The 57,671-nt window shown below is 43.4% G+C and carries 34 protein-coding genes (1 of these 34 running past the window's edge); 22 read left to right on the top strand and 12 right to left on the bottom strand.

Going from position 1 to position 57,671, the window contains the following annotated elements:
* Both porM and ACFSR5_RS13760 read left to right on the top strand, forming a co-directional pair.
* Positions 1–1,423: the 3' portion of a type IX secretion system motor protein PorM/GldM gene (porM, locus tag ACFSR5_RS13765; protein ID WP_380904738.1), read on the top strand. It extends 110 nt beyond the left edge of the window; the window shows 1,423 of its 1,533 coding nt (coding positions 111–1,533); its start codon lies off the left edge, out of view; its stop codon occupies positions 1,421–1,423.
* A gap of 334 nt (positions 1,424–1,757) precedes the next feature.
* Positions 1,758–2,624, top strand: a complete 867-nt coding sequence (locus tag ACFSR5_RS13760) for a cupin-like domain-containing protein (protein WP_380904736.1) — start codon at positions 1,758–1,760, stop codon at positions 2,622–2,624.
* A gap of 114 nt (positions 2,625–2,738) precedes the next feature.
* On the opposite strand, the gene trpC is transcribed toward ACFSR5_RS13760, so the two are convergent.
* The 4 genes from trpC to trmD all read right to left on the bottom strand — a co-directional run bounded on the left by trpC (position 2,739) and on the right by trmD (position 6,843).
* A complete protein-coding gene (gene trpC, locus ACFSR5_RS13755) occupies positions 2,739–3,530 on the bottom strand; it encodes an indole-3-glycerol phosphate synthase TrpC (protein ID WP_380904734.1) in 792 nt (263 codons plus the stop codon).
* Positions 3,531–3,561: 31 nt separating this feature from the next.
* Positions 3,562–4,137 carry an anthranilate synthase component II gene (locus tag ACFSR5_RS13750; RefSeq protein WP_380904732.1) on the bottom strand — a complete coding sequence of 192 codons (576 nt, stop codon included), beginning with the start codon at positions 4,135–4,137 and terminating at the stop codon, positions 3,562–3,564.
* A 255-nt stretch (positions 4,138–4,392) separates the two neighbouring features.
* Positions 4,393–5,796 (bottom strand): anthranilate synthase component I family protein, encoded by a 1,404-nt coding sequence (locus tag ACFSR5_RS13745; RefSeq protein ID WP_380904730.1) that lies wholly within the window; start codon positions 5,794–5,796, stop codon positions 4,393–4,395.
* 369 nt (positions 5,797–6,165) lie between these two features.
* The gene (gene trmD / locus ACFSR5_RS13740) at positions 6,166–6,843 is read right to left on the bottom strand and encodes a tRNA (guanosine(37)-N1)-methyltransferase TrmD (RefSeq protein WP_380904727.1); all 678 of its coding nucleotides are present in this window, start codon (positions 6,841–6,843) and stop codon (positions 6,166–6,168) included.
* A 564-nt stretch (positions 6,844–7,407) separates the two neighbouring features.
* Here trmD and ACFSR5_RS13735 point away from each other — a divergent pair.
* The 6 genes from ACFSR5_RS13735 (at position 7,408) to ACFSR5_RS13710 (ending at position 22,231) form a co-directional block, all read left to right on the top strand.
* Positions 7,408–10,641, top strand: coding sequence for a SusC/RagA family TonB-linked outer membrane protein (locus ACFSR5_RS13735; RefSeq protein WP_380904725.1), 3,234 nt, complete (start codon positions 7,408–7,410; stop codon positions 10,639–10,641).
* 14 nt (positions 10,642–10,655) lie between these two features.
* A complete protein-coding gene (locus ACFSR5_RS13730) occupies positions 10,656–12,122 on the top strand; it encodes a SusD/RagB family nutrient-binding outer membrane lipoprotein (RefSeq protein ID WP_380904723.1) in 1,467 nt (488 codons plus the stop codon).
* A gap of 273 nt (positions 12,123–12,395) precedes the next feature.
* Positions 12,396–15,359, top strand: a complete 2,964-nt coding sequence (locus ACFSR5_RS13725; protein WP_380904721.1) for a SusC/RagA family TonB-linked outer membrane protein — start codon at positions 12,396–12,398, stop codon at positions 15,357–15,359.
* A 21-nt stretch (positions 15,360–15,380) separates the two neighbouring features.
* On the top strand, positions 15,381–16,892 hold the full coding sequence (locus ACFSR5_RS13720; protein ID WP_380904719.1) for a RagB/SusD family nutrient uptake outer membrane protein: 1,512 nt from the start codon (positions 15,381–15,383) through the stop codon (positions 16,890–16,892).
* 637 nt (positions 16,893–17,529) lie between these two features.
* On the top strand, positions 17,530–20,709 hold the full coding sequence (locus tag ACFSR5_RS13715; protein ID WP_380904717.1) for a SusC/RagA family TonB-linked outer membrane protein: 3,180 nt from the start codon (positions 17,530–17,532) through the stop codon (positions 20,707–20,709).
* A 19-nt stretch (positions 20,710–20,728) separates the two neighbouring features.
* Entirely contained in the window at positions 20,729–22,231 is a 1,503-nt protein-coding gene (locus ACFSR5_RS13710; RefSeq protein WP_380904715.1) for a RagB/SusD family nutrient uptake outer membrane protein, read from the top strand.
* A 172-nt stretch (positions 22,232–22,403) separates the two neighbouring features.
* On the opposite strand, the gene ACFSR5_RS13705 is transcribed toward ACFSR5_RS13710, so the two are convergent.
* Both ACFSR5_RS13705 and ACFSR5_RS13700 read right to left on the bottom strand, forming a co-directional pair.
* Positions 22,404–24,431: a RagB/SusD family nutrient uptake outer membrane protein gene (locus ACFSR5_RS13705; protein ID WP_380904713.1), complete on the bottom strand. Its 2,028-nt coding sequence runs from the start codon at positions 24,429–24,431 to the stop codon at positions 22,404–22,406.
* A gap of 18 nt (positions 24,432–24,449) precedes the next feature.
* A complete protein-coding gene (locus tag ACFSR5_RS13700) occupies positions 24,450–27,713 on the bottom strand; it encodes a SusC/RagA family TonB-linked outer membrane protein (protein ID WP_380904711.1) in 3,264 nt (1,087 codons plus the stop codon).
* 452 nt (positions 27,714–28,165) lie between these two features.
* On the opposite strand from ACFSR5_RS13700, the gene ACFSR5_RS13695 reads away from it, so the two are divergent.
* From ACFSR5_RS13695 to ACFSR5_RS13650, 10 genes are all read left to right on the top strand, one after another.
* Positions 28,166–30,955 carry a TonB-dependent receptor gene (locus ACFSR5_RS13695; RefSeq protein WP_380904709.1) on the top strand — a complete coding sequence of 930 codons (2,790 nt, stop codon included), beginning with the start codon at positions 28,166–28,168 and terminating at the stop codon, positions 30,953–30,955.
* Between the two features lie 156 nt (positions 30,956–31,111).
* A complete protein-coding gene (locus ACFSR5_RS13690; RefSeq protein ID WP_380904704.1) occupies positions 31,112–32,191 on the top strand; it encodes a phytase in 1,080 nt (359 codons plus the stop codon).
* 208 nt (positions 32,192–32,399) lie between these two features.
* Complete coding sequence (locus tag ACFSR5_RS13685) at positions 32,400–32,939, top strand: RNA polymerase sigma-70 factor (RefSeq protein WP_380904703.1); 540 nt, start codon at positions 32,400–32,402, stop codon at positions 32,937–32,939.
* Positions 32,940–33,149: 210 nt separating this feature from the next.
* Entirely contained in the window at positions 33,150–34,307 is a 1,158-nt protein-coding gene (locus tag ACFSR5_RS13680; protein ID WP_380904700.1) for a FecR family protein, read from the top strand.
* 176 nt (positions 34,308–34,483) lie between these two features.
* Positions 34,484–38,101 (top strand): SusC/RagA family TonB-linked outer membrane protein, encoded by a 3,618-nt coding sequence (locus ACFSR5_RS13675; RefSeq protein ID WP_380904698.1) that lies wholly within the window; start codon positions 34,484–34,486, stop codon positions 38,099–38,101.
* Positions 38,102–38,117: 16 nt separating this feature from the next.
* Positions 38,118–39,590: a RagB/SusD family nutrient uptake outer membrane protein gene (locus ACFSR5_RS13670; RefSeq protein WP_380904696.1), complete on the top strand. Its 1,473-nt coding sequence runs from the start codon at positions 38,118–38,120 to the stop codon at positions 39,588–39,590.
* Between the two features lie 18 nt (positions 39,591–39,608).
* Positions 39,609–41,006, top strand: coding sequence for a substrate import-associated zinc metallohydrolase lipoprotein (locus tag ACFSR5_RS13665; protein WP_380904694.1), 1,398 nt, complete (start codon positions 39,609–39,611; stop codon positions 41,004–41,006).
* 21 nt (positions 41,007–41,027) lie between these two features.
* Complete coding sequence (locus ACFSR5_RS13660) at positions 41,028–42,341, top strand: DUF4302 domain-containing protein (protein ID WP_380904692.1); 1,314 nt, start codon at positions 41,028–41,030, stop codon at positions 42,339–42,341.
* A gap of 120 nt (positions 42,342–42,461) precedes the next feature.
* Positions 42,462–42,704: a hypothetical protein gene (locus tag ACFSR5_RS13655; RefSeq protein WP_380904690.1), complete on the top strand. Its 243-nt coding sequence runs from the start codon at positions 42,462–42,464 to the stop codon at positions 42,702–42,704.
* The gene (locus ACFSR5_RS13650; RefSeq protein WP_380904849.1) at positions 42,695–42,892 is read left to right on the top strand and encodes a PH domain-containing protein; all 198 of its coding nucleotides are present in this window, start codon (positions 42,695–42,697) and stop codon (positions 42,890–42,892) included. Before ACFSR5_RS13655 ends, ACFSR5_RS13650 begins: the two co-directional genes overlap by 10 nt.
* A 15-nt stretch (positions 42,893–42,907) precedes the next feature.
* On the opposite strand, the gene ACFSR5_RS13645 is transcribed toward ACFSR5_RS13650, so the two are convergent.
* On the bottom strand, positions 42,908–43,966 hold the full coding sequence (locus ACFSR5_RS13645) for an Mrp/NBP35 family ATP-binding protein (RefSeq protein ID WP_380904847.1): 1,059 nt from the start codon (positions 43,964–43,966) through the stop codon (positions 42,908–42,910).
* Between the two features lie 449 nt (positions 43,967–44,415).
* Here ACFSR5_RS13645 and ACFSR5_RS13640 point away from each other — a divergent pair, with 449 nt between their 5' ends.
* Both ACFSR5_RS13640 and hpt read left to right on the top strand, forming a co-directional pair.
* Positions 44,416–46,494 (top strand): transglycosylase domain-containing protein, encoded by a 2,079-nt coding sequence (locus ACFSR5_RS13640; RefSeq protein ID WP_380904688.1) that lies wholly within the window; start codon positions 44,416–44,418, stop codon positions 46,492–46,494.
* An 80-nt stretch (positions 46,495–46,574) separates the two neighbouring features.
* Positions 46,575–47,117 carry a hypoxanthine phosphoribosyltransferase gene (hpt, locus tag ACFSR5_RS13635; RefSeq protein WP_380904686.1) on the top strand — a complete coding sequence of 181 codons (543 nt, stop codon included), beginning with the start codon at positions 46,575–46,577 and terminating at the stop codon, positions 47,115–47,117.
* A 209-nt stretch (positions 47,118–47,326) separates the two neighbouring features.
* Here hpt and ACFSR5_RS13630 read toward each other — a convergent pair whose 3' ends face one another.
* The 5 genes from ACFSR5_RS13630 to panC all read right to left on the bottom strand — a co-directional run bounded on the left by ACFSR5_RS13630 (position 47,327) and on the right by panC (position 52,288).
* Entirely contained in the window at positions 47,327–47,797 is a 471-nt protein-coding gene (locus tag ACFSR5_RS13630; RefSeq protein ID WP_380904684.1) for a thioredoxin family protein, read from the bottom strand.
* 119 nt (positions 47,798–47,916) lie between these two features.
* The gene (locus tag ACFSR5_RS13625) at positions 47,917–50,262 is read right to left on the bottom strand and encodes a TonB-dependent receptor (protein ID WP_380904682.1); all 2,346 of its coding nucleotides are present in this window, start codon (positions 50,260–50,262) and stop codon (positions 47,917–47,919) included.
* A gap of 280 nt (positions 50,263–50,542) precedes the next feature.
* Positions 50,543–50,908 (bottom strand): hypothetical protein, encoded by a 366-nt coding sequence (locus ACFSR5_RS13620; RefSeq protein ID WP_380904680.1) that lies wholly within the window; start codon positions 50,906–50,908, stop codon positions 50,543–50,545.
* 84 nt (positions 50,909–50,992) lie between these two features.
* A complete protein-coding gene (gene panD / locus ACFSR5_RS13615; protein WP_380904678.1) occupies positions 50,993–51,343 on the bottom strand; it encodes an aspartate 1-decarboxylase in 351 nt (116 codons plus the stop codon).
* 84 nt (positions 51,344–51,427) lie between these two features.
* Complete coding sequence (gene panC, locus ACFSR5_RS13610) at positions 51,428–52,288, bottom strand: pantoate--beta-alanine ligase (protein ID WP_380904676.1); 861 nt, start codon at positions 52,286–52,288, stop codon at positions 51,428–51,430.
* 144 nt (positions 52,289–52,432) lie between these two features.
* Between panC and ACFSR5_RS13605 the strand changes: the two genes are divergently transcribed.
* Together ACFSR5_RS13605 and ACFSR5_RS13600 are read left to right on the top strand one after the other, a co-directional pair.
* Positions 52,433–53,257, top strand: a complete 825-nt coding sequence (locus ACFSR5_RS13605) for a glycogen/starch synthase (protein ID WP_380904674.1) — start codon at positions 52,433–52,435, stop codon at positions 53,255–53,257.
* Between the two features lie 267 nt (positions 53,258–53,524).
* Positions 53,525–57,574 (top strand): glycoside hydrolase family 2 TIM barrel-domain containing protein, encoded by a 4,050-nt coding sequence (locus ACFSR5_RS13600; protein WP_380904672.1) that lies wholly within the window; start codon positions 53,525–53,527, stop codon positions 57,572–57,574.
* Positions 57,575–57,671: the final 97 nt, after the last annotated feature.

The raw sequence follows: 57,671 nt of genomic DNA, 5'->3' as shown, positions 1-57,671 counted from the left end.
GAATATCAATAACAGTTTAGAGGTCTCTAAATCAAATGTAAACAATTCTGTTCAGCAGCTATTTACAGCATTTGAGAGCACAAAATTGAAAGATGAACCGGATCGAGCGAAGCCTATTTATGATAAGGCAAAACAGGCTCAATCAATTATCCAGGACCTTAATCAATATATCAATGGAATAAAGGAAGAATTTGTACAGCAGGGCGGCGGATATGATGAAAAAACTGGAGACTTGCAAGCTCGCGAAAATGAGGATATAGCTCCTAATTTAATGATTAATGGGAAGAAAGGAGTCGAGTTAAAAGAAAAAATTAACAGTACAAGGAACAAACTGATAGGATTGCTGACTCCGGACCAACAGAAATCAGTTTCTTTCTCATTGGAAGCAAATAATCCCGAAAAACCAGTTAATGGAAAACGTACTTGGGAGGAAATTAACTTTGGGAGCGGAACCCCGTTGACAGCAGCGATGACTATTCTTACGAAAATTCAGACTGATGCCCAAAACGCCGAATCGGATGTTGTAAAGCTTATTCTGGGGGAGATGGATCAAGCCGTAGTAAATCTGGATAAATTTGCGGCCGTCGCGGTCGCCCCGACATCTTATTTGGTACAAGGCCAACCTTATTCTGCCGAGGTTTTTTTGACAGCTTCTGATTCTAAGTCCCAGCCTTCAATAACCGTTAATGGAGCTAATTTGGAAATTGTTGACGGTAAGGGTATTTATAAGGCCCCGACAAGCAGGGAAGGGATATTCACTTGGTCAGGTATAATTAAGGTAAAACAAACAGATGGTAGTATTAAAGAGTACCGTACCCCTCAACAGACCTATCAGGTAGCAAGACCGTCAGCGGTAGTTTCTCCTGACAAAATGAACGTCTTATATATAGGAGTAAATAACCCTATTTCAGTCTCGGCTCCTGGAACACCTACCGATAAAATTAAGGTGAGTATGAGCGGGGGAAGTATAAGTGGATCTGGGGGTAAATACAACGTAAAAGTACAATCACCAGGAACGGCAAAAATTTCAGTGTCGGCGGAAGTAGCGCCTGGAAGAAGCCAAATTTTAAGTACGACGGAGTTTCGTGTTAAACGTATTCCTGATCCAATAGCGCAGTTTGCCGGAAAAACCGGAGGTGCGATGGCCACGGTAGCTATAAAAGCTCAAAATGCGATTTTTGCAAAGTTAAATAACTTTGACTTTGACGCGTCTTTTAAGGTTACCAAATTTTCTTTGATTATTGCGAAACCTCGAGCGGATGCTATCGTTCTTTCTACTTCAGGGAACCAACTTAGTTCTGCTATGAAATCAGCAATAAACGGTATCACACCGGGTTCTAGGGTTATATTTGATAACATTATTGCGGTAGGTCCTGATGGCTCGCCAAGGCAATTGAATGCGGTTGCTTTAACCGCTAATTAAAGAGGACAAAGGGCTATCTCTAATCAAATGGAGGTAGCCTTTTTGTTGGACCTATATTTATCAGTTTTTTGAGGTGTTTGGTGATTAACGATAAAAAGTTCAACTGAAGATGACTCTCAGAACGAGATCTTTCCGATGTGCCCATCTAGCCTAGGCAGCACGAGACTGCTAAGGGTGATGGATAATCCAAAATGTATTGGCGTTTATCATATGCTGTCCCATATATCCTATTAAATTTTAGTTATTTAGAAGCGGTAAAAATTAAGGGGAGTGGGGATACATTTAATAGAGATATTTTTTTAAGTTTGTAGTTAGTTGTTAAGCGTTAAAACTTGTGAAACTAAAACCAGTAAATAGCATATCAGGAGTTTCTCCCAAAGAGTTTGTCCGGGATTACCTCACAAAGGGGCAGCCTGTCATTATCAAGGACTTTATCAGTAAAGAAAGCCCTTGTTGGACGAAGTGGAGTTACAACTATTTCAAGGAAATAGCAGGTAATGAACAAATAGACGTTTATGGGCGGGAGGAGGAGTCGCAGAATCATGCGGCTAGCCCACCGATCGGACGCATGAGCTTTGGCGAATACTTGGATAAGATTCAGACGGAGCCAACAGAACTTCGATTGTTTTTATTCAATTTGATGAAATTGCGTCCTGAGCTAAAAAAGGATGTGATCTATAATGACGTGACGGGAGGAAAAGTATTACAGTGGCTTCCTTACATGTTCTTCGGAGGAGAGGGATCCGCGACACGAAATCACTTCGATATTGATATGTCGCATGTATTTATCTCTCAGTTTCAAGGAGCTAAGCGGATTTGGTTATTTCCAAATAGCCAGTCGGATTTAATGTATAAATTACCTTACAACTTCCACAGTATTGCCAATCTAAAGACGAGCAAACAAGCGGACTACCCAGGGTTGCAGTATTTGGACGGCTACGAAGCGGTCATTAATCCAGGAGATACACTATACATGCCTGCAGGTTGGTGGCATTACATACAATATGAGACAGAAGGATATTCCATTTCTGTACGTGCGTTAGCCAATTCGATCAGCGAAAAGATAAAAGGGGCGCGGAATTTATTTATCACCCGGCATTTCGACGATACCATGCGTAAAATTTTTAAAGACAAGTGGTTAGATTACAAAGTGGACGTGGCGAAAAAAAGAGCCGCTAAGGCTATCCGCCGGAGGAGTTGATCCGATAGCAGGAAAACAGTTTAGTTGCAAAAGGGAGTCTATAGAGTGCCGATAGAAAGTTTCTGACTTTTCGGAGGCATTGCATACACTCCCTTTCGTTTTAACTTGTAGCTACTAATTCACTTCTAGCTGTTTCACAAATGCCTGGATGGCTTTCGCCGGATCTGTCGTTTTCATGAAATTTTCACCGATTAAAAAGCCTTGGAATCCCGCTTTTTTCAGTTGCTGAATAGTAGTTGGTTCGGAGATACCACTCTCAGACACCTTTACAAAGCGATCCGGTATCCGATCAACGAGCGTATAGGAATGCTGAAGATCGACGACAAAATCTTTCAAATTTCGATTGTTTACTCCGATGGCATCAATGCTGTCAAAGATATTGGCATCCAATTCTTCTGCATTGTGAACTTCCAGTAACACATTCATTCCGAGTGACTTGGCGTACTCTGAAAAATGTTTTACCTCCGATGGTGTCAGGCAAGCGGCGATCAAGAGAATAATATCGGCGCCGTAGGCCTTGGCTTCAGCAATTTGATAGGTGTCTACAATAAATTCTTTTCGCAGGAGCGGGATCTGCAGTACTTCCCGGGCCGTTTGTATATCCGCCAAGGATCCCTGAAAAAAGTCTGTATCCGTGAGTACAGAAACGGCCGAGGCTCCGGCTGCTTCATAACCAAGGACAACGTCCTGAACACGGGATGTTCCATTTATTAAGCCTTTAGAAGGTGAAGCACGTTTGAATTCGGCAATGATCCCGTTGCGTTGGGGATTTTCCATGGATTCCTTAAGCGAATAGCATGTTCGCAGGAAAAGTGGGGATGCTTGCAATTGGGCAAGCGAAACGTTTGATTTCGCCAATGCTACTTCCTCTTTTTTTCTTGAAACGATTTTATCTAATATTGTCATGTGTGATCATCTAACATCTAGTTGTTTAACATCAATCTTTTAACCAGTTGGCAATTAATAGTTTCCCGTTGGAAGTTAACACGGATTCGGGATGGAACTGCATGCCACGGACGTCATATGTCGTGTGTGTTAATGCCATGATAACGCCATTTGGATCCTCCGCTGTAATTTTTAGGGAGGGAGGGAGGTTCTGTTTCTCTACGGCCCAGGAGTGATAGCGGCCGATCTTCGAATCTGTCGGAAAGTCTTGGAACAGTTTTTCTTCTGGATCCGTAACGATAATATCTGTTGCTACACCATGGAGCGGTTTGGGCATATTGTAGAGCGTGCCGCCGAATACTTCGGCAATTGCCTGCTGTCCAAGGCAGATGCCCAAGATGCTTTTAATTGGGGCGTAGGTTCGGATTACGTCCATTAATAGTCCGGCTTCCTCCGGGATCCCTGGCCCCGGAGAAAGCAAAATCTTATCATAAGCGTTTACCTCATCGATCGTAAATTTGTCGTTTCGCAACACGATATACTCCTGATCCAATTCTTGAAGAAGATGGACTAAGTTGTAGGTGAAAGAGTCGTAATTGTCGATGACTAATATTTTTTTATTGCTCATGGCCTGTCTGTTGTTCGTTAGTGTTGGCGTGTTTGTTCATTATGTCGTGAAACGTTTCCTGTAACGTGGAAAGGAATTTGCCTTGTTCCCGCGGAAGGTTTGGATTCTTTTCACTTTGATGCTGATTATCGTTCAATTCCTGCTGTTTTTTTAGATAAGATTCCCGAAGCGCAATTAGCTCTAAAATTCGGCAATCTATCGTATCTATCGAAGTTCTTATGTGCGAAATCGTTTCGCAATAAATGAGAGGGCGTATCATAGTGTTTCTGCTAGTTCGAGGGCCCGGCGAAGTGCCGCAATTTTGTTGTTTACTTCCTGAAGTTCTTTTTCCGGGTCGGAGTCCAAAACAATTCCTGCCCCCGCCTGGTAGTGCAATACGTTGCGCTTGCTCAGGAAGGAGCGTATCATAATGGCATGGTTGAAATCGCCATTGAAGCCCATGTATCCTAACGCTCCTGAATAGAAAGAGCGTTGAAGGCCTTCATAACGATCGATCAGCGTAAGTGCCATGTGTTTGGGAGCTCCAGAAAGTGTTCCAGCGGGGAACGTGTCGCCCACCACATCAAATGGATTGGCAGAATCGTGTAGCTTGCCAGATACTTTTGAAACCAAATGGATAATATGCGAGTAATATTGCGCTTCTTTATAAGATTTAACCTGTACACGGGTACAGTGTCGGCTTAGGTCATTGCGCGCCAAATCTACCAGCATCACATGCTCCGCGGATTCTTTCGGGTCATTTTTTAGCTCTTCAGCAATTTTTTCGTCGAGCTCCATGTTGCCTGTTCGTTTGAATGTACCCGCGATAGGATAGATCGTAGCTTCTCCTTTTTTTATGGTAAGTTGTGCTTCCGGAGACGAACCAAACAATTTAAAATCGCCATAATCAAAATAGAATAAATACGGGGATGGGTTTACCGAACGTAAAGCACGATATACATTGAATTCGTCGCCGGCAAACGGGGTAGAGAAGGCCCGTGACGGGACGATCTGAAAGACGTCTCCGCGCTGAATATGCTGTTTCATTTTGTTGACCAACGCTTTAAATTCATCATCCGACATATTCGATGTTTCATTTCCCTTTTGCTGGAAGCGGTATTCGGGAAAATTTTTGTTCTGGATAAGGTATTCCATACGATCCAGTTCCGATGGCTCGCCATCCAATAAATTCTCGAATATGTACAATTGATTGCGGAAGTGATCAATAGCGATGACATAACGGTATACATGGTACTGGAGATGTGGAATCTCGCGGGCACCATCGGCGGGAGTTATCAGGCTGATATCCTCGAAATGTTCAATGGTGTCAAATGTGAAGTATCCGAAGAGACCGGAAGAGATTACCTGTACGTCTGCCAACGCTGGCTGGGTAAACTGCTGGCGAAAGGTAGAAACCTCCTGACGTAGGTCTATATTTTTTGCATCCTTGTGTATTACCTCTTCTCCCGGATAAGCGATACGAAGTTGATCTTTCGTAAGCGTGATTCCTGCTATCGGATGGCAGCAGATGTAACTGATGTTGTTATCTCTGCTTTGGTATTCTGAACTTTCCAGTAATAAACTATTTGGAAAGGTGTCCCGTAAACGCAAATAAATGCTGACCGGTGTCGTTGTGTCTGCAAGTATTTTTCGGTAATTTGTTTTTAGCCTATATTGCATAAGTTATCAAGTCAAAGGTTATTTGTTACCTATCATTAATCCGTATTTTTTTTGTTCTACTTCATCAAGAACATTTATATCTTCTTCGTATCGTAGCATCATCCATATACATGTCTTTGACGCTATTGAAAACGTACATTTTCCATAAAAAAAAGCCCGACGTTAAAATCGTCGGGCCTACTTTCACAATGGTTTTGGTTGATTATGAATATTTTTATAACATACCAAATTCACTCCCGACGTTATTCATTTCGGGCCACCACCAGTTTGTATGTAGATTTCTTATTGTCATTTGTACACCACAAATTTATAATTATTTTTTGTTTATCAAACTTTTTTTGACAAAAAAACAAATTTCGGTCAGGATTCTTATTCATTCAGCAAATCTGGACGACGTTCCCTTGTGCGTTTTAGCTGTTGATCATCGCGCCAGGCAGCAATATTGGCTTCGTGACCACTGAGTAGCACGTCGGGTACTTTGTGGCCACGCCACTCGGCAGGTCTGGTATAAATGGGCGCATCGAGCAGGTCGTCCTGAAAAGAATCTGATAAGGCTGATGTTTCATCCGATAGTACACCGGGGATCAGTCGAGCGATGGCATCGACAAGTATAGCTGCGGGCAATTCCCCTCCCGAAAGCACATAATCGCCTACTGATATTTCTTTTGTAACAAAAACATCTCGTATTCGTTGGTCGATACCTTTATAATGACCGCACAAAATCATGATATTACCAGCAGAAGACAGAGTGTTCGCGATGTGTTGGTTGAGCGTGGAGCCATCGGGTGTCATGTAGATTACTTCATCATACGTTCTTTCGGCCTGTAGCTTTTCAATACATGCGGCGAAAGGTTCTATCTGCATAACCATGCCCGATCCACCCCCATACGGATAGTCGTCTACTGATTTATGCTTGTTATTGGCATAATCCCGCAGGTTGTGAACAACAATCTCCACCAGTCCTTTTTTCTGTGCCCGTTGCAGTATGGAATGGGCAAATGGGCTTTCCAACAAACCGGGTAATACCGTAATAATATCAAAACGCATGGTGCAAAGATAGAAAGTTTGTGTGTAATGTTCCGTGGTTTTCTCGACAGGAAGGAACTAAAGGTGGTGGATTTCAAGTCGGTCCGATTCGATCGGGAGCGAGGTAGGGATGGATTGTTACATTAGTATGTGTAACAATTGTATGAAATTCGATTTGTGTTTACAAAAAGCAGTTGGGATTTATGTTTTTATTTTTGAGGCATATACGGAATTATATTCTGTATTATTATGTAAATGTGAATAAAATGTTAAAAAATTACACTTTTCAAGTTTCTCAATTTTATTGGCTTTTTGTTTTGTTTTTATAGGGCAATGCTTGTTTTTCTTTGTAAAACTTGTAATAACAACTTTATGACTCTATATTTGCTTCCCTTATTGAAGACTTGACAATAAGCTACTACCCTTCTTATAATTCTATCTTATCAAAAGAAAATTTGGTAATGGGTCTGATGTCCTTTTTCGCCGATATTTCTTCTGATTCGTTTTGGAATGTCGTGAAATGTTCGGCTCTCGCTCGATGCCAATGTTGTATAGCAAATTAATTAACAAACAACATAAACAAACATGAATCGAAAATTACTCAGTTTTATTCTGCTGTGTACGCTCTTTATCGGGGCTGCCTATGCACAGAATCGCCAAGTGAGTGGTAAAGTGACCTCGGCAGCCGATGGTTCACCTATTATGGGAGGTTCCGTTGCCGTTCTAGGCACCTCATCGGCAACACAAACGGATGCTTCCGGAAGTTATTCCTTAAATGTGCCGGAAAATGCAACGCTTGTTTTCTCGTACATCGGGTATGTGAGCCAACGGATACCCGTTGCGACGCAAACACAAATCAATGTGAGCTTACAGGAAGACGAAACCTCACTGGAAGAGGTTGTCGTGACAGCGAATGCGATCAAAAGAGAGAAAAGATCGTTGGGGTATTCTGCGCCTACATTGAACGCGGAAGAATTGACCGACGGAAAGAATGCCAGTGCAATAAATTCGTTAGCAGGTAAGGTGGCAGGTGTAAACATTACATCAACCTCTAACTCTCCCGGTAGTTCATCACGCGTCGTTTTAAGAGGTGGATCGTCAATCTCCGGTAATAACCAGGCGTTGATCGTCGTAGATGGAACGCCAATTGACAATACCAGTAAGATCGGTGGTGCATCATCATTAGCAAGCGTCGATTTCGGTAATCGTGGTAATGACATCAATCCAGATGACATCGCGTCCATAACTGTATTAAAAGGGCCTGCGGCAGCGGCTCTATATGGTTCTAGAGCATCTAACGGTGCCCTTATCATCACGACGAAAAGCGGTAAGAAAGGTGCTAAAAATGAAATCACGTTTAGTTCAACGAATACCTTGTCATCCGTGTTGAAGTTGCCAGAGCTTCAAAACCAATATGGACAAGGGTATTCGTACTACGATAAGCAAGGAAATTTGCTATTTGAGAATGATCCGAAGGAGAACTGGTCGTGGGGAGCGCCATTTACGGGCGAAGAACAAGAATGGGGGCAAGCGATAAACGGTGTTAGACAGAAAAAAAACTATTCTGCTGTAAAGGATAATGTCCGTGATTTCTTTGATCTTGGTGTCGCTTCAGATAACAATTTAAGTTTCTCTGGAGGTAGTGAAAAATCGACCTTTTATCTAGGTCTTAACGCCTTGAATTCAAACGGTGTTTATCCGGGGAAGAAGGATAACTTTAATAAATACGGCGTTCGTTTTAATGGGAATACAGAATTTTCAAACAAGTTCAGCGCGGGAATTTCAGTAAGCTATAGTCGAATCAACAGTAATAATGTCGGCGGTGGTCAAGGTGGTGGATCGGTGTATAACAATTTGTTGCAGACCCCACGAGATATTGATGTTGTCGGCTTGAAAGATTTGTCAAATCCGTACAACGGTTATGGTTATGTTGATGAGAACGGGGTGTCACACAACGATGTGTACGGTTACTATGGGGCTTATTCCATGAATCCATACTGGGTATTGGACAACTTTAACAACTACAACGATGTTAATCGCATTATAGGTAATTTCAACGTTACGTATAAACCCTTAGAATGGTTAACATTTCAAGAGCGCGTAGGTTTAGATAATTATTCAGATCGCAGACGTTCTGAATCGCCGAAGTATAGTTTTGTACCTGCAGACAAAACGACTGGAAACTATTCGGCAACGGCAAACATCCAAACAGATAATGGGCAATATCGCGTGGACCAATATAATGTAAATGAAATCGTGCATGATTTCATGGCTACTGCCACGCATGATTTCAATGAAGATTGGTCAGGATCATTGATGTTGGGTAATAACATTCGCCAGCGGAAGACGACGAACAACAGTACAGCGACAAACGCAAGCGGTGGTCTTGTTGTACCGGGATGGTATAACTTGGCCAATAGTAACGGGCCATTGGATTTGATCGAAGACTCCTGGAGCAATAGAAGATTAGTAGGCGTGTATGGTGATTTAAACGTCTCTTATAAGAATATGGTGTATTTGCAAGCTACAGCGCGGAATGACTGGTCTTCTACATTGCCGAAAAAGAACAATTCGTTCTTTTATCCGAGTGTGAGTGGATCATTTGTCTTCTCTGAATTGTTAAATCCGGCAGTGAAAAACATCTTGAGTTATGGTAAACTTCGTGCAAACTGGGCGGAGGTCGGATCCGACACTGACCCCTATCAGTTATTAACCACCTTTTCGAGAGGAGAGATCTTGAGCGGTTTCGGAAGTACAACATTCCCTTTTGGAAATGTAGCAGCTTTGATGTCGGGGAGCACGATTGGAAACATAGAATTGAAGCCGGAAATCACAACATCCTTTGAGATTGGAACTGAACTTGGTTTTTTCAACAATAGATTATTGGCAGACTTTACCTATTACGACAACAATTCTAGAAACCAGATTTTGAGTATTCCAATTCCAAACTCGACAGGTTACGGCTTTTATCTCGTAAATGCAGGTAAAATAAGGAATAACGGGGTGGAGCTAACATTGAGAGGAACGCCTATTAAGACGGATAATTTTTCATGGGAATTATTTGGAACATTCACGAAGAACAATAGTGAAGTTGTAGAATTGATGGACGGTATAGACCAAGTGTCAGTGGGTGGTTTTTCGGGCATGTCTATCGTAGCAGCAAAAGGGCGCACATATGGCGAATTTTATGCGGTTACAGATGCAACGGATGATCAAGGACGTACTATTGTAGACAGCAAAACCGGACTTCCATTGGCAAGCGCAGAAGCTCAGTATTTAGGATCTTACAATCCGGACTATCAAGCTTCCTTGGGAACAACTATTAATTATAAAAACTGGTCCTTGAGCACGTTGTTCGACACCAAGCAAGGAGGAGTATTCTTTTCTCGTACCAAAGACATCATGGGCTTTGTTGGGACATCAGCAGAAACTGGCGGGGAACGTTACGGACAAATTTTCCCGAATTCGGTGTATTTAGATGCTAACGGGAATTCCATCGTAAATACCGATGTTACGTATGATAAAGTGGATTATTACCCAAATATGCAAAGTGGTGTCAGTGTGATAGATGGTAGCTACGTAAAATTGCGTAATCTGACCATTACATATAAGTTAAGAGCCGACCAGTTGAAAAACACACCGTTTGGAGCAGCATCTGTTGGTTTGTTCGGTAACAACTTGTTTATTTGGACTCCAAGCGAAAACAAATTTGCTGATCCAGAAGTGAACTCGGCAGGAGCAGGTAATGCGCAAGGTTTCGATTTTACTGCTCAACCGTCGTTGAGAAACTATGGTATCAATGTTAAAGTATCATTCTAATTCTAATAGAACATATGAATTTTTTCAATATAAAAAGCGCTAAGAAGCTGTTGTGTATTGCTTTTATTAGCACCCTGGGACTTACAGGTTGTAACAAATTTTTGGACGTAAACGAAAACCCGAACAATCCCGATGAAGCAGAGCCTAGTCTTTTGTTGCCAACTGTTGAAGCTGGTCTTAGTCAGGTTGTGGGGAATTCTTTTCAGATATATGGTAATTTTTGGGCACAATATTGGACGCAAAATCCCACTTCTAGTCAGTATAGATCTATTGATCAGTACCGTGTTCTTAACACAGCCGTTGACCGTTCTTGGTCGATTTTGTATCGTAGCGCATTAAATAATGCCGAGCTGATCATTAATTCGGATGTTGCCGGAAGTGAATATTACAAAGGTATTGCTTACATTTTAAAAGCCTACGGTTTTCAGTTGGCTACAGATGCTTTTGGGGATGTTCCGTTGTCTGAGGCCTTAAAAGGAAAAGACTTCGTTAACCCGAACTACGAGGGGCAGGAAGTTGTCTATGATTCGATTTTTACCTTTATCGATAAAGGTAAGGCCCTTTTTAAAGCGACGAGTGCAACCGGAGTATCTTCTCAAGATATGATATTTGGCGGAGACCTTACGCAGTGGGAGGCTTTTGCAAACACGTTGGCCTTGCGTGCCTATCTTCGCTTATCTGAAGTGGACGCTACGAAAGCCGCGGCCGGTATCAAAACGCTTTACGCTGAAAACGCCAAATTTTTGACCAACGATGCTTCTATTACGTATACCACTACTGGCGGAAACGAAAATCCTTTGTACAACGAAATGGTTGGCTTAGGAAAAACGCAGAATATGGTTGCAAGTAGTACGGCGGTTACTGCTTTCACAAAAAATAATGATCCTCGATTGTTGGCCTTTTACGACATCCCATTAGATTCTGTGCATGTTGTCGCTATTCCGCAAGGATCTTATGCGTCTAACACAAAAGTGATGGCATCGTCACCGTCCGCATTGGTTGGTGCAAGTGCCAACAATGAGCGGTCCGCATTGGCTCCGGCTAAATTAATCTCGAAGACAGAAAGTCTGTTCCTGCAATCCGAAGCTGCCGTGCGAGGTTGGGGAGAAGGGGATGCCGAAGCCCTGTACCAAGCCGGAGTTGAAGCTAGTTTTTTGGCTGCCGGTCTTTCGGCTGTTGATGCAAGCACGTATCTTGGACAGTCGGCTGTTGCTTTCCCTGCGAATGGAACCGCTGCGAAAAAGATCGAATCGATTATTACGCAGAAGTATTATGCAATGTGCGGATTTCAAGGATTTGAGGCGTGGACAGAGTGGAGAAGAACCGGGTATCCGACGTTTTTCGTAGAGTCGGCAGCGAATACGTTAGGCGAAGGCCGTATGCCGCTTCGTTTGCCTTACGCGAATTCGGAGATCACATCAAATGCGAACTTTCCTGGTGCTTTGTCGATTGACAAGCCGGTATGGTGGGATGTAAATTAATGATTCATAAATACGAAAAAAGTACGTAGTTTATAAATTAGATCCCCGAAGTTAACTTCGGGGATTTTTGTTATATGAATTTATTCACACTTTGATTCAATTGAATTGTTAAAAGAGTGTTGAAATAGTTTGCTTTTTCAAAATTGTTATATATTTGTAATGTTTAACAAATTTTAACATATAGCTTGTTATAGTTTGCTAATAAGGGAAATATAACACTACTAACTTTCTCCGAAATATAAAAGGAAATTTTATTAACTAAACTCAATTTTTATGAATCAAAGACTACTTTGTTTTCTTTTTGCGCTGACCAGCTTAATTGGTCAATCGTTTGCGCAAAACCGCCAAGTAAGCGGGCGGGTAACAAGTGCTTCTACAGGGAATGCCATTGGCGGTGTGTCGGTAGCAGTCGTTGGAACATCTGTAGCTACACAGACGGATGCAGAGGGGAGTTATACCCTTTCTGTGCCGACGAATTCAACGATCTCGTTTAGTTCTGTTGGGTTCGAAGCGCAACGTATACCGGTCGACGGTAGAACCGTAATTAATGTCGTATTGACTGACGGTACGGAGGCATTGGACGAGGTCGTAATCACAGGTTATGCTCGGATTCAGAAAAAAACATTTGCGGGAGCTTCTTCATCGGTAAGAATGGAAGATTTTAGTCGGCAAACGGTCGGATCTTTAGATGCAGCTTTACAAGCCGCAGCTCCAGGTGTTTCTGTTGTAGGCCAAAGTGGGCAGCCGGGAACAAATGCTATCGTTCGAATCCGAGGAAATGGATCCATCAATGGAGGAAACGCGCCTTTGTATATCTTAGACGGAATGGAAATTTCTGCGGCCGACTTTGCATCCATGAACTCCTCTGATTTTGCTTCTGTTGATATCTTGAAAGATGCGGTATCTTCGGCTATTTACGGATCTCGGGGCGCAAACGGTGTCATTGTCTTAACTTCTAAGAAAGGAAGTCAAGGTCCAATTAAGTTCAACTATAGGTCTCAGTTTGGCTTCAGCAATTTACCTAAAGATAGGCTGATAACAATGAACAGCAGCCAAAAAATTGATTATGAAATGCAACGTGGTAACCCCTACGGGTGGTCAGATGAAGAGGCGGACAGTCTGCGAAATGTGAATTTTAGGTGGACTGATGCGTTGCTTCAAAAAGGAAAAACGCAGGAACATTCGATCGAAGCTGCAGGGGGAGGAGAAAACTCCACCTATTTTGGATCTTTATCTTATTTTGATCAAGACGGGGTCGTTAAGACTACTGGATTAAAGAGGTATACTGCAAGGGTCAATTTGGATGGAAAAAAAGGAAGTTGGCGATTTGGTCTAAACGTTAGTGGTGGTTTTTCGAAGATGAACCGAACCGTAGAAGGAGATACTTATACGAATACGCCGCTTAATGCTGCACGTTGGTCCAATCCTTATGAAACAGACAAGATACCGGGTACAGATTTATGGAATCAGGATCGAGGTGGCGGGCCCGGTAATTTGATTTCGGGACAGCCGAATGGCGCGATGGAGCTAGCTTTGGATTACAACTGGAGAAATCAGATAAAGGGGCTAGGAACATCTTATGTGGAGTTTCATTTTCCCTTCCTTGATGGATTGTATGCACGAACCAATTGGGGGATTGATTATACACAAAATGAAAATGCGATTTTTAATGATCCGCGTACATCTGGAGCGCAAGCAAGAAACGGGTCTTTACAGAGAAATATGGACCGAAACTTTCGGTATACGGGGACAACATCATTAAACTATTCTGGAAAATTCGAGGATCATGAAATTACCGCTGGTATTTTTGCCGAGGTTGTCAAAAATGATTATAGAAGATTTGGATTTACCGGATATGGCTTTACAAATGGATTTAATAACGAGACCGGTATAACAGCGGGAAGTGGGACAAACACAAACTATATTCCTTCTGTTTTCGGTGATGGAAATCAAGCCGGGCTTCTTTCATATTTTGCTATGGCCAATTATGGTTATAAAGACAAGTATTACTTAAACCTAGTTGGACGTAGGGATGGGTCGTCGCGGTTCGGTATTAATCGCCGATATGCAAATTTTGGATCCATCGGCGCAACCTGGTCTATTTCCGACGAAGAGTTTATAAAACAAGTGCCTGTAATCAGCAACTTGCAACTTCGAGCTAGTTACGGATCTAATGGTAACGCTGGAGATGCAGAATATCCATTGCCTTTATTTGGTCGAATTACATATGCAGGGGTTTCGGGTTGGTCTCCATCGGAAGCAGGAAACCCGGATTTGACCTGGGAAATTAGTAAAACCACCAATGTTGGTGTTAATTTCGGATTATGGCAGAACAGAATTTTCGGTTCGGTAGATGTCTATAACCGGGAAACATCAAACCTGTTCTATAATATTCCTGTCGATCCCGCTAGCTCCGGGTTCACTACAATTTTGGGCAACTCGGGTACAATGACCAACTCCGGTGTAGAGGTTGATTTAAGTGTAGATGTCATTCGGAATAATGACCTGAAATGGACCATCGGTGGAAACTTTACCTATAATAAAAACCGGATTAAGAGCTTGCCACAGGATTCTTTGGTTCAGGGAATTACTATTTTAGCCGAAGGTCATGCCTTAAATAGTTACTTCTTGGTTAACTACGCCGGTGTGAATCCTGAAAACGGTAATGCTCAGTACTATGATTTAGATGGTAATATCGTGGAGGGAACAGCGTATAACGCGTCCTACAAGGTTATCCAAGGGACATCAGACGCGCCTTATTTTGGAGGGGTCTTTACGTCTTTCTCTTACAAAGGATTTGATTTTGCAGCGCAGGCGTCGTTTTTCATCGGCAGAAAGCTCTTTAATAATGATATGGTGAACTTAACGCACCCACAATATTATTGGGATAATCTATCCGTTGATATGCTTAATGAATGGCAAAATCCTGGTGATATTACAAATGTTCCGCGGCCCGGCACAAGTGGAGGAAATGCGTTTCAGCAAGAAACAACCCGATATTTGGAAAATGCTAATTTTTGGAGGTTACGGAACGTGACGATAGGCTATAATTTGCCAGCATCGGTATTGGACAAAGCTAAGATTCGTTCGTTACGCGTATTTGTACAAGGCCAAAATTGGTTGACCGCCACGAAATATAAGAATTACGATCCTGAGCTTGTGACAAATGGAGCACATTCGGGAGCTGTTTATCCTACAATGGTGCAGACAACTTTTGGTGTTAATATTGGATTCTAACGTAAAAATAAATTGAATACGATGAATAAGATATATAGTAAGTTAGTGATGGCGATGTTATTGTTGATAACGGTTTTTATCCCCTCATGTAGTAAAAACGATCTAGTAGAACTGTATCCGGAATTTGAATTGGATGCGCTAACCAACCCGTCTACGCTGGATCAAGTGGAGCAAGTATTATCTGGGGCTTACGCAGGATTCAGGGATGCGGACTATTTTGGGTCTGCAAGTGGAACCGGCGCTTCGTGGGTGCTGATGCCAGACGTTATGAGTGATAATTTCTTCGAATCGGCAAGTCAATCTTTGGCCAATTCTAGGAGCATGGCGGACTGGTTGTATAATGAGTCTACGGAACAGGTCTCGTTGATGTATACTGCTGCATATAAAGTGATCGCGGCAGCTAATATTGTTATTCGGGACGCCGATAAATTTAGAGAAGGCAATGAGTTGCGTGTCAACCGTATAAAGGGACAAGCATATGCTATCCGCGCTTTGGCGCATTTTGATTTATTCCGTTATTTTGCGCCGTCGTTTGACCGGAGCAGTACGAACGACCTCGCTGTATTTTACAGTACGGAGTTTTTGGTGTCAACAGATGCGAAACCCGCAAGACATACAAATAAAGAGTTCTATGACTTGCTTTTCGCTGATCTAGATCAAGCCAAAAGCCTGTTACAGAATACGGATCAAGAGATCAACTCGGGGAACGCGCTATCACGGCCTTTTATCGATTTAACTGGCGTCCATGCCCTTCAAGCGAGAACATATCTCTACGCGGGGCTGTGGGCAGAAGCAGAAGCGGCAGCAACGGCTGCTATCAACGCGCGTCCATTGGTCAATTTAAATCAAAATGCTTTTTCTGGCATGTACAACCAGACTAGCGCTGGAGAGATTATTTGGAATGTGCAGTTTGAAGCTGGACAAGGTGGGCCGACATATTTGGTATATTTTCCGAACAGTAATAGAAATCCGTTTAGACCATCTTACGACATCGCAGTAGGGGACGGTTCATCGGGTTTAATCCGCGAAAATGATATACGGTTCGATGCCTTCTTTAAGGCGGATCCTGATGCGGCAGAAGCTAATCAACTGACAATCAAGAAATATCAGGGAAAAGGGACAACATTAGATGGTGTTGCAAACGTAAATGTGTTCCGTACGGGCGAAATGTACCTTATCCGGGCAGAAGCTAGGGCACGAAGTGGTCAAGCAAAAGAGGTGCAGGGTCTGCAAGATCTGAACACGTTGCGGGCGGCTAGAATAGCGGGATATACGAATGTAAATGTTTCGGGCGCGGTTTTATTAAATGAAATTGCCAACGAACGAAGGAGAGAGTTATTCGGTGAAGGCCATCGATTCTTCGATCTGAAACGTACCTCAAGAACGATTCAGCGCGGAGCACCGTGCGGTACGTCGGTGTCTTCATCTGGAGAATGTTCATTGGCATCTAGCGCAAGGGAGTGGGCTTTACCTTATCCAGAATCAGTGACGCGTGCAAACCAAAATATCATTCAGAATCAAGGATACAATTAATTCATAAAAATTTGATGAATAATATAAAGCCCGGTTTCCGTAACTGGGCTTTTTTATTTCTATTTTATCTTGCTGAATATTAATATTGAAACTTTTGGGGGCAGTCCAATAAAAGTGTTTCGACACCTTTTTTTATTGGAAGGAGCTTATATACGCATCCGCGTGCGCGGATATTAATTTATTTCCGTTTGTAAATCTTTAATTCGTATCTATTATAAGAATATTGGTTTAGAGAAACGTTTTTTTAAACAGCTATATGTAATCTTGGAATATTTAAGGATTTATAACAGCACCAATCTAAACTTTCTTTTTCTTTTTCTTTGAAGTTATGCCTTAACCCCTTATATTAGCGAAAATTAAATTTTAACAGAAATTAACAATCGCTACTAACACATTGTTACTTCCTGTCGGAAAACAAACTACTAACTAAACAACAACAACATGAAACAAAAATTATTCATCTCTATCGGCGCTTTCTTGCACTAACTCATTAGCAAGCTGTTTACCTAGCGTGTTTTTTACTGAATAATGTAGTGACGCCGCGACAGAATGTTGTTGGGAACGTTCTCATTAGGGTTATCCTAATTATTTATAAAAATAAAGCCAAGACTTATATTAACTAAACAAATAAATACACATGAAACAAAAATTACTCAGTTTTATTTTTGTGTTGACCTGTCTAATTGGACAGTCGTTTGCACAAAATCGGCAGGTGAGTGGAAAAGTAACGTCTACAACGGATGGTAGTCCAATAAGTGGAGTGTCGGTATCCGTTGTGGGAACCTCAACCGGTACACAAACCGATAATCAGGGGAACTATTCAATTGATGTTCCTACATCTGCCACTTTATCTTTTTCGTACATTGGTTTCGTCTCTCAACGTGTTGCTGTAGGTAATCAATCCGTCATTAATATTCAGTTGGTGGACGAAAACTCGACTTTAGACGAAGTTGTCGTCGTGGCTTACGGTACTGCAAAACGATCGGAAGTAACGGGTTCTATAGCGACTATTAGTTCTGAAGATTTAAGCAAACGTACGGTGACAAACGTATCGAATGCTTTGGCTGGTATGGCACCTGGTATCTCCGTTTCGTCTGGAAATGGGCAGCCTGGTACAGGAGCCAATGTTCGCTTGCGCGGATTTGGTTCTATGAGTGCGTCTAGCGCACCATTGTATGTTGTTGATGGGGCTGTTTTCGATGGTAATATTGGCGACTTGAATGCAGAGGATATTGAGAGCATGTCTATATTAAAAGATGCGACATCGGCTGCACTTTATGGATCTCGGGCAGGAAATGGAGTGATTATGATTACGACAAAGAAAGGTCGTGGGGCGCCAAAGCTTAGCGCATCAATCACTCAGGGTATTTCTGAGCGTGGTATTAAAGAATATGAGACTGTGGGTATCATGGACTATTATCCAACGGTTTTTCAGGCTGTGAAGCACTCCCGCATGTATCCTGCCTCAGGAACAGGAGCATTATCTGAAGCTGACGCTATACAGGCTGCTTTGAATTCGGTTAAAAATAGTTTAGTCTATAATCCTTTTAATGTCGCAGACAATGAAATCCTTACAGCGGATGGTAAGATGAATCCGAATGCAGGACTTAAATATGACGATTTTAATTGGTTTGATGCAATTCAACGAACTGGTAAACGGACCGATGCGAATGTGAATTTTTCAGGTAGCGCGGAGAAATCCGACTTTTATGTCTCGTTGGGGTATTTGAATGATCAAGGCTACATTCTAAATTCAGATTTCAAAAGATTTAACGGACGTATTAACGTTAACTCACAGCTAAAAGAATGGTTAAAGGCAGGGGTGAATATTTCGGCTGCTTCCTCTACAGGATCGTTGGCTGTTGACGCGTCTACAGGAAATGCGAGTTCGTTCGTTAACCCTTTTAGTTTCATACGGGGGTTAGGACCGATCTATCCTGTACATGCTTATGATCATGCGTCGGGGGAGCCTATCTATGATGCGGTAACCGGTGAACACTACTATGATTACGGAATGCATCCAGGAGCGTTAAACAGACCTAATGGAGCAAGTCCAGGACGACACGTAATTTATGAAACAATTCTTAACAATCGACTAAATAGAAGAACTGTTTTAGGCGGACGTGGATTTTTGGAGGTTAAGTTCCTGAAGGACTTTACATTTACACCGTCCGTTAGTGTCGATCTTACGAATCGTAATTTTGACTACAATTGGAATAAGAAAGTTGGTGATGGCGTATCCTATAACGGGTTAGGCTCCGATGAAAATGATCTTATACGCTCCTACACCTTCAATCAGGTTCTGTCTTATCGTAAATCTTTAGACTTGCACAATATTTCCGCGTTGGTCGGCCACGAAAATTATGATTATTCTTTTAGCAGAAGGACGGCAACGAAGGTTGGACAAATAACATCTAATATTAGTGAGTTTGATAACTATGTAACTCCTTATTCTGCTGGCGGCTACAAGCACGTAAATAGATTAGAGTCTTATTTTGCGAAGGCTTCTTACAATTATGATGAAAAATATTTTATTGACGGATCGGTTCGAACAGACGGTTCTTCAATTTTTCAAAAAGAGAATAGGTGGGGAACTTTCTTTTCTCTAGGTGGTGCGTGGGCTATTTCTAAAGAAAGTTTCTTGAAGGATGTAAGCTGGATAAATGATCTGCGTTTAAAGACCTCATATGGTCAAGTTGGAAACAACAATCTTCTCGACGCTGATGGAAATCGTATTTATTTTGGATATCAAGCCTTATATAATCTAGGATATAGTAATGGAGGACTTCCTGGCACTATTTTATATAGCTTGGCAAATCCAGAATTGACATGGGAATCATCAAATACATTCAATCTCGGACTTAACTTTGGTCTTTTTGAGAACAGATTACGAGGAGAGTTTGAATTTTACAAACGTGGATCGGATGAGTTACTGATGTCAGTACCTAACCCGTTGTCCTCAGCGGTTAGCTCGCAATTTAGAAATGTAGGATCCATGTATAACACGGGATTCGAAATTTCTATCTCAGGAGATATCATCAAAAATGAGAATTTTGTTTGGACACTTACAAAAAACTTAACAACGTTTAAGAACGAAATTACGAAGATGCCTGCAGAGACTCCAACTATTATATCTGGTACAAAAAAACGGGAAGTTGGAAAGGATTACTATGCATTTTGGCTCAGACAATATGCGGGCGTAGATCCAACGGATGGAGCTTCACTTTATATACCAGTCGACGGTACCGCACCTGCACAGTTAAGAGAGGTTAATGGCGTAAACTATGTGACCAACCAAAACTTTGCAAAGTTTGATTATTCTGGATCAGCGATTCCAGATGTAATGGGTTCCGTTTTAAATAGCTTTTCTTATAAGGACCTCTCTCTCTCATTTTTATTGACATATCAAATTGGTGGTAAAATATATGATAGCCAATATGCAAGCCTTATGAGTACCAACTCGTTTGGAAAATCCTACCATGTAGATGCCTTAAATGCTTGGAGAACAGATAATAAAGGGAGCGATATCCCTAGGCTAGATCAAGCGAATAGTGCAAATATAAATGCCGCTTCAACTCGATGGTTGATCGATGCATCATATTTAAGCGTTAGAAATGTCAATCTTTCTTACAGACTGCCTTCAAGCTGGATGAAAAAAATAGATATGTCATCTGCCAGGGTATTTTTTACGGGAGAGAACTTAGCACTATATAGCAAAAGACAAGGATTAAATCCGACGGAGGCATTTGACGGTACGAATAGTACGACATTTCTGCCGACAAGAATGTTTAGTTTAGGATTGAGTGTTGGTTTTTAATAGTAAAAGACAAGAAATCATGAAAAAAAATATATTGACGATATGTGCGGCTTCGCTACTCTTTGCGGTGACGGGATGTAGTAAGGATTATTTGGAAACATCACCGACAGACAAAGTTACTCAAGAAGAGATCTTTAGTTCCATTGAAAATGCAAACACCGCCATAAACGGGATCTACCGGTTTATGTTCGAAAGAACAACTATTGTGACGACCAACGCTCAGAATAAGCCTGGTGTGACAGGGATATTGTTAGGATTGGATTTTATGGGGGAAGATGTCGGAATCAGCGCAGCGAATTGGTATACCTCAACGGGAGAAGGAAATTGGTTGGCAGCCCGAAATGATAACCATAACGTAAATGAGTATTACTATCGAACATTTTATAAGATGGTCGGTGATGCCAATTTTATCTTAGATAATATAGATGGCGTTACTGCTACAGATGACCAAAAGAACGCATTGAAAGCGCAGGCGCTCACATTACGAGCATATGCGTATTCCTATTTAGTGCAATTATATGCAAAACGATATGACAAATCGCTAGCTAATAATGATCAGTTAGGCGTGCCACTTGTCCAGAAATCTTCGGATGGAGCTTTGCCGAGATCCACAGTGAGTGAAATCTATAATGCGATTATCAAGGATTTAGACGAAGCGATGGCATTCAATATAACAGCACGTTCCAATAAGTCGCAAGTCAACTTGCATGTCATTTGGGGACTTCGTGCACGGGTAGCATTAACGATGCAGGATTATGATAACGCGGTTTTGTATGCCAAGAAGATAATTGATTCGAATTCCTACCCGCTTATGAACCAAGAGAATTACCTAAAAGGGTTTAATGATGCGGCAACATTAAGCGAATTTATATGGGCGACTATGCCAACTCAAGATCAAGATGATGCTTTTGGTTCGTACTTCGCTCAAATAGCTTACAATGCGAATACGTCGTACATGAGAGCAAATCCCAAACGAATTAATAAAGAACTGTATGATAAAATTGCTGATTCTGATGTTCGTAAAAAACTATGGGAGCCTTCTCCTACGCCTGAGAACTTCCCGTTACCTTTGGCGTCGTTTGCAAGACAACCGTATATGTCTCGCAAGTTCTCTATTAAGGCGCCGGGAGGTGCATTAGGAGACGTTCCGTTAATGCGTACTTCTGAAATGTATTTAATTTTAGCAGAAGCTTATGCGAGCTCTGGTCAAGACGGATTAGCTCAAGATGCACTTTTTGACTTGTCAAAGGCGCGTAATCTTTCAGCTGTAAAAACTACAAAAACCGGTGCCGAATTGTTGGAAGAGATTTGGATAAATCGTCGGGTTGAATTGTGGGGAGAAGGTTTCCGCTATCTAGATTTAAAACGATTGAATCAACCACTGGACCGTACGGTTGTAAGTAACTATGCGGGTGGTTCAGTGAACAATTTTATGAAAGTTCCTGCTGGAGACGTACAGTGGCAGTTCTTATTCCCAAGAGCGGAATTGGATGCTAATCCACAAATCGTACAGAACGATTAATCAGAATATTTATTCGCTTAAAAGGCTTCCATACATCGTTTTGGAAGCCTTTTCTTGTTCAATATGGTGCTAACGGTTAAATATGGCTCTATACTGTTACATCTAAACCTTTCTATAGAATCGAGATATTCAATAGACCTTTATCGAAAGATACTTTTCTAGACTTTGGATATCAGTTGCCGATGGTTCCCTCATCTGCGACAGCGTCTTCCCAGTTGTCCCATTTTGGCGTAGTAGCGTCGTACCCGTCATAGCCATAGTTCTGGCTCAGCTGTCCCCGATTGTTTGCGGTGATCGCGGAAAACGGAATTGGCCAATACATGTTTTTCTTATCCATGGTATAATTCGGATTGCTATTTCCTGTGGCATTGATTTGTATAGGGCCTTTGTTGTACAGGCTGTAGTGTACGATCCGTTGATACCAATAGCTGCCGCCTGTCGTACCCGTACCGCTCTGTTTATCAAAATTATCCAAACTATACGTGTTACCCCATTCGTCTGGTTGGCCACTACGCGCCAGGCACAACGATACCCGCTTTAGTTCCACGTTGCGCCACTCTTCCCAGTACAGTTCACGGGCACGCTCATTCATAATGTCGCCGATGCTGACTACGCCTTGATACAGTTCGCTACATTGTGCGCGCTGCCGAACGGCATTCAGGTCGTCTTTAATTGTTCCGTCTCCGGGATTTATGTAATATTTTGCTTCAGCACGCAGAAGATAAGCTTCGGCCAACCGATATAGGTACCAGTCTGCATTGCTGCCATTAGTTGCGCCGCGAAGACCATCTGATCCCGTGATATTGGCATCATTGACTGGGTCATCTAAAAATAGCTTGTAGTGAGGCACATCAAACCAACGGCGTATGGTATCGCTGCAGAGCAAGGCGCCATTCTTTGGATTGAAGAGGGTCAAGGGTTTGCCAAAATCGATTGAAGCTTTATTGTTCACACGGTAATCTTCCATTTTTATCCAGTTGCCGCTGGCCGAACTATGCCTTAAATCGCCTTCGTCCAGCTTTCCGTTTACATGCCATAAACCGTCTGTCGAGAAACTCGTCGGGCGGAATGTCGCAATACCGCGTCCGAAAGCCCGCATATAATCGTATTTAGAATTGTAGTCGGCGCTGTTGCGTTTAATGTTTAGCAACGCCTGTTTTCCGTCTGAGGTTTGCAATCTTCCGTCAAATACAAACGGGTAGAGAATACGCATCGTCAACATTTTAATGAAGGATTCCGCTTCGGCGCCGCGGTTCGGCATCCCCATGATCACCTCCCGGTTGGCAGCGATCAATTTGTTTTCCGGGCGATGCAGGTCCCAGATAACATTGCGGGTAATGGGCCAGGTCAGCGGTTCCCCGCCGTCATTAAAGGTGCCAAAAGTATTTTCCATGAGCGAGTAACCCGATTGGTCAATCAGGATATCCAATTGTTCTTTAGCTTTGGCATATTCGCCGACAGCAAGATAGCATTTGGCGAGCAGCATGCGGCAGGCTCCTTTGTTCACCATACCGATAAGGCCCATTTGGCTTTGTTCCGGCACCCATTCTACGGCGAGCTCCATATCACGGGTAAGCATCGTTAGAATGGCATCACGTGTCGTGCTACGGTAATTCTGCTTGGGCACTTCCAACAATTTGGTCACGAGCGGTACGTCCCCATATTGAAAAACAAGTGCCATGTATCGGAAGGCACGATGAAAATAGGCGCGGCCCTTGTACATATTTTTGGTGGCTTCATCCAACTCTTCGACGTTGTCTACGTAGTTGATAATGGTATTGGCATACATGATCCCTTTATACGTCTCGTCCCAAAGATACCACATACTGTTGGTCCTGCCCAGGTTCTGATGGGTGTCTGAGTTAGGACCATCATCTTCCGTTGGCGTCAGCATGTTGGCTACGTCACAGAGCATCGTGCGTTTGTCTGTCGCCGCGGCAACCATCATCTCGGAGAAAATATATTCCGTGCCCAGCGTCAGCATTTCATTGTGATCGGTGGCCCAATATGCTTTGAGGTGCCGGTCACAGATCGCCATGGCAGCAATTAGTCCCTCTTCTGTGTTAAATGTAGCTCCCGGTTCATAAAAAGAGAGTGGGGCGGGTTTAAGAAAATCTTTCGAACAGCTGCTCGCCAGGAGCGTACCGCCCAACAAAACAGCAAAGGATATATGGTGTACATTTCGTGTTATTCGTTTCATAATGTCACAATTAAAAGATTAAAAAACTAAATTGAGTCCCAAGGTGTAGATACGTGTTGCGAGTCCACCTCGATCATTGTCGTTAAAATTAGGGCTAACTTCCGGATCGCCATATTCCCAGTCTTTCGCCCATGTGGCGACGTTGCGGATCGTTCCGAAAACTTTGACACGATTCAATTCATACCGGGAAGTCCATGCTTTCGGCAAGGTGTATCCTACCGAGATGTTGTCCAGACGGATGAAAGAGCGGTCATACAATTTCTGTGCACCACTGGCCCCCGTTGGTCCAGCCGCTTCGATTCGGCCGTATTCGTGGGTTGGATTTTCTGGTGTCCAATATTCCTTTGCCGGTAGGTTCGCCATTCCGTAGGCCATACGTCCACCATCATCGTCGTTGTTGAGGTAAAACCCCGCTAGGCTCTTGTGCCCCATGTAGGAGTAGATATTGAATGCGACGGTCAGGTCTTTCCAAAGAACGAAATCGTTGCGTAGCGACCAGTGTATCGGTGGCGTCGTTTCCCCGAGAAACTCATGATCGTTTTGGTTGTAGGTGGGTGTCACGCTACCGTCCTCATGTACGACATCATCAGCCGTATACGTGTTCGCAACTTTCGGATCGCCCGGTTTTTGCCCGTATTTGGCAGCTTCTTCGACCTCATTGGTTTGCCAGATACCAGTCACTCGGTAATTCCAGATGACGCTAATTGGTTTGTCGATGAACCAACCATTTGCCGAATCGTCCTTATTTTCGTACGTCAAGGCCTTTATACGGTTTCGGTTAAACGAAAAGCTGGCTGTCGTAGACCATTGAAAATTGTCTCGTTGTATGTTGATGGTGCTAAGTGCCAGTTCGACCCCGCTATTGTTTACTTGTCCAAGATTGGTCGTAATATTCTTAAAACCTGTGAAGGTCGGTAAACGTTCGTTCATGATCATATCATGTGTCTGCATGCTATAATACTCCAAAGTACCAGTAATGCGATCCTTTAGGAATCCGAAATCAAGTCCAAGATTCCAAGACGCAGTCTTTTCCCATTGTAGATTTGGGTTAGCTAACCTATCCATCATCAGGTAACGATACAGATCCAACTCGCCCGAATTATTGATATACCCTTGAAATTTTCCGGCGCCCGAGTAGAGGTTTGCTACGGCCAGATAAGGATGCTCTAAGGATCTGTTACCGTTTTTGCCGTACGAAACGCGTAATTTACCCGAGCTCATGACGTCGTTCCATTGGAAAAATTTCTCATTGGTAAAGGACCAGGCCACTGAAGCCGAAGGGAAATAAGCATAGGGATTGGATGCACCGAAGGCAGAATATCCATCCCGACGAAAAGATGCCGTCAACATGTATCGATCGTCGTAAGAGTAAAACATACGTGCTAAAAGTCCGTCGGCCGTTTGTCTTTCGTCGCCACTGGAAAAACTACTGTCTTCTTTGCTTCCGTTTGATGTGTTGTGAAAGCCAAGATAGTCTGAGGGGAGTATTCTACGGGCTTCGATGCGATCACTCCAATACTGACGTTTTTCGGCTTCTTGTACCAACGTGACGTTTAGGCGGTGTTTTTCGGCAAACGTTTGCTCCCACGCGAGGGTATTATTCAACGACCAATCGAAGCGCTTCGCCTGCTCACGGTTTACGCCGCGCGATGCGGGATCAGAACCGGGGAGATCCGCCGACATAAAGTACCGATCGTAGAAAAACTGATAACGAGGCGAAGCATTGAAGGTGTAGGTAATATTAAATGGTAATTTGATCTTGGCAGATAGAATCGTGTTTAGGGTAGTGTATCCTTTCTCCAGTTCGAGGTATTGTCGCTGAAAATCGTAATTGTATCCGCGTTGGCTGTATTCGCCACTCAATGGGAACTGCAAGGGATTGCCGAATTCATCGGCATAGTCGGCATACGGGCTGTTTCGTAAAGATTCATCTAAGGCGATGCCGATATTTCCGTCCGAGCGGTCTTGAAAATTTACGTTTGCGCCAATTTCGAACCAGCTGGCTACTTTTGTGTCCACCTTCATATTCGCGCGTACAGCTTGGTAGGCATCGCTTACCTCAGCGCCCTGATTTTTTAAATAACCCATCGAGAGGTAATAGTTAGTACGTTCGCTCGCTCCGCTGACACTGATGTTGTAATCTTGATCAAGACCGCTTCGATATGTGTGATCTTCCCAGTTCGTCACGTTGCCTGCTAACAGATTCTGGAGTGTGTTGCCCATAAATCCCAAGCGCTTGGCCCATATGCTGAGGTCGGATTCGCCTTCTTCATTAGAGCTGTATCCGCGCCAATCCGCCAGTGAAACATGTGAGGGAAGCTGGTCGGGACGCATATAAAATCCTGTCGGTACTGTCAGATTGCCCTGATTGTCGCGTGTTTGGTAGGCCTCGTAGGCACCGGTTTCTGGGTTTACATCGTACGTGTTCTTTGTAAACCAATCTTGACGGTGCTGTAAATATGCCTCTGGTGTGAACCGCTTGCGGTAGTTCGCTGGTGTAGTTGTACCAATATTGGCGGTCATGTTGATGATAGGCTTGCCTTGTTTTCCCTTTTTTGTTGTTATAATGATCACTCCGTTAGCGGCTTTCGAGCCGTATACGGCAGCGGCCGAAGCATCTTTTAGTACGTCGATCTGCTCAATATCGTCGGGATTGATTTCTGACAACTCACCGTAAAAAAACATTCCGTCGAGGATAAGCAACGGATCGCTATGTCCGCCTGCTGTATAAACCGACCGTTGGCCACGAATGTTGATGCTTCCGCCGCCCTTGGCTGAGGGACTATAGCCAACGCGTACGCCCGGGGCACCGCGTAGGATATCCTGTACAGTCTTGGGATTCTCGTTAGCAATTTTGTCTGGACGGATCTGCACAATGGAGCCGGTCAGATCTTTTTTTCGCATCGTCCCATAGCCTACGACGACGACCTCATCCAACGATTCATTGATGGATGCTAAACGGATTTGTAAATCGGTTTGATTGGCGACACCGACAGTCTGTGCCGTATAGCCAATATGAGATACGACTAGGACCGCATTTGACCCGGCCTGCAAGGTAAATGAACCATCTGCTGCGGTGCTTGTACCGTCATTGCTGTTCTGTACCATTATAGCGACACCTTCGATCGGCTGCCCAGTTGTCGCGTCGCTGACTTTGCCGCTGATGGTTTTGTTTTGCGCCAATGTAAGAAGTGGGGAGAGGAAAATACAGAGTAAGGTAAAGGCCCGATATACGTGCATTCTCTTCTCTGAATAATAGGGGTATGTGTTGAATATCATCATTTAAGTTTTACTTTACTGTTTAGATTGGGTGTGAAAAACCAGCGCATACTGGTTAAGCACGGATTAGTTCGTTTTCATGAGGTATTCCTTGTTATTTATGTATTGTCTTTCTCAAATGCGTCCTAAGGGGTTTACTATTTTGGAGCATTGTTTTAATTAGTTGTGTAGCAACATGTGCGTCCGAATAGGTGGTGTGCCGTAAGAAGCGTTTGTGTGTAGAATCGTTTATTAATTCGTTAACTGTACTACAAAATAAAGCAAAGTAAAGTGGCGCCGGTTGTACGATCTGTTCATCTTATTGCGGATATGTCTCAAATAAAGGGTGTCGGAATAGAACAGGAGCAACTTTTCGACTTTCTTAATCTACTTTTGGTTTCACCGTTTGTTAACATATATTTCATCCCTTGTTCATGTTAACTCCCTAGGTTTGTCGCAATTTGAAAAGACAAACCATGAGAATTTTTACTACACTATTATTAACTATTATTACTGTTTTTGGTTACGGACAGAGCACGATACTTACAGGAAAGGTCACCGACGAAACGGATGAATTTTCGTTACCGGGCGCGACAATTCGTATTTTGGAGAGCAATCGGTATACAGTATCTGGACAGAATGGCGATTTTGAATTTCTTGATTTGCCGGAAGGCAGTTATACGCTATCGGTCGTTTACATTGGGTACCAGCCGCTCGAATATAAGGTAACCGTAAAACGGGGGCAGAAAAATAATGTTGGGTTGGCCTTGGCTCCATCTGCTAATACACTCTCTGAAGTCGTGGTATTGGGGGATATGCGGAAAGGTCAGGCACGCGCACTTAACCAACAGAAAAATAACCAAAATATATCCAATATTATTTCGTCTGATCAAGTTGGCCGTTTTCCGGATGCGAACATCGGCGACGCCCTTAAGCGGGTGCCGGGTATCACGATGCAAAATGATCAAGGGGAGGCCCGGAATATCATCATACGCGGCCTGGCGCCCAACTTGAACTCCGTAACGCTAAACGGAGACCGTATTCCGTCGGCAGAAGGCGATAATAGGAACGTGCAAATGGACCTGATTCCGGCAGATATGATTTCCACGATTGAAGTGAATAAAACGCTTACACCAGATATGGACGCGGATGCGATCGGCGGTTCTGTCAATCTGATCACGCGCGCATCTCCAAACGGGCAACGTATTTCGGCTACGCTGGCAGGGGGCTATGGTCCCATTCGCGAAAAGGCAAACTACACGGCGGGTCTGGTGTACGGAAATCGGTTTGCAAACAATAAAATTGGTTTGGTATTGAGCGGCTCGTTTAATAACAATCGTTTTGGCTCCGACAATGTGGAGGGGGTGTGGGACCGTACGGATAATGAACAATTGTATCTGTCGGAAATGGAGATACGGAAATATGATGTGCAACGCATCCGTCGCAGTGCTGCATTAGCGTTCGATTATAAGATTAATGATAAGCATTTGTTATATGCCAATGGGATGTACAACTGGCGTGATGATCGTGAAAATAGATACCGCGTAGCGTATAAGGATATTGAACTGACGGAAGATGGATATGTGGGTGTGATCAGTCGTGAGACGAAAGGTGGTATCGATAACAACACCAATAAGATGGCTCGGCTGGAACGGCAAAAAGTTCAGAATTACGGTTTAGGCGGTGAGCATATTTTGAGTTCGAAACTGGATTTGGATTGGGCAGCTAACTTCGCCACGGCGAGTGAGTACCGCCCGAATGAACGCTACATCAGCTTTGAACAGGAGGACGTGCCTATGACATTGGATCTGCAAAATCCCCGTAAACCATTCGTGTCGGCAACAGAGGATCTTAGTGCATTCGGATTAGATGAAATTACGGAAAACGAAGATTTTACAGAGGAGAAAGAATTCGGATTCAAAGCCAACGTACGTTTTCCGTTATCCGTGATACAAAACCAGAAAGGACGTTTCCGTACCGGTGTGCGTTTACGAGTGAAGGAAAAATCACGGGATAATATTTTTTACGAATATAAGCCTCTGGAGGATTTCGGATCATTGGCCGACATGTCGACCGTGTACTATGACGGAAAGAATTTTAATCCTGGGGCGCAGTATGTGCCGGGTACATTTATACCCAATAGCTACTTGGGTGGTCTTGATCTAACGAACGGTGGTCTGTACGAACAGGAAGCGAAACCGGACGAATACTTGACGGCAAATTATCTGGCAAAAGAACGGATTTTTGCTGGCTATATACGTTGGGATCAGGACTTCAACGAAAAGCTTTCGATGATCGTAGGTGCCCGTGTTGAGCATACACGCATCAACTATACAGGTAATTATGTGATGGACGAGGAGGAATTACTCGGAGAGGTTAACAACAAGAATACGTATACTAACGTCCTTCCCAGTGTGTCGTTGAAATATAAAGCAGATGCATCTACAGTGTTGCGTGCAGCATTCACGACGGCGTTGGCTCGCCCGAATTACTATGCGCTGGCACCGTATGTCAGCGTCATCGGCGAAGATCGGGAGGTGGCTGCCGGCAATCCTAACCTAAAGGCTACGTACTCGTACAATGCCGACTTGATGGCTGAGCATTATTTCCGCTCAGTCGGCATCTTTTCAGCGGGCGTTTTTTATAAAAACTTACAAGATTTTATTTACACGTATAGTAATAATCAATATAGAACAGCGGATTTCGCCAATGATTTTCCAAATCAACAAAATCCGATTCCTACAGGAGAAAATTATCAATTTGTGCAACAACGAAATGGTGATCACGTCAATGTGTATGGGTTTGAAGTAGCTTTCCAGCGCCAAATGGATTTCCTTCCCGGACGTTTCCTTAAGGGATTCGGTATTTACTTGAATTATACCAACACCAACTCGAGAGCTAAAGGAATTACTAATGAAGATGGCGAAGAACGTGAAAATATGAAATTACCTGGTGCAGCGCCGCATATGTTTAACGGATCCTTATCGTGGGAAAATAGTAAATTTTCATCAAGGGTGTCGCTGAATTATACGTCTTCTTACATTGACGAATTAGGCGGAGAAGATTTTGAAGATCGGTATTACGATAAACAGTTGTTTGTGGATGCGAATGCGGCCTACAAAATTACACCGAAGTTGCGCATATTCTTAGAAGCGAACAATTTGACCAACCAGCCGCTACGTTATTATCAAGGTATTTCGGCTCGTACGATGCAGATGGAATATTATCAGGCACGCTTTAACTTAGGCGTGAAGTTTGATTTGTAGTAGCTTGATAAGTACAGCACTGACCGGCTGTAGAAAGACGCTAGCGCGAGCTTGTAACTCGAACTCGTTTAGAGTGGACAAAGCAGGGATGTTGATCTAGGCATTACGTAGTGAACCTCCTTTGGATAATTTTAGTAACCATAAAAAAAGAACTATATGAACAGAAAATGGAATATGATGAAGGCCTTGGTGGTAGCTTCCGTATTGGCTTCCTGCTCCTCGGGACTGACCCCTGTAGCGACAGACGCCATCGTGCCTACAGTGGTCACTGAGCAGACCGAATTCGATACAGACGATCCGGCTATCTGGATACATCCTACGGATCCGTCTAAAAGTCTGATCGTTGGAACGGACAAGGAAGTCGGTGGAGGCTTGTATGTATACGACCTGTCGGGAAAGATTGTAAAAAAAGTGACCGGCTTACAGCGTCCAAACAATGTGGACATCGCCTATGGTCTCGAACTGAACGGCAAGAAAGTGGACGTAGCGATTACAACTGAACGAAAAGCACATAAAATTAGGGTGTATTCCCTACCCGATTTGACACCAATCGATAACGGCGGGATTTCCATTTTTGATGGAGAGGAAGGAGAAGAAAGCCGGGACGGAATGGGGATTGCACTTTATACGAAGAAGGATTCGAGCGCATCGACAATTTATGCCATTGTTGGGCGCAAAACAGGTGCATCAGGATCCTACCTGTGGCAATACCAACTGAAAGGGAATGCCGACGGGACAGTAACTGGCGATGTCGTTCGGAAATTTGGTACATACAGTGGAAAAAAAGAAATCGAAGCGATTGCTGTGGATAATGAGCTCGGCTATATATATTATTCGGACGAGACAGTTGGCGTACGGAAGTATTATGCCGATCCGGAGAGAAAAGATGACACGGAGCTCGCCTTTTTTGCTCAACAGGATGCCAAATCAGACCACGAAGGCATTGCCATCTACAAAACAAGCGATTCTACAGGGTACTTGTTGCTTTCCAATCAACAAAATAATTCCTTTCTGGTCTATCCACGTGAGGGTACCGATGGAAATCCGCACGCACACAAAAAGCTAGCTGATATTCCGGTATCTGCGATCGAATGTGACGGTGCAGATGCGACGAACTTAAATTTGGGAGACAAATTCGAAAAAGGTATGTTGATTGCTATGAGTAATGGTAAAGTTTTTCATTACTACGATTGGAATTTGATACAAGATCGCATCGATAAAGGCGAAGGAAAGTAGTTGAACAGCATGAAAACCTGAACACAGCGCAGAGCCACAAGGCTCTGCGTTTTTTTTAGATCAATTACCTGTTTTTCGTTTTTGTCGAAATGGAACTACTTTTTTTGAAGCCGTTTTAAAATATTTTTAATACCTTGGTTTTGAAAATGAGACCTTATCCTACCGGTAACATTTTCCTACTAACAACTTTATTGACGAATTGCCGAAAATGAATGTAGTCGATCCCGATAAACTATTATTTACAAAGTACTACCGAGCGTTGTGTCATTTTGCGTGGCAGTTGGTGCATGACGAGCATCTAGCGGAAGACCTAGCGCAAGACGCATTTATCAGTTATATGCAGCATAAACGTGGTATCGCAGCAGACGAACGTGCGATCAAATCATTTTTGTATTCTTCCGTTAAATTTGCCGTCTATAATCTGAACCGCAAAAATAAAACCATGAAACGGTTTTGGAACCGTACAGGATTCGAAGAGGCAGACGATATGGACTATGAACATGAGCTTATCCGAACCGAATTTTCGAGGATGATACACGAAACAATCGCTACACTACCGGAAGGATGCAGGCGTGTCATGACAATGAGCTATGTGGATGGCTATTCCAATGAAGAAATTTCGGAGCAACTAGAGATCAGTTTGAATACGATCAAAACACATAAGAAACGCGGATTACACGTGTTGCGGTCAAAATTGCGCCCTGACTATTTTTCGGTTGCGCTAGCTCTATTTCTCTCCGATCTCTAGAAATCATTTGGTAAAATAATAACCCATCTATTTTCAACCGCTACAGCAATAGCTCAGTAAACATGGGGTGTTGTTTCAGATCTTTCAATTGCTTACGTGTTGTCCTGCATCTCGACTATTAGCAATTGCGCGACTCTTTTTCTCTCCAGTCTAAAAAAAATGTAAATTCTTGTCACCCCCAATCCAGTTTTTGGTTTCTTAATTAAAATTATGGATACTAACCCGTTCGAAATCGCCGAAATTTTGGCCAAAAAAAGCAATGGAGACTCCATTTCTGATGCGGAAGAATTGATCCTTTCAGCTTGGTTAAAGCAAGACGTTAAAAATCGGGCTCTATATGACGAACTTCTAACGAAGAATAGCGGCGTAGAACCAGCATGGATGGAACATATTGATGCGCACGGGGCATGGAGACGGATACAGCAACGAACAACACGCAAGAATCGTTTGTCGATCCGATGGGCGGTGGCTGCATCGCTGTTAGTGGCCTTGTCGATTGGTGGGTACCTTTGGCTACCTACTCGAAACGGAGCGGAGCAAACTCGGATCGTCGAAAGCACGGCTCAAAAGTATACGAATGATGTACTCCCTGCTAATCTCGGTGCAAAAATAATTTTGGCAAGCGGAGAGGAAGTCAAAGTGGATGATACGCTCAGCGTGGCCCACAGTGTCCAGCTGATGGATGGCCGTATCCGTGAGCCTCAAGAGACACTACAACATGGATTGACGTACCATACATTGTTGGTTCCGGCGGCGAATTTCTTTAAATTGACGCTTGCCGATGGAACCACGGTGTGGGTTAACTCCAATAGTGAGCTGCGGTTTCCCACACATTTTTCTGAAGATGAACGCCGCGTGTATCTCCGTGGTGAAGCCTATTTTGAGGTGGCAAAGGACGCTGCAAAACCATTTTACGTGGAGACAAGCGACATACATATTCGCGTGCTCGGCACGCACTTCAATGTATCGACGTATGGAGATCGAAGCAAAACATCCCTGGCGGAAGGTCGTGTAGAAATCAGTAACCATAAGCAGTCGGTTGTTATTTCGCCTGGCCAGAGTGCAGAGTGGCGAAACGGAAACCTCCAGGTGAAGTCGACAAATCTGCAAAAGGATCTGGCTTGGAAAAACAATGAATTCTATTTTCAGGAAGACAATATTGTCCATATCGCCCATCAACTTAAATTATGGTATGATCTGGATATTTCTTTTTCCGACGATGTGTCTTTGACGACAACCTACTCCGGCGAGATCCGTCGCGATGTACGGTTAACAGAAGTGCTTAAAATGCTGGAGTTTGTTAGTGACTTAGACTTCAAGCTGAATAAAAATAAATTATTGATCACTAAAAATCAGATTATGAAATAGGCAGACAATAGCGCAAAAAAACAGGAGTGTTGCAGCACCCCTGTCTAACATCAAGTTAACTTAAGAATACTAACCCTTTCACATTAACTCAATTACTCAAATGTATGAATAACTTCTCATTTGACAAAAGGCGCATGGAAGCGTGGAGACCGCCTTTTGTCTTAATTTTCCGGATTATGAAAATTACAACACTGCTCCTGTTGGTTTTTATGACATGTGCTTATGCAGAGGGAACTGCTCAGAAAGTTTCTCTTTCTTTAACGAATGCCAAATTGGAAGATGTTTTCAAGCAGATTAGCAAACAAACAGATTATCGGTTTCTATACAGCGACAATGTGGTGAAAAAGGCAGATCGCGTAAGTGTGCACGTGCGGAATGCGAACTTAAAAGACGTGCTAAAAGCTGTCCTGCCAAGCGATAATTTTTCGTTTAAGATCATTGCTGAAACGATTTCAATCGTCTATAAAGAAGAAGGGAAAGGGCGGATCGGCATCGTAGAAGATCAACAAAACAGGGTTACAGGTACAGTAAGAAATAAAGATGGGCAGCCGCTGATAGGCGCTTCAGTTTTAGTCAAAGGAACTTCCGTGGGTGCAACCACGGACGCAGAGGGTGAGTTTTCTATCGCTGCAACGGCTACATCTACTCTTGTCATACGGTATGTTGGATATGGTACAAAGGAAGTCTCCGTGAATAACCGGGGCACGGTCTCCATCGTTTTGGATGCAGATGATAAGACGCTGGATGCAGTAGATGTCGTTGCGACGGGTTATCAGAATATTGACAGAAAACTGTTTACAGGAGCTACATCAAAGGTACTTGCAAAAGATGCGGAGCGAGCAGGCGTACCAGATATCTCCCGCATGTTGGAAGGTCAGGCAGCTGGGGTATCGGTGCAAAATGTCTCCGGTACGTTTGGTGCTGCACCAAAAATCCGAGTTAGAGGAGCGACGTCACTATCAGGTGATAATAAACCATTGTGGGTCATTGACGGTATCATTTTGGAGGATGTCGTCAATATTTCTAACGAAGCATTATCAACAGGTGATGCAAATACGCTAATCGGTTCCTCTGTCGCGGGTTTAAATCCTAACGATATTGAGTCATTTACGATTTTAAAGGATGCGGCAGCGACTGCTATGTATGGCGCGCGCGCGATGAATGGAGTAATCGTGGTAACCACTAAGCGAGGGATACAAACAGAGGGTGCTCCTCAGGTTACCTATAGCTCAACGCTAACCACGTACTTAAAGCCGAATTATGACCAATTCGATATTATGAATTCCGGAGAACAAATGTCGGTGTTATTAGAAATGGAAAGGAAGGGAGCGTTTGCACATGCTGGATCGAGAAACTCTATGAACGGGGGAATTTTTTACAAAATGTACAATCAGATCTATGATTATGATCCTCAAACAGATTCGTATACGCTAAAAAACAATCAAGCATCTAAGAACCAATTTTTAAAACGTTATGCAGAGGCAAATACAGATTGGTTTGATGTTCTATTTAAAAACTCGTTGCTGCAAGAGCATTCGTTAAGCTATACATCTGGAACGGCTAAATCACAGACGTATGCGTCAACCAGCTATATGAGTGATAATGGGCAGACAATTGGGGATAATGTGAAACGTTTTACAGCAAATCTGCGTACAAATTTTAAACTCAGTGATAAACTTAGCGGAGAATTGCTGTTTAACGGTTCTATCCGGGATCAGCGAACACCCGGCACCCTGACGCGAAATTCTGATCCCGTTTTCGGCCAATACTCCAGGGACTTCGATATAAATCCCTATTCTTATGCATTGAATACCTCGCGATTGATGACTCCTTACGATGAAAATGGCGAACTGGAATATTTCGTAAAGAATTTTGCCCCATTCAATATCCTGAATGAATTGAACAATAATTACCTCGAGTTGGGTATGAATGAACTAAAGGTACAGGGAGGGGTGAAATACAAAATAATACCTACGTTAACCTACTCTGTGGACGGATCATATCGATATGCAACAACACGTAGAAAACATTATATTAAAGAGAATTCCAATATGGTTGGCGCCTATCGTGCACATGGGGACGATCCATTCATTATGGAAAATAATCGTTTTCTATTTGATAGACCGTTTGCTCCGACGGAATTGCCTTATGTGGTATTGCCGGAGGGGGGCTTCTACAACACGAACAGTAATGATATGGTCAATTATTATTTTCGGCAGAATTTGGAGTATGATGCAACCTACCACGAACGTCACCGGTTGAATGTCTTCGGATCGATGGAGATTCGATATACCGATAGGCAATACGATAATTTCGATGGTGTTGGCTATCAATACGAAAATGCCGGGATTGTTAATCCGGATTATAAATATTTTGAACGCGCGCAACTTCTGATTAACCCATACTTTGGGATGGGATATACCAAAGATCGGTATGCTGCCTTTATGATGCGAGCAGCCTACGCACTTGACGAAAAGTATAGCTTTAATTTTACGACACGTTATGATGGCTCTAACTTAATGGGGAAATCGCGAACGGCTAGGTGGCTCCCAACTTGGAATCTTTCGGGAGCGTGGGACATTGACAAAGAATCGTTTTTCAACCCGGATGGATGGTTTCTAAGCGGAGCAAGAATCAGGGGTACCTATGGATTAGTAGCCAGTTTAGGAAATGCGAGAAATTCAGACGTCCTTTATTATAACAGGCTTACGTATCGTCCTACCGAGTTAGACAAGGAAACTTTGGTTGGAATATCAAGTCTGGAAAACTCAGGTCTTACCTGGGAGAAATTGTATGAACTAAATATTGGGGCAGACTTAGGTCTTTTCAATAATAAAGTTGATCTGACCGTTGACGTGTATAAGCGTAATATATTCGATCTGATCGGGACCGTAACGACCTCTGGTATAGGTGGACAGTTTAGAAAAGTTGGAAATTATGGAAAGATGTCAGGCAAAGGGATAGAAATGACCATTGGAGGTACACCTGTACGGAACGATAATTTTAGATGGAGAACGTCTTTCAATTATGCGATCAACAAAAACGAGATTACGGAACTGGAGGTCAACCCGAATCAATGGACGTTAATACGGGCAGAGGGAGGTCCTTTGCAGGGGTATTCGCAACGAGGGTTGTTTTCTATAGCATTCGATGGACTCGATCCAATGTATGGATTTCCGACATTTGTGTCTCAAACAGGAGCTAGAAATGTCACGCGTGTCGATTTCCAAAGTACCTCAATTGACTATTTAAAATATCATGGCCCTGTGGATCCAACATTTACGGGTGGATTTTATAATCAATTGGGATACAAGGATTTTACGTTGTCGTTTTTGTTCAATTTTAGTTTTGGCAACTATGTCCGCCTACAACCTACCTTTACCCCTTATCTAACGGATGATGTTGTTATGACCCGGGATTTGGTAAACAGATGGATGGTGCCGGGTGATGAAAAATTGACGACCATTCCCACAATTTTGGATCCTCTTGTTTCAGAAACATTTATGAGCGACGATCCGCGCTATTCCTACTATGCGTATAATTATTCTGACCAGCGTGTAGCAAAGGGTGATTTCATTCGCTTAAAGAATATCTCGTTGTCTTACAGAATTCCTAAAAGTATTTCGGATCGCCTAAAAATGAGGTCGTTAGATTTGGCATTGGTGGGCAATAATGTGGCATTGCTTTATTCAGATAAAAAGCTTAATGGTGCAGATCCCGAGTTTTTTGGTAATGGAGGAGTGGCTTTGCCCATTCCTAGGCAATATACCTTTTCGTTAAAAGTTGGTTTCTAATTTTAAGATGTAAAAGATGATGGAAAATAAATATAGAATAGTTGTGCTGTTCGTCCTTTCTGCCGTGATGACCGGATGTTCAAAGTATTTGGACGTAAACCCAGATATGCGGACGGAAATAAATACAGTGGAGAAGGTCGGTCAGCTTCTGGTGACAGCTTATCCACAATATGACTACCTGGTGTTCACCGAATTGGCATCCGACAATTCTGTGGACAAGGGGCCCGGAGTTGGAAATTTAAATGATATCGCTCGGGATAGCTACTTTTGGGATGAGGTGATGCAAACTACGGGCAATAATGCACCAAACACCTATTGGAACGCTGCCTATACCGCCATCGCCGCGGCCAATCAAGCGATTGAGGCCATTGACGAAAATAATTTTGGCGAGCAGGGGGAACAATATCGTGGTGAGGCACTATTAGCAAGGGCTTATGCACACCATATGCTGGTCTCCATATTTGCAAAGACGTATCAAATAAATGGAGATAATTCATCGCCTGGAATTCCTTATGTTACGGAGCCGGAAACTTCAGTATTTAAACAATATGAGCGGGGAACGGTAGCTTCGGTTTATGAAAATATCGAACGTGATTTATTGCAGGGCCTCGATCTGATAAAAGGATTAACATTCAAAGCGACAAAATTCCATTTTAATATTCAAGCTGCAAATGCTTTTGCCGCAAGATTTTATCTGTTCAAGGGAGAATATGACAAGGTTGTGCAATATAGTAGTGCTATTTTTCCAGATAATAATTATAAAGAGAACCTGAGACCTGTTGCGACCACCTTGCGGACGATTGAGTTTGCCTCGGCCTCTTTAGAGTTTATGCGCTCCGAAAGAAGCTATAACCTGCTGTTGGCAAATGTGTTTTCTTCTATGGCAAATATTGCAGGACAAGGCCGGTATGGACTCGGTGTTGTTGGACAGGCCATGCTGAACAGTACGACTGTGGCCGGAAAGAACTTTTATCAACGGTATGGTACATGGGGGGATAACCAGGCGTCCGTGTCTAAATATCCGGGGTTGTTTTTTGTTACAAATCCATTATCCAATATCGGATATAACTATACAATTCAATGCTTGTTTTCTACCGATGAAGCGCTGATTAACAGGGCAGAAGCCTATATTAACCTTGGACGTTATGAATTAGCGCTTAGGGATTTAAACGATTTTTCTGAGGTCAGGATTCAGGATTATAATGCCAACACGCATCGTATTACGGAAGCCAAAGTTCTGGCTTTTTATGAAACAGCAGACATCAGAGAAGGACTCATGCAAACCGTATTGGACTTCAAACAACGCGCGTTTATGCACGAAGGAATCCGTTGGTTCGATATTAATCGACATGCGATTGAAATTCAGCATAACCACATCGATGCCAATGGGTTTGAAACCTTCGATGTGTTGAAAAAAGACGATCTGCGTCGTGTTTTTCAATTGCCGGAAAGCGTTGGAACATCAGGACTGGAAAAGAATCCAAGGTAGCATTTAACATTTAACGCGATGAAAAAAAGAAATCTAATCCTACCGTTGCTCGTCGTATTGACACTGCTGTACGGATGTAAAAAAGAAGATGATATTAATTTCGAGTTTGATAACAGTCAAGATTTTGTGCCTACGGAACTAGATGAATGGCTTGATGCAAACTTCTTAAACACGTATAATATTGAGGTGGTTTATCGATACGACAGGTACAAAGGCAATATCGAACGAAATATCACTCCGGTAAAAGAGGAAAAAGTTAAAGGGCAGATGCTTGTTGTACTGGATGGCTTTTTAAAGCCTTATGACGACGTAGCGGGCACGACGTTTATAAAGACGTTTACCCCTAAGGAGTGGGTACTCTTCGGATCGACTTCGTATAATGATGACGGATCCATGATCCTGGGAACAGCTGCGGGAGGAAGAAATGTTACCCTCTATGAAGTAAATTCATTGGACAATACGGATGCAGAGCAGGTTAGGAGAAGGCTCCGGACGATACACCATGAGTTTACACATATTTTGCAGCAAAATAAAACGATGCCGTTGGATTTTGAAGGCATATCGGAAGGGGATTACTTCGACGATTGGACGAATACAACGCTTAATCCGCAGAAGCTTTCGGATTCATTAGGTTTTGTGTCGAGATATGCCCGATCCCAGTATTTTGAAGACTTTGCAGAAACCGCTGCACATTTACTGATGGAAGGACAATTATGGTATGATCACCACGCTAAGCAATATAATAAGATCACCTACGATCGATTAAAGAAAAAGGAAACCTCGGTGGTTAATTATTTCAGAGATTCGCATAACATTGATTTTAGAAAGCTTCAGCGGGAACTGCAGTCGATCATGTATGAACAGTTTAATGATAAAGTTTCTCAATCGCTAGGAAATTGGCTTCTTAATAAACAGCTATTTGTCGCGCCGAGTTATAATGCTGCGACCGTGTCTACAGATTTTAAGGCATCAGTAGATGTGTTTAAGGAGGCCGTGTATAATTATCACTCGACAAATAGGTATCAAGTTCAGGATATACGATTCCTATTTAATTCAGCCGATAAGACCCTGATTGTACGTGTACCCTTTCGAGGTACCGGCGGTTCAAACACCACCACCGTGTATGAAGCGGATTACAATTTTGCATATGCCTACAATACGGGTACGGAAAAAGTAACCTTTACAAAAACGGCACAAGGAGAGGGGGCTAGGTACAACAATGCGAATCTCTTTATGGATGCATTTATGGATAATATTGGCGCGTATTTGACAGGCTCTCCCTTTGTTTTAGATTGGTCGTTGACCAGTCCGCAACTGAGCCGTAAAGATGAGGGGTATAACAATACAGGTGGTTTTTATAAAGAAAACAACAGGAATAGCTTCATGAACTTTGTTTTAGAGAGAATCAAATTTTAACAGTGTGTAATGATGATAAGCATGAAAAATAGCATTAAATTATTGCTTGCTCTACTTTTTCTAGCTGCAGGGTGCGGCAAATCAGAGGTGGATTTACTCTTCGACAAGACACCCGAACAGCGGATGAGCGAGCAACAACAGGAGATAAAAGATCAATTGGTCGGAGCGCAGTTTGGTTGGCGTGTCTTTAATGAAACCTTATCCAGAGGGAATTATGGCTACTACATGAGCTTTGATGATAAAGACAGGGTGAAGATGCTCGCGGATATAAATAATGAAAGTAGTACAGAATTGCAGGAGTCGTCCTATCGTTTGCGTCTGATAAATGGGCCGGTTTTGGCATTTGAAACGTACAATTATATACATCTTCTAAACGATCCGAATCCAGCAGTAATAGGCGGCGTCCGTGGAGATGGATTAAAGAGTGATATCGAGTTTGACTTCCAACGCGCCACGGAAGATTCTATATTCTTTAAAGGAAGGAAATATGCTGGACAGATGGTGCTAGTGCGTGCTACGCAAGCTGAGCAGGAAAGTTTTTTGAATAGCGGATATGCTGAAGCTATAGCAGAAACGAAAAGCTTTTTTATTGAAAACCCTATTTCTTATTTTGAAATTGGCGGTGTGAAATATCAAATTTTTTTTAACGGGGCTGGAAAAAAAGTTGATGTAGCAAGTTATGTCAATGGTCAGGCTATTATCAGTCCGGCGGCATCTTTTTCGTTCTTATTGGATGGAATAGAAATTCCTACCGGTATGCAAGCCGGTTCAACTTTACTGCGATACTTGATGAGAGAAAGCGACAAGTTTTATGCGAAGAGTGAGGTAGGCGATAAATTCGAAATTTTAGTGTCTGATGAGGCTATTGTCCCGCTTAACAAGTTAGTGGGCATTAAATATAGTTTGAGAAGTCCGTATCTGAAATACTATCCCGGCACATCAGAGGCTGGATTGTCAATTCTGAAAAGGTATCATGAAGGATTGGGAAATAGAGCCACCGGTTACACATTTAACAGCGGGTATATTGACCTAAAATGGGATTTAGTTAATCAGAGGATCACGGTGAGCGGTTTTTCAAGTCAGAACGGAGGAGCAAGTGGATGGACAACCACAGCGGTTTACAACTATACTTTTGACGAGCAAACAGGACAATATAAATTGACCAGGAGATCAGCAGCATCTGGTGGTTATACTGCAGTTATTTTGGATAAACTAGATGAGTTCCTGCTGAATAGCGCCTTTACGATAGAGTACTTTTTTGATTCTGGTAACGTATATGGTAAAATGAAAGGAGTGGATAAGCCCGACGTCGAAATGACCTTTCAACTCTTATAAATGAATGAGTAAATCGACCTTCCGGAAACATGCGGAAAGTCGATTTTTTTTAATTTTTGTCTTGGTTGAAGGCAAATTATTAAAGATTTGAGCTTTTAAAACTTCAAATGAAACGGAACTATGAACCAATTTTTTTTCAAAGTTAATGTAGGCAAAGAAAGCTATATATGGCTTTTTGTTGTAGGTACAGTGCTTGCTGCAATCCGATGCAGTAGTATACATAATGGTGTTTATCTATCTACAGTTCTTGCGCTACTCGTGCTTGGTTTAATATGGTATTTTGTATTTTACTACGCAAACTATAAAATTGCTGACAATAAACTTTTGATCAAAACGCTTGAAGGAAAAAAAGTATTGATATAAGTGGCATCCGTATTATTGAAAGAGGAAACTCCATTTGGACCAGTGGTTTTTTCTATTTCTGGTATCCCTATCAAAAAGGGCTGAATGTACATTATAATATTCAGGATGAGATTTTTGTCAATCCAAAGCAGCAGGCAGCATTTATAACAAAATTATTGGAGATCAACCCCTCCATCGAAATAAAATAGGGTTTTCACCCTATTTTATTTATTTGCTAAAATACTTAATTCTTGCGCAACGCGGCCGGCAATATCTTTATAGGCGCTTGTTACCGGCTCATCGGCATCCAGCAAAATCGGAAAACCATTATCGCCCGCGTCTGCTACAGCTTTCACCAACGGAATCTCTCCCAAGAACGGTACGTTATTGCTTTCGGACAACCGTTTGCCACCGTCTTTGCCAAAAATATAATATCTATGATCAGGTAATTCGGCTGGCGTAAAGTAAGACATATTCTCGACGATGCCTAAAATCGGAATATTGATTCCTTCCATTTGGTACATGCCAATTCCTTTGATTGCATCAGCCAATGCCACATGCTGCGGTGTGGTGACGATCACTGCTCCTGAAATGGGGTACGATTGCGCTACGGTAATATGGATGTCGCCCGTACCAGGAGGCATGTCCACCACGAGATAGTCTAATTCGCCCCAATGGGTATCTCCAAATAACTGTTTGATGGCAGATGTCGCCATCGGTCCGCGCCATGGAATGGGTTGATTCGGGTCGGTAAAGAAACCAATAGATAACAATTTCAATCCAAATTTTTCTATCGGTAAGATTTTTGTTTTGCCCTGTTCTGCTTGTATCGATTCTGGTCTTGTGCCTTCCAGGCCAAACATAATCGGAAGGGAGGGGCCATAAATGTCTGCATCTAGTAGTCCTGTTTTCGCGCCGGTTTCTGCCAAAGCCAAAGCCAGGTTCGCCGCAACCGTCGACTTACCAACGCCCCCTTTACCGGAAGATACCAGGATAATGTTCTTAATACCATCCAGCTGTGCAGACTCCGTACTGATGACACGGGAGGTCATGTGGATGTCTACTTCCACTTCTTTGCCAATAAAAAGAGCAATTGCATTGCGGCATGCATGTTCAATGTGACCTTTTAACGGACAAGCGGGCGTTGTTAAGACTACGTCAAACTTGACCTTATTTGGTAGGATTTCAATATGTTGAATCATGTTCAACGTCACCAAATCTTTTTTCAGATCAGGTTCCTCGACATGACTTAATGCGTGTAATACTTGGTCTTTTGTGATCATAATAACATTATCTCCAACAAAGTTACATATTGCGATGACAAATCTTGTCATCTAGATGTTGATTAAGCGGTTTTTAAAGTTGTACAGGCGTTGTTTCAAAATACAAGTCATGCGATCGGACGTGTAACGCGTAACACTACGCCCGTTCCGAAAAAATATACGAAACTATATCCCTACTGATGATAAGGGCAACACAAGGATAAGACAAGGAGAGCCCTTGTTTAACACAAGAAAATTACTAGCTAAGAACTGTCTAAGAACAAGAACAAAGCAAGAAAATTGCTAGAGGCATACAACAAAAATCACGAAAAAAGGGAACTGTACGAGTATGGAATGCTACAGGCCATGGATAACACCGGATGAAATACCGGCCGTGTCTCGGTTAAGGTCTGTTATTTTTTTGCATAAAAAAAGCAAATTGGGTAAGTTTAGATCGAATTACATCTTGTATGAACATATTGCAAAAATTACCTGCGCTGAGTGGGGGACAGAAGAAGATCGCATACATTACAGGCGGTGTATTCTTCGTGCTGCTCCTCGTGGTGCTGGGGGTAGGGCTTTCTGTGCGCGGGCGGATCTTAGATAAGGCAGTGGCGAAGGTAGAGCACGCCCTTTTAAATCGGTATCACGTCGAATTTAAGGTGCGTGATTATCAATTTACCGGATTATCGACCGTTACTTTCCAAGATATTGAGCTGTTACCTAAGGGGCGGGACACACTTGCCCGTATAGCACAAATGGGGGTGTCGGTACGTCTGTGGCCGTTGCTGTTCGGTGATGTCAAGATCGGTAATCTCTCGCTCAAAAATTCGTATGTGACACTAGTCAAACGAGATTCCATCAGCAACTATGATTTTCTCTTCAGAAAAAAAGATAAAGATACTGCGTCGGTAAACGAAGAGGTCGATCGGAATTACGCAGCATTAATCGATGGCCTGGTGAAACAGGTATTCTTCAAGATCCCACGGGATATGGAGCTGGAAAATTTTGAATTATCTTATACGGACGATAGTGTACACCAACGTATCCGCTTGCCGCAGGCTGTGATCGATGGAGGGGATTTCGAAACGAGCTTATTTCTCAACGACCATGATGCGCAGTGGAATTTTTCCGGTCATGTGAATCCAGATAGACAACAGCTACACGTAGAGGTTGCCTCTGATACAGAAAATGTCGAATTGCCATTATTACGCAGGAAATTTGGGTTGGGCGTGAGTTTCGACAAAGTGATGTTTGATCTGGATAAAGTAAAACGGGAATCGGAAGATTCATTGACGATCGCTGGTAAGTGGAGTTTTGAAAATCTGCGTGTGCAGCACCGCCGCCTATCGGAGGAGCAGATCCTTTTACCCGAGGCTACGGGTGAAGGACAAATCAATATTGGCAAACTAGCTATGGAAGTAGATCCATCGAGCAGGATCCGTGTAAAAGACTTTGAGTTTCATCCGTATGTGAAGTTTATTCCTAGGCCGGAGAAGGTGGTCAACTTATCCATTCGCACAGGACAATTCGAAGCACAAAAGTTATTTGATGCCATTCCAAAAGGACTGTTCGAAACGATAGACGGGATACAAGTAGCCGGCAATATTGCCTATGACCTGGATTTTTCTGTCAATTTTGACAGGCCGGACGACCTCACTTTTCAATCAAAGATGGACGATAAGCAGCTGAAAATTTTGAAGTGGGGAAAGGCAAATATCGCCGACATGAACGGTTCGTTTACCTATCGCGCCTATGAGGATACCGTGCTGATGCGCGAAATTGTCGTGGCGCCGCAAAATCCTAAGTTTACTCCGCTGGAACAGGTGTCAACCATTCTGAAGAAAACCGTACTGAATACTGAAGATCCGTATTTTTATGAACACCGCGGGTTTGAGGAAGAAGCCTTTAAGCTGTCTATTGCGACAAATATCAAAGAACGGGCCTTTAAGCGAGGGGCTAGCACAATTTCGATGCAATTGGTCAAGAACATTTTTTTGAACCGGAATAAGACCATGATGCGTAAATTCGAGGAAATCCTGCTAGTGTGGTTGATGGAATCGTCTCGACAAGTGCCAAAAGACCGTATGTTTGAAATCTACCTGAATGTTATTGAATGGGGAAAAAATGTGTACGGTATCCAGGAAGCGGCATCCTATTATTTCGGGAAAACTCCCGCTGTGCTGACCATTGGAGAAAGTTTGTATCTATCCAGTATCATCCCGAGACCAAAAACGGGGCTTGCATCGTTCGATTACACCGGACATTTAAAACCTTGGGTACAACGCCATTTCAATACCTATGGGTATATCATGACCAAACGAGGGCAACTACAGGATGAGTCTGTCCCTTCAAATTATGGTTTCTACGAGGTGACGCTCGAATCGGCATTACGTCCTGCTCGTCCTCAAGGGGTGATGGATACGACGTTTCAAGAAGTCGACCCAGAGCAGGAAGCGATTATGAAGGAAATGGAAGTGGAGGAGCAGAGACGGAAGAGCCTGTTGGAAAAACTGTTTGGTAAAGGGCAAGACGAACAACCGGAATAAACCGGTAGGCAATGGTTCGGAACGTAGCTGTAACGGGAAAATAGGAAATGGTGTATATCCACAAATAAATTGATTTCTGTATGAAACATATCCAAATAGATCACCTAAACTTCGAATTATTTATCGATTACGAACAAATCAAGAAACGTATTCGATTGATGGGGATTGATATTAGTATGAAATACGCCGATAGGCATCCTGTGTTCGTTGGCGTGCTCAACGGTTGTTTCATGTTTATGGCGGATTTAATGAAACAAATCCATGTACCCTGTGAGCTTTCTTTTGTGAAATTAGCTTCTTATCAAGGTGTGAACCAAGGACACGTACATGAGCTATTAGGAGTGGGGATGGACCTAACGGGTAGAGAGGTCATTATTGTCGAAGATGTGATCGACTCGGGCAATTCGTTGAAACACACGATAGAGGCGTTGGAGAAACTGCACGTAGGGAGTATTGCGGTTTGTACGTTATTAATGAAGCCAGAGGCTCTACAGTACGAATTTGACAACATTATGTATGTGGGTTTTGAGATTGACAAGGAGTTTGTGGTCGGGTATGGTTTGGATTACAACGGACAATGCCGCAATCTCCCAGACATTTATAAAAATGTAAGCACAGCCTAAAATCGTATGGACCTCCTTAAAACTATTGCCGGCGTGTTCTAACGAGGGCCCTGGAGGTGATCGTTAGGCTATCGGAGCAGGAGCTGTAAGCTCGCGCTAGCGATGTTCGGTAGCTGTATCAATTAAATGGCGTCTTCGCCCGTGTTACGAAGCTCGTGGGCGGACGTTTCAAACAGTTGCCTGAACAGAAACAGCCGGTACATGGATAATTATTGCAGGGCCTTCAACAACTTGCGCCGGTCTAAATAGTGAAAATGCCGCGATCGGACGGTGAAATCTTTCCGAAGAACAATGGTCGTAGGAAAAGTAAACTTCCCCTCACGTGCAGCTAACAGTTTTGTGATCTGGTGATAGTGCCCTGTACGTTTTTTGGACACCGCATTCGTCAGAATCTGATGATCAAAACACACGGTATCTACACTTTCGGCATCAAAGCGTAACGCATAATAATCTGCATCGAGCTTTCGAATCACTGCGGAATCGGTAAATACTACATTTTGCATTTTCCGGCAATACGCGCACCAGTCTGTATGAAAGAAAAGCAGGACGGGCTTAGGGTGGACCGTCAATGAATCGGACAGCTGTTCCCATGTAAGCCACTGCACCTGGTCTTTGTCTTGTGCAGAGAGTGGGTACCAAAGTACGGCAAGAAACAGCAGGATAAAAAACTTCTTTCTCATTTTTGTAAAAGTGTGAGCTGAGCCGACCTACCAGATGCGTTTGGAACAATCGGCATCATTTTTTACGGAAAAAAGTACGTGTTGAGGTACGGGTATCGTTCCTCGACACGTACTACGGATTAATGAAAATGACCAATTTTCACGCCAAACGTAAAAGTGCGCGGTTTGGTGGGGCCATAGACATAATCCGAGTCCCGCAAAGCACCCTTATCAAAATCCTTTTGGAAGGCGTTGAACATATTCTGTACACCCGTAAACAATTCCACGTTGAAATCCTTTTTGACGGAAAATGTATAGCCTAGACGGAGATTCAATTCGACAAAGTCGCGCGCATCTTTAACCAGCATACGTCCGTCCGGTTGGTAGTGCGGGACAAGCATGCGTCCGGTATAAACGCCTGTTAAATCGACCGCAAGCTGTTTCGTCGCCTTGATATTGGTGTTTAAATACCCATACATATTTGGCGTGCGCATATACCGCGTAGTTACGATGTTATCAACCGGGTTTTCTCCTTCAAAGATCAACTGTTCCTCGTTATACTTTGAGCGCTGTATCGTTCCGCCTGCTTGGATACTTAATGCGTTGGAAGGGGCAATGCTTAGCTCGACATTGCTGCCATAAACGCGTGAACGGCTACCATTTCGCATCTCTTGCAAAATAATATCTGCTTCTTCCGACGTCATAACGGTTGTAAATGGGTTTTGGAGATCGGTGAAGAAACCTTCGACCAGTAAACTGGCCTGCGTAGAACCAAAATTACGCGTATAGTTAAACGAACCGGTATAAGCATTGGAATACTCAGTTTTCAAATCTTCTCCCATGAGGACGAAAACCTGTTGTCCGCCGATAGAGGTTACATGCATATCTTCGTTGAAGGCTTGCGGTGCACGAAATCCGCGAGCGTACCCTCCCCGGAACTGCAACTCGGGCGTGATATCGTACAAGATCGTCAATCGTGGACTAAACGTTCCAAACCGTTGGTCGGACGCCCTGTTTCGGTCAAGCAAGCGATACGTGCCGTTCACGTACGTATAGTCGTAACGAGCGCCCATCAGCGCTTTTAATTGATCAATGACCTTCCATTCATACTGCGCATAGGTTCCAACGGCATGGGTCCGTTGGTCGATGCTTCTTTTATAAGCGGGTATATCATCTTCTGTTCGGTTCATGTTATATTCCACACCCGCCGTGAATACGTCCCGCTCAAAATGGTAGGTATACTGGCCTCCTGCCACCATGGCGAAATCATCGGTTGTGCCGTATGAATTGGCGGCAACTACACTGTCTTGGTGCGTTCGTGATCCTCCTAGTCCTCCATAATAACTATCACGCTTGCTTTTTTGAGCTGACGCATACACCGACATTTTATGCTTCCAGTCTTTTGAATAGTGATCGTAGGTAAGACCACCGATAAACGAGTTCGTTTGAATCTGCTCGGTGATGTCCGTAAAATGAGGCGCCAAATCTAAACGGTCACCCCCTCTCCGAAATTCATTTAGTACGCTCATATCCAAAGTGATTTTATTATACTCGGATGGTTTGAAAAATGCTTTCGTTCCAAAAGTTGTGTTGCGCAACTTTGTGATTTCCGAAAATCCATCGTCGTTAGCATCCCAAGGTTGCCGATCGCGATGCATTCCATAAAACGTTACACCATTCATGAGGTCGTCTTCGACAAACGACGTATTAAAGTCGATGGTGTTATCCCAAGATGTTCCATTGATCAACGAGTTGGTCGATTTGATCTGCCAGTCATTTTCCACGGGATCTTTCGTAATGATATTGATTGTGCCCGCGATGGCATTCGCGCCAAACAACGCGGAACCTCCGCTGCGGACAACTTCGATGCGGTCGATCATGCTCGTCGGGATTTGGTCTAGCCCATAGACACTATTCAACGCGCTGAATACCGAGCGGCTATTGATTAGAATCTGAGAATAAGCGCCCTCTAGTCCGTTTAGGCGTACTTGAGAAAAGCCACAATTTTGACAGTTATTTTCCACACGTACACCCGGTTGATAAGCAAGTGTTTCCGACATAGCGACGGATTGTGTGGCGTTGAAGAGTTTTGGACCGAGTACATTGACGACGACCGGCGCTTCTCGACGATCCAGCCCATAACGCGTAGCGCTCACAACTACCTCATTCAGGTTGAGATTGTCTTCTAATAGTTGGATTTCCACGAACGCTTGTTGCTGTGTGGCTGTCCATGTCTTTTTTTGGGTTTGGTAGCCGACCGCTCGTGTGATAATCGTGGTCTTATTTTGTGGGACATTGGTTAAAATGAAGTTTCCCTGTTCGTTTGTCGAAGCGCCAACGCTCGTGCCTTCTACAACGACGGTTGCTTGAGGAATGGGTTCATGCTGCGCATTTGTTACCTTACCGGTTATCGTGTTTTGGGCCAATAAGGCCATTGGTATACTATATAATAGGGTTAGGAATAGCTTGTAATATATTTTTTTCATTTGTTGTTTCAAAGTTGTCAATCGTTCAAATAGGTACGCAGGTCGTAACTGCTTATTGTTTCGTGAAAAATATTTAGTGCTGAAAAATGACGTCGACCTTTGCTTCGTTCGGCATGTAGCCTTTAGAGCTAGCACTCCAGGTATAGCCACCGCATGTACCGTATACATACCGACACACGCATGTGTGTTGCTTTCCAAATGGAATACGAGTAGATGGAGGTTCATAGGTAGACGTGATGCTGCTCCCTACGGGTCCGGTCGTGATTCAGAAATAAGAAGATTAGACGGTGTTAGGGGGCCCCCTCAGGTCATAGTGAACGATAGATTCTGAACGAACAGACTCGATCAGCTCTGCATAATGTATACGTAAATGGCGTGGTGTCAGCGCTAATTCGTAGACCAATAGGTCATTTGCCAGAAAAGCGCCCGCAAAAACAACGTTGAGATATTGGATCTCGCCATCGGAATGATGGTGGTGTGATTTTCCTTTTTTTGTAAAGTCGTATGGGTGAACGTGTGTAATGATCTCGCCTGTCGAGGTCACTTCTTTGTGCATAAAAACGACACCACTGATGATAATTGCAATCATCCACGCGCTTAAAAGCGAGGCGACGAAGGATCGGTATGTGGTCGATAGTTTATGCATTGTACTCTATTGCGAGACGGAGTCTGAACAAAAAAAAGCACTGTTAATGCAACAGTGCTACAAAAGTATAGAATATTGTTGAAATTATTGTATTAATTTATTGTTGTCATCTGGGAACAGCAAGGTAGGCGTATGGCCTTTTGCTTCTTCTGGTGTCATGCTACCATAGGAGATAATGATTACGATGTCCCCAACTTGAACTAATCGGGCAGCGGCGCCATTCAGACAAATAGTCCCCGTACCGCGCTCTCCTGGAATAACATACGTTTCTAGCCGTGCGCCATTATTGTTGTTGACGATCTGCACTTTTTCGTTTGCAACGATATTAGCTGCATCCATCAAATCTTCATCGATCGTGATACTCCCCACGTAGTTTAATTCAGCCTGTGTTACACGCACGCGGTGAATCTTTGACTTCATTACTTCAATTAACATGATACAAAATTACTTCAATTTTTTTAAAGAGTTGTTTTTTTTACGTCAGAAAAGCGTAGTCCTCCCATGCGTTCGGAGCGTTTTCTAAGCTGTTGCACCTTCATGGATGATCATATTATCGATCAAGCGCACGCCCTCCACCCACGCAACAATCAATGCCACGTGTTGTTTTTCCGGGTCCACCGTTTCCACTTCGCGTAGCGAACGGCTTTCACAGATCGCTAGATACTCGATGTCAATCTGTCCTTCGGTTTCTAAAATTTCAAACGCGTGTTGCTTGAGCTCCTTCGGTTGTTGTTGATTAACGTGTGTTTTGATGTAATGGAGCGATCGATATAAGGCCAATGCCTTTTTCTTGCCGGCTTCTGATAAACGTAAGTTCCGGGAACTCAACGCTAGCCCTTCGTCGTTGCGAATAGTTGGGCAGATGTGAATGTGTACGGGAAGTCTTTTGACGTCAATAAGACGTTGTATGACCATAACTTGCTGAAAATCTTTCTGACCGAAGCAGGCGATATCAGGTTGTACCAACGTAAAGAGTTTATAGACGATTTGTGTAACACCTTGAAAGTGTCCAGGTCGTTTTTCACCCTCCCAGATGGTATCGAGGTTGCCGAGATCGATACGCCATTCAAGCTCGTTGGTAGGATACATCTCCGCTACGGAGGGCATGAAAACAGCATCACAAGAGACGGAAGTCAACAATTTCAAATCGTGTTCAATAGGTCGAGGGTATTTTTCCAGGTCTTTCGGGTCATTGAATTGCGTCGGGTTGACAAAAATGCTGCAAACTGTTACATCGGCGACCCGCTGTGCTTCGTGGATTAACGAGAGATGTCCCTCGTGCAAGGCACCCATGGTGGGAACGAGTGCAATTTTTTTGCCGGTTGTGCGGAGCCCTTGTAAATAGGACTGTAACTCATGTTGGGTCTCGAATATCTTCACCGTTAAAGCATTAAATAAGCGGACAAAATTGCATAATTAATTTGGTAATATAAAGTGATGAAAACGAACAAATTGTAAAATTCACAAAATATTCGTACCTTTGTGTACCGATTTTACTGTTCGATAAATAAAAAATAATTGGAGATGGCAAAAACGAAAATATTGTTTGTAACCCATGAGATGTCGCCTTTCCTTGAAATAAGTAAAATTTCTGAAATTACACGCCAGTTACCTCAAGCTATGCAAGAAAGGGGATTTGAAATCCGTATTCTGATGCCTCGCTTTGGTAATATCAATGAGCGCAGAAATCGTCTTCATGAAGTGATAAGGTTGTCGGGAATGAACATCGTGGTGGATAACAATGACAATCCGCTAATCATTAAAGTGGCTTCTTTACCAGCCGCACGTATGCAAGTTTACTTTTTGGATAACGAAGAGTATTTTCAGCGGAAAAAGGTTTTTCGTGATGAAAAGGACTTTTTTGCAGACAATAACGAGCGTTCGTTATTCTTCTGCAAAGGGGCATTGGAAACCGTCAAAAAATTGGGATGGTCTCCCGATGTGGTGCATTGCCACGGGTGGTTTTCCGCCATGGTTCCGGCCTATTTGAAGACCGCTTATAAAGATGATCCGACTTTTAAGGACGCGAAGGTTATGTACTCGTTGTATGCCAATGAAGAATTTGGGACATTAGGTCCGAAATATGTCGAAATGGCCGCACAAGAGGATATGAGCGCCGATGAAGCAGCGCCGTATGGAGATGGATCGTATGTTGACCTGTATAAAGGGGCCTTGTCCTACACGGACATCGCTGTCTTCGCCGATGAGGATATACATCCGGAACTGAAAGCATATGTGGAGACAAACGGTATCCGTAGTTTTTCGCCAGGTGGGGACGAGGACTACGATGGGTTTGCGGAAGTATTTGACGAATTTTCGACGGTCGATGTAGAGTCTGCTTCTGCTTAAGCATATTCTTGTAAACGATAATAAAAGCGCTTCTCCGGAAGCGCTTTTTTTTTTGCCCCGATCACCGGTTCACTGTCTTTTTCGCCATTAGAAATTTATAAACTTTGTAGCCGGCATTTTATCAAACGTTTTACTGCGAAAAAGCGCAATCGATTGACCGTGACCATAAAGCAACAATACTAGAAAAGTAAGGATTTATTGCTGTTGTAGAATTTGTTTTTGCTATTCTGGATCCTATTTTTGTCTATAACCTAACGACTTTTTTATATGAAAATGACACGAAGACTGCGTGGTATACTATTTTTGGTGCTCGTTCTGCCCATACAGCTCCTTGCACAGGAACCTGCCGTACAGCATATCGCGGGGTTTGTATATGGCGACCACCAAGCGCCAACCGGCAAAGAATGGGAATCTCCTACAGAACTTTCACTGAACAAGGAATTACCGCATGCATACCACTTCTCCTTCAACACGGTAGAGGAAGCTAGAAAAGTACTTCCTGAACATTCTAGTAATTGGTTAACCTTAAATGGAACCTGGAAATTTCATTGGGTTAAATCTCCCGAAGAGCGTCCGAAAAACTTCTTCGACCCAAAAGTCGATGTATCGGCTTGGGATGATGTTCCTGTACCGATGAGCTGGAATATATTGGGTATACAAAAAGATGGCTCCCTAAAGTATGGTGTGCCAATATATGTAAACCAACCCGTTATTTTTCAACATCAGGTGAAAGTCGACGACTGGCGTGGAGGGGTTATGCGGACACCGCCGCAGCATTGGACAACCTATCAATACAGGAACGAAGTGGGATCCTATCGACGCATGTTCTCCGTTCCGAAGGAATGGAAGGAAAAGGAAATCTACATCAATTTTGACGGCGTTGATTCTTTTTTTTACATATGGATTAACGGAAAATATGTGGGCTTTTCGAAGAACTCAAGAAACGTTGCATCGTTTAACATCACGAGGTATCTATCGCCAAAGGGAGAGAACACGGTAGCGCTAGAGGTGTACCGCAATTCCGATGCCTCCTTCTTGGAGGCGCAAGATATGTTTCGATTACCAGGTGTCTTTCGTACCGTTTCTCTTACTGCAAAACCAAAGGTGCAATTGCGAAATGTCGTCGCCATTCCTGATCTTGACAGCTTGTATAGAAATGCGACACTGCGCGTGACCGCCGAGGTTGCTAATGCGTCTGGGAAAGAGGTTTCGGGATACGCCACTCGCTGTACGCTGTATGCAAACAGACTGTATAGCGACGACAGTGGGCAAGTGAAAGAAATCAATTGGCGAAGATCGATCGCTTCAGTAAATAAGGGACAAACAACGGTGGTTGAACAAGATCTAAAGGTCGACAATCCGAAAAAATGGTCTGCTGAAGAACCTTATCGCTACACGTTGGTTACGGAGCTGCTAAATCAAAAGGGCAAGGTTGTCGACGTCGTGTCTACCTATATTGGCTTTCGGGAGGTGGAAGTGAAAGATACCGAAGCAAACAATGACGAATTTGGATTAGCTGGTCGGTACTTCTTTGTCAATGGCAAACCGGTGAAGCTGAAGGGAGTGAATCGACATGAGACGAATCCAGAAACCGGTAAAGTTATTTCCCGCCAGCAAATGGAGGAAGAAATAAAATTAATGAAACGGGCTAACATTAATCATGTGCGGAATTCTCACTATCCAGATGATCCCTACTGGTATTACCTGTGTGATAAATATGGCATCTACCTGGAAGATGAAGCGAATCTCGAAAGTCATGAATATTATTACGGAGAGGCATCGCTTTCGCACCCCGAAGAGTGGAATAATGCTCATGTGGCCCGTAATTTGGAAATGGTTCATGCCACGATCAACCACCCTTCCATTGTTATTTGGTCGTTGGGTAACGAAGCTGGCCCCGGTAAAAATTTTACTTCAGCATATGAGGCGATCAAAAAAGTCGACGTTTCCAGACCGGTGCAGTATGAGCGTAATAATAGTATTGTCGACATCGGCTCCAATCAATATCCATCTATCGATTGGGTACGGGAAGCGGTAAAAGGCAAATATCGGTTGAAATATCCGTTCCATATTTCTGAATATGCACACTCCATGGGAAATGCAAGTGGCAATCTGATCGATTATTGGGAAGCTATAGAGTCAACTAACTTTTTCATGGGTGGTGCGATTTGGGATTGGATCGACCAATCGATGTATGCGTATGACAAGCAGACGGGAGATCGTTATGTGGCGTATGGAGGCGACTTCGGAGACAGGCCCAACGACGGAACATTTGTGATGAATGGTCTGATATTTTCGGACCTTACTCCGAAGCCGGCCTACTATGAGGTGCGTAAAGTATACCAAAACGTAGGTGTAAAAGCCTTGGATATGCGTGCAGGAAATGTAGAAATTTTTAATAAGAATTACTTCAGTAGTTTAGATGCATACGCGATCGAATGGTCACTTTGGAAAGATGGAGAAGAAATTCAACAAGGGTCTTCATTCCGAACAGCCATTCCATCTATTGCGCCGCGGACGCGTTACCTGTTGAGCATACCCTACGATTATGAAACCCTGGACGCGCAATCGGAGTACTTTGTGAAGATTCAGTTTAAACTAAAAGAGGACCGGCCATGGGCACCGAAAGGGTATGTACAGATGGAGGAGCAGTTGTTGGTTAAAGAGGCGGGTAGGGCACCTTCCATTGCTGCGATCACACAGGGGCATGCGTTATTATCACATACCGTTCACGGGAATTTGCAGGTGCTACAAGGAGACGGTTTTCTGGTGAAATTCGATGACCAGTCGGGCACCATTCATCATCTGACGTATGGCAATAAAGTAATGATCCGGGATGGCGAGGGGCCTCGTCTGGATGCGTTGCGGGCGCCACTGGACAATGACAACTGGGCGTACCAGCAGTGGTTCGAAAAAGGATTGCATCGGTTGAAACACACTGCACATACATCGACTGTCTATCGACGGAATGATGGGGCGTACGTTTTGTCGTATAATGTCATATCTCAGGCACCATATGGGGCGACAATCCGCGGAGGGAGTTCAGGAACCTATACGCTTGAAGAGCATACTGACCGGCCATTTAATGAAAATGACTTTAAATTCACGAGCAATTTCATCTGGACGGTATATACAGATGGCTCTATTGAATTGGAAAGTACGATTACTTCGAACAACAGCAGCGTAGTGTTACCGCATCTGGGTTTTGCTATGCAGTTGCCGGAAGATTTCGCCCAATACACGTATTATGGTCGCGGTCCCATGAATAATTATGCTGATCGAAAAACAGGCCAATTTATTCAAAGGTACACTAGTCCTGTAGCCGCGCAGTATGTAGCCTGGCCTAAGCCGCAGTCTACCGGTAACCGCGAAGAATTGCGTTGGTGTTCGCTGACGGATGGCGCTGGGGATGGCGTGGTGTTCGTCGCCAAGGATAAATTTTCCGCCTCGGCGCTGCCTTGGAGTGAACTGGAGATGACGTTAGCTCCGCATACACATCAACTCCCCGAAAGCTCGGGAACCCACCTTTATCTGTTGGCCGATGTGACTGGCCTCGGTGGCAATAGTTGCGGACAAGGGCCTCCGTTGGAACAAGATCGGGTCAAGGCCGGTGCGTACAATTTTGGATTTATTATTCGTCCTGTGCGTGGCCGTAACGAACAGTCTCAAGTCAAGGTTCGCGTGGCGGGCGAGATGCCAATCAGTATTACACAAGACCGAAATGGCTTAGTGTCTTTAGCAAGCGAAAGGGCAGACGCTGCGCTATGGGTTCAAGTGGACGCTGGGCGACCAAGACGATACACCGAATCGTTTAGCTTACGAGAGGGAGGGGTGGTGACTGCATGGTATCAAGGAAATGAAAAGCTTAAAACAAGTATGCGTTTTTCAAAGATAGAGCAAATTCCCATGCAGGTGATGTCCGCCTCAAGTCAAGAAATCGGCGAGGGGAATGCGGCGCACATTGTCGATGGCGACCCGTCGACAATTTGGCATACGATGTATTCTGTGACTGTTGCACAGTATCCGCATTGGATAGATTTTGATGCAGGGATGTCGAAAAAAATAAAAGGATTTACCTATTTGCCGCGACAAGATGGGCCAAACGGACAGATTAAAGGATATCGCTTGCAGGTAAGTGCAGACGGTAAGAACTGGAGCGAACCCATCGTGGAAGGTGAGTTTGAACGGGGCGGAAAGCTACAGTCAGTACTGCTGAAAAAAACGATCGAGGCACGTTATATAAGGTTCACGGCACTAAGTTCGCACAACGGGCAGGACTTTGCTTCGGGGGCGGAGTTTACGGTGCTGGCAGATTAGAGAGACAGACGATATCTGAAACTTGATCTAGGAGGAGAGTGTGCCCATCTGCGAGCATTTATTTCGGCACCTTCTTTTGATTATATGGTGGTGTCCT

Origin of the sequence: Sphingobacterium suaedae, from assembly GCF_042684625.1 — a bacterium.
In the GTDB taxonomy this organism is placed as follows: Bacteria; Bacteroidota; Bacteroidia; order Sphingobacteriales; family Sphingobacteriaceae; genus Sphingobacterium; species Sphingobacterium suaedae.
The sequence above is the reverse complement of the archived record's forward strand: the minus strand, read 5'-3'. Positions and strand labels throughout refer to the sequence as shown.

What these genes read in the sequence shown, in the direction of transcription:
- hpt (WP_380904686.1), top strand. Translation starts at nt 46,575, where the DNA reads ATGAAACATATCCAAATAGATCACCTAAACTTCGAATTATTTATCGAT.
- ACFSR5_RS13640 (WP_380904688.1), top strand. Translation starts at nt 44,416, where the DNA reads ATGAACATATTGCAAAAATTACCTGCGCTGAGTGGGGGACAGAAGAAG.
- ACFSR5_RS13700 (WP_380904711.1), bottom strand. Translation starts at nt 27,713, where the DNA reads ATGATGATATTCAACACATACCCCTATTATTCAGAGAAGAGAATGCAC.
- ACFSR5_RS13680 (WP_380904700.1), top strand. Translation starts at nt 33,150, where the DNA reads ATGGATACTAACCCGTTCGAAATCGCCGAAATTTTGGCCAAAAAAAGC.
- ACFSR5_RS13690 (WP_380904704.1), top strand. Translation starts at nt 31,112, where the DNA reads ATGAACAGAAAATGGAATATGATGAAGGCCTTGGTGGTAGCTTCCGTA.
- ACFSR5_RS13730 (WP_380904723.1), top strand. Translation starts at nt 10,656, where the DNA reads ATGAATTTTTTCAATATAAAAAGCGCTAAGAAGCTGTTGTGTATTGCT.
- ACFSR5_RS13620 (WP_380904680.1), bottom strand. Translation starts at nt 50,908, where the DNA reads ATGCATAAACTATCGACCACATACCGATCCTTCGTCGCCTCGCTTTTA.
- ACFSR5_RS13605 (WP_380904674.1), top strand. Translation starts at nt 52,433, where the DNA reads ATGGCAAAAACGAAAATATTGTTTGTAACCCATGAGATGTCGCCTTTC.
- ACFSR5_RS13600 (WP_380904672.1), top strand. Translation starts at nt 53,525, where the DNA reads ATGAAAATGACACGAAGACTGCGTGGTATACTATTTTTGGTGCTCGTT.
- ACFSR5_RS13645 (WP_380904847.1), bottom strand. Translation starts at nt 43,966, where the DNA reads ATGATCACAAAAGACCAAGTATTACACGCATTAAGTCATGTCGAGGAA.
- ACFSR5_RS13745 (WP_380904730.1), bottom strand. Translation starts at nt 5,796, where the DNA reads ATGCAATATAGGCTAAAAACAAATTACCGAAAAATACTTGCAGACACA.
- panD (WP_380904678.1), bottom strand. Translation starts at nt 51,343, where the DNA reads ATGTTAATTGAAGTAATGAAGTCAAAGATTCACCGCGTGCGTGTAACA.
- trmD (WP_380904727.1), bottom strand. Translation starts at nt 6,843, where the DNA reads ATGCGTTTTGATATTATTACGGTATTACCCGGTTTGTTGGAAAGCCCA.
- ACFSR5_RS13715 (WP_380904717.1), top strand. Translation starts at nt 17,530, where the DNA reads ATGAAACAAAAATTACTCAGTTTTATTTTTGTGTTGACCTGTCTAATT.
- ACFSR5_RS13675 (WP_380904698.1), top strand. Translation starts at nt 34,484, where the DNA reads ATGAAAATTACAACACTGCTCCTGTTGGTTTTTATGACATGTGCTTAT.
- ACFSR5_RS13625 (WP_380904682.1), bottom strand. Translation starts at nt 50,262, where the DNA reads ATGAAAAAAATATATTACAAGCTATTCCTAACCCTATTATATAGTATA.
- ACFSR5_RS13710 (WP_380904715.1), top strand. Translation starts at nt 20,729, where the DNA reads ATGAAAAAAAATATATTGACGATATGTGCGGCTTCGCTACTCTTTGCG.
- ACFSR5_RS13655 (WP_380904690.1), top strand. Translation starts at nt 42,462, where the DNA reads ATGAACCAATTTTTTTTCAAAGTTAATGTAGGCAAAGAAAGCTATATA.
- ACFSR5_RS13685 (WP_380904703.1), top strand. Translation starts at nt 32,400, where the DNA reads ATGAATGTAGTCGATCCCGATAAACTATTATTTACAAAGTACTACCGA.
- ACFSR5_RS13695 (WP_380904709.1), top strand. Translation starts at nt 28,166, where the DNA reads ATGAGAATTTTTACTACACTATTATTAACTATTATTACTGTTTTTGGT.
- ACFSR5_RS13630 (WP_380904684.1), bottom strand. Translation starts at nt 47,797, where the DNA reads ATGAGAAAGAAGTTTTTTATCCTGCTGTTTCTTGCCGTACTTTGGTAC.
- ACFSR5_RS13705 (WP_380904713.1), bottom strand. Translation starts at nt 24,431, where the DNA reads ATGAAACGAATAACACGAAATGTACACCATATATCCTTTGCTGTTTTG.
- ACFSR5_RS13660 (WP_380904692.1), top strand. Translation starts at nt 41,028, where the DNA reads ATGAAAAATAGCATTAAATTATTGCTTGCTCTACTTTTTCTAGCTGCA.
- ACFSR5_RS13720 (WP_380904719.1), top strand. Translation starts at nt 15,381, where the DNA reads ATGAATAAGATATATAGTAAGTTAGTGATGGCGATGTTATTGTTGATA.
- ACFSR5_RS13735 (WP_380904725.1), top strand. Translation starts at nt 7,408, where the DNA reads ATGAATCGAAAATTACTCAGTTTTATTCTGCTGTGTACGCTCTTTATC.
- ACFSR5_RS13665 (WP_380904694.1), top strand. Translation starts at nt 39,609, where the DNA reads ATGAAAAAAAGAAATCTAATCCTACCGTTGCTCGTCGTATTGACACTG.
- ACFSR5_RS13670 (WP_380904696.1), top strand. Translation starts at nt 38,118, where the DNA reads ATGATGGAAAATAAATATAGAATAGTTGTGCTGTTCGTCCTTTCTGCC.
- trpC (WP_380904734.1), bottom strand. Translation starts at nt 3,530, where the DNA reads ATGACAATATTAGATAAAATCGTTTCAAGAAAAAAAGAGGAAGTAGCA.
- ACFSR5_RS13750 (WP_380904732.1), bottom strand. Translation starts at nt 4,137, where the DNA reads ATGAGCAATAAAAAAATATTAGTCATCGACAATTACGACTCTTTCACC.
- ACFSR5_RS13725 (WP_380904721.1), top strand. Translation starts at nt 12,396, where the DNA reads ATGAATCAAAGACTACTTTGTTTTCTTTTTGCGCTGACCAGCTTAATT.